Annotated in this window: 49 protein-coding genes, 1 tRNA gene and 1 pseudogene (2 of these 51 cut by a window edge); 26 read left to right on the top strand and 25 right to left on the bottom strand. The window is 72.1% G+C overall.

What is annotated here, in order from left to right; genetic code table 11:
• From AB0D74_RS28865 to AB0D74_RS28855, 3 genes are all read left to right on the top strand, one after another.
• Positions 1-325: the 3' portion of a RidA family protein gene (locus AB0D74_RS28865; protein WP_351714256.1), read on the top strand. The gene continues 140 nt to the left of window position 1, outside the view; the window shows 325 of its 465 coding nt (coding positions 141-465); its start codon lies off the left edge, out of view; it ends in the stop codon at positions 323-325.
• A 102-nt stretch (positions 326-427) separates the two neighbouring features.
• A complete protein-coding gene (locus tag AB0D74_RS28860; RefSeq protein WP_362593166.1) occupies positions 428-1,303 on the top strand; it encodes an NUDIX hydrolase in 876 nt (291 codons plus the stop codon).
• A 2-nt stretch (positions 1,304-1,305) separates the two neighbouring features.
• The gene (locus tag AB0D74_RS28855) at positions 1,306-2,148 is read left to right on the top strand and encodes an MBL fold metallo-hydrolase (RefSeq protein ID WP_362593163.1); all 843 of its coding nucleotides are present in this window, start codon (positions 1,306-1,308) and stop codon (positions 2,146-2,148) included.
• Between the two features lie 61 nt (positions 2,149-2,209).
• On the opposite strand, the gene AB0D74_RS28850 is transcribed toward AB0D74_RS28855, so the two are convergent.
• Positions 2,210-3,040 carry a nucleotidyltransferase domain-containing protein gene (locus AB0D74_RS28850; protein WP_362593160.1) on the bottom strand — a complete coding sequence of 277 codons (831 nt, stop codon included), beginning with the start codon at positions 3,038-3,040 and terminating at the stop codon, positions 2,210-2,212.
• Positions 3,041-3,133: 93 nt separating this feature from the next.
• On the bottom strand, positions 3,134-3,808 hold the full coding sequence (locus tag AB0D74_RS28845; protein WP_018547939.1) for a Crp/Fnr family transcriptional regulator: 675 nt from the start codon (positions 3,806-3,808) through the stop codon (positions 3,134-3,136).
• A 333-nt stretch (positions 3,809-4,141) separates the two neighbouring features.
• Here AB0D74_RS28845 and nth point away from each other — a divergent pair, with 333 nt between their 5' ends.
• From nth to AB0D74_RS28830, 3 genes are all read left to right on the top strand, one after another.
• Positions 4,142-5,173, top strand: coding sequence for an endonuclease III (gene nth / locus AB0D74_RS28840; RefSeq protein WP_362593156.1), 1,032 nt, complete (start codon positions 4,142-4,144; stop codon positions 5,171-5,173).
• Between the two features lie 100 nt (positions 5,174-5,273).
• A complete protein-coding gene (locus AB0D74_RS28835) occupies positions 5,274-5,978 on the top strand; it encodes a CoA pyrophosphatase (RefSeq protein ID WP_362593152.1) in 705 nt (234 codons plus the stop codon).
• A gap of 120 nt (positions 5,979-6,098) precedes the next feature.
• Positions 6,099-7,298: a MarP family serine protease gene (locus AB0D74_RS28830; RefSeq protein WP_362593149.1), complete on the top strand. Its 1,200-nt coding sequence runs from the start codon at positions 6,099-6,101 to the stop codon at positions 7,296-7,298.
• Between the two features lie 55 nt (positions 7,299-7,353).
• Here the strand turns inward: AB0D74_RS28830 and AB0D74_RS28825 are convergent, their stop codons facing one another.
• The 6 genes and pseudogenes from AB0D74_RS28825 to AB0D74_RS28800 all read right to left on the bottom strand — a co-directional run bounded on the left by AB0D74_RS28825 (position 7,354) and on the right by AB0D74_RS28800 (position 15,422).
• Positions 7,354-7,533, bottom strand: a complete 180-nt coding sequence (locus AB0D74_RS28825) for a hypothetical protein (RefSeq protein ID WP_351714250.1) — start codon at positions 7,531-7,533, stop codon at positions 7,354-7,356.
• Between the two features lie 127 nt (positions 7,534-7,660).
• Positions 7,661-8,581, bottom strand: a complete 921-nt coding sequence (locus tag AB0D74_RS28820; RefSeq protein ID WP_362593145.1) for an alpha/beta hydrolase — start codon at positions 8,579-8,581, stop codon at positions 7,661-7,663.
• On the bottom strand, positions 8,578-9,066 hold the full coding sequence (locus AB0D74_RS28815; protein WP_362593142.1) for a phage holin family protein: 489 nt from the start codon (positions 9,064-9,066) through the stop codon (positions 8,578-8,580). Before AB0D74_RS28815 ends, AB0D74_RS28820 begins: the two co-directional genes overlap by 4 nt.
• Before the next feature lie 127 nt (positions 9,067-9,193).
• Positions 9,194-10,659, bottom strand: a pseudogene (gene nhaA, locus AB0D74_RS28810) (Na+/H+ antiporter NhaA).
• A gap of 207 nt (positions 10,660-10,866) precedes the next feature.
• A complete protein-coding gene (gene acs, locus AB0D74_RS28805; protein WP_362593139.1) occupies positions 10,867-12,825 on the bottom strand; it encodes an acetate--CoA ligase in 1,959 nt (652 codons plus the stop codon).
• A gap of 152 nt (positions 12,826-12,977) precedes the next feature.
• The gene (locus AB0D74_RS28800; RefSeq protein ID WP_362593136.1) at positions 12,978-15,422 is read right to left on the bottom strand and encodes a SulP family inorganic anion transporter; all 2,445 of its coding nucleotides are present in this window, start codon (positions 15,420-15,422) and stop codon (positions 12,978-12,980) included.
• Between the two features lie 281 nt (positions 15,423-15,703).
• On the opposite strand from AB0D74_RS28800, the gene AB0D74_RS28795 reads away from it, so the two are divergent.
• Entirely contained in the window at positions 15,704-16,966 is a 1,263-nt protein-coding gene (locus tag AB0D74_RS28795; protein WP_362593133.1) for a hypothetical protein, read from the top strand.
• 25 nt (positions 16,967-16,991) lie between these two features.
• Here AB0D74_RS28795 and AB0D74_RS28790 read toward each other — a convergent pair whose 3' ends face one another.
• On the bottom strand, positions 16,992-17,972 hold the full coding sequence (locus AB0D74_RS28790) for an ATP-binding protein (protein WP_362593131.1): 981 nt from the start codon (positions 17,970-17,972) through the stop codon (positions 16,992-16,994).
• Between the two features lie 100 nt (positions 17,973-18,072).
• On the opposite strand from AB0D74_RS28790, the gene AB0D74_RS28785 reads away from it, so the two are divergent.
• Entirely contained in the window at positions 18,073-18,897 is an 825-nt protein-coding gene (locus AB0D74_RS28785) for a Fic family protein (protein WP_362593128.1), read from the top strand.
• A gap of 343 nt (positions 18,898-19,240) precedes the next feature.
• Here the strand turns inward: AB0D74_RS28785 and AB0D74_RS28780 are convergent, their stop codons facing one another.
• Positions 19,241-20,065, bottom strand: a complete 825-nt coding sequence (locus tag AB0D74_RS28780) for an HAD family hydrolase (protein ID WP_362593125.1) — start codon at positions 20,063-20,065, stop codon at positions 19,241-19,243.
• A 584-nt stretch (positions 20,066-20,649) separates the two neighbouring features.
• On the opposite strand from AB0D74_RS28780, the gene ssd reads away from it, so the two are divergent.
• From ssd to AB0D74_RS28745, 7 genes are all read left to right on the top strand, one after another.
• Positions 20,650-21,750 (top strand): septum site-determining protein Ssd, encoded by a 1,101-nt coding sequence (gene ssd / locus AB0D74_RS28775; protein ID WP_362593123.1) that lies wholly within the window; start codon positions 20,650-20,652, stop codon positions 21,748-21,750.
• Positions 21,747-22,928 carry a TadA family conjugal transfer-associated ATPase gene (locus AB0D74_RS28770; protein WP_362593119.1) on the top strand — a complete coding sequence of 394 codons (1,182 nt, stop codon included), beginning with the start codon at positions 21,747-21,749 and terminating at the stop codon, positions 22,926-22,928. Before ssd ends, AB0D74_RS28770 begins: the two co-directional genes overlap by 4 nt.
• A gap of 69 nt (positions 22,929-22,997) precedes the next feature.
• Complete coding sequence (locus tag AB0D74_RS28765) at positions 22,998-23,867, top strand: type II secretion system F family protein (protein ID WP_362593116.1); 870 nt, start codon at positions 22,998-23,000, stop codon at positions 23,865-23,867.
• Positions 23,864-24,661 carry a type II secretion system F family protein gene (locus tag AB0D74_RS28760; RefSeq protein WP_362593113.1) on the top strand — a complete coding sequence of 266 codons (798 nt, stop codon included), beginning with the start codon at positions 23,864-23,866 and terminating at the stop codon, positions 24,659-24,661. The genes AB0D74_RS28765 and AB0D74_RS28760 overlap by 4 nt, the downstream gene beginning before the upstream one ends.
• Before the next feature lie 82 nt (positions 24,662-24,743).
• A complete protein-coding gene (locus tag AB0D74_RS28755; protein WP_362593109.1) occupies positions 24,744-24,932 on the top strand; it encodes a DUF4244 domain-containing protein in 189 nt (62 codons plus the stop codon).
• Positions 24,933-24,960: 28 nt separating this feature from the next.
• A complete protein-coding gene (locus AB0D74_RS28750) occupies positions 24,961-25,275 on the top strand; it encodes a TadE family type IV pilus minor pilin (RefSeq protein WP_362593106.1) in 315 nt (104 codons plus the stop codon).
• A 140-nt stretch (positions 25,276-25,415) separates the two neighbouring features.
• Positions 25,416-25,748, top strand: coding sequence for an Rv3654c family TadE-like protein (locus AB0D74_RS28745; protein WP_362593244.1), 333 nt, complete (start codon positions 25,416-25,418; stop codon positions 25,746-25,748).
• 61 nt (positions 25,749-25,809) lie between these two features.
• Here AB0D74_RS28745 and AB0D74_RS28740 read toward each other — a convergent pair whose 3' ends face one another.
• The gene (locus AB0D74_RS28740; protein ID WP_362593103.1) at positions 25,810-28,179 is read right to left on the bottom strand and encodes a DEAD/DEAH box helicase; all 2,370 of its coding nucleotides are present in this window, start codon (positions 28,177-28,179) and stop codon (positions 25,810-25,812) included.
• Positions 28,180-28,341: 162 nt separating this feature from the next.
• Between AB0D74_RS28740 and bldG the strand changes: the two genes are divergently transcribed.
• The 11 genes from bldG (at position 28,342) to AB0D74_RS28685 (ending at position 45,401) form a co-directional block, all read left to right on the top strand.
• Positions 28,342-28,683 (top strand): anti-sigma factor antagonist BldG, encoded by a 342-nt coding sequence (gene bldG, locus AB0D74_RS28735; protein ID WP_010986038.1) that lies wholly within the window; start codon positions 28,342-28,344, stop codon positions 28,681-28,683.
• 254 nt (positions 28,684-28,937) lie between these two features.
• Entirely contained in the window at positions 28,938-29,372 is a 435-nt protein-coding gene (locus tag AB0D74_RS28730; protein WP_362593099.1) for an ATP-binding protein, read from the top strand.
• A gap of 348 nt (positions 29,373-29,720) precedes the next feature.
• Complete coding sequence (locus tag AB0D74_RS28725; protein ID WP_362593096.1) at positions 29,721-32,132, top strand: sodium-translocating pyrophosphatase; 2,412 nt, start codon at positions 29,721-29,723, stop codon at positions 32,130-32,132.
• A 333-nt stretch (positions 32,133-32,465) separates the two neighbouring features.
• A complete protein-coding gene (locus AB0D74_RS28720) occupies positions 32,466-33,113 on the top strand; it encodes a small secreted protein (protein WP_362593093.1) in 648 nt (215 codons plus the stop codon).
• A gap of 181 nt (positions 33,114-33,294) precedes the next feature.
• Complete coding sequence (locus AB0D74_RS28715; RefSeq protein ID WP_362593090.1) at positions 33,295-34,824, top strand: class I SAM-dependent methyltransferase; 1,530 nt, start codon at positions 33,295-33,297, stop codon at positions 34,822-34,824.
• 314 nt (positions 34,825-35,138) lie between these two features.
• The gene (locus tag AB0D74_RS28710) at positions 35,139-35,336 is read left to right on the top strand and encodes a hypothetical protein (RefSeq protein ID WP_362593087.1); all 198 of its coding nucleotides are present in this window, start codon (positions 35,139-35,141) and stop codon (positions 35,334-35,336) included.
• 255 nt (positions 35,337-35,591) lie between these two features.
• Positions 35,592-38,429, top strand: coding sequence for a type I DNA topoisomerase (gene topA, locus AB0D74_RS28705; RefSeq protein ID WP_362593084.1), 2,838 nt, complete (start codon positions 35,592-35,594; stop codon positions 38,427-38,429).
• Positions 38,430-38,608: 179 nt separating this feature from the next.
• The gene (gene tmk, locus AB0D74_RS28700) at positions 38,609-41,971 is read left to right on the top strand and encodes a dTMP kinase (protein WP_362593081.1); all 3,363 of its coding nucleotides are present in this window, start codon (positions 38,609-38,611) and stop codon (positions 41,969-41,971) included.
• A gap of 223 nt (positions 41,972-42,194) precedes the next feature.
• Positions 42,195-43,400: a DNA polymerase III subunit delta' gene (locus AB0D74_RS28695; protein WP_362593077.1), complete on the top strand. Its 1,206-nt coding sequence runs from the start codon at positions 42,195-42,197 to the stop codon at positions 43,398-43,400.
• Between the two features lie 194 nt (positions 43,401-43,594).
• Complete coding sequence (locus tag AB0D74_RS28690) at positions 43,595-45,217, top strand: alpha/beta hydrolase (protein ID WP_362593074.1); 1,623 nt, start codon at positions 43,595-43,597, stop codon at positions 45,215-45,217.
• A gap of 107 nt (positions 45,218-45,324) precedes the next feature.
• Positions 45,325-45,401, top strand: a tRNA-Thr gene (locus AB0D74_RS28685).
• Positions 45,402-45,443: 42 nt separating this feature from the next.
• Here AB0D74_RS28685 and AB0D74_RS28680 read toward each other — a convergent pair.
• The 14 genes from AB0D74_RS28680 to AB0D74_RS28615 all read right to left on the bottom strand — a co-directional run.
• On the bottom strand, positions 45,444-46,850 hold the full coding sequence (locus AB0D74_RS28680) for a tyrosine-type recombinase/integrase (RefSeq protein ID WP_362593071.1): 1,407 nt from the start codon (positions 46,848-46,850) through the stop codon (positions 45,444-45,446).
• 62 nt (positions 46,851-46,912) lie between these two features.
• Complete coding sequence (locus AB0D74_RS28675; RefSeq protein ID WP_362593068.1) at positions 46,913-47,113, bottom strand: helix-turn-helix domain-containing protein; 201 nt, start codon at positions 47,111-47,113, stop codon at positions 46,913-46,915.
• A 161-nt stretch (positions 47,114-47,274) separates the two neighbouring features.
• Positions 47,275-48,537, bottom strand: coding sequence for a DUF3631 domain-containing protein (locus AB0D74_RS28670; protein ID WP_362593065.1), 1,263 nt, complete (start codon positions 48,535-48,537; stop codon positions 47,275-47,277).
• Positions 48,534-48,941: a hypothetical protein gene (locus tag AB0D74_RS28665; RefSeq protein ID WP_362593062.1), complete on the bottom strand. Its 408-nt coding sequence runs from the start codon at positions 48,939-48,941 to the stop codon at positions 48,534-48,536. The genes AB0D74_RS28670 and AB0D74_RS28665 overlap by 4 nt, the downstream gene beginning before the upstream one ends.
• Positions 48,938-49,819, bottom strand: coding sequence for a bifunctional DNA primase/polymerase (locus AB0D74_RS28660; protein ID WP_362593059.1), 882 nt, complete (start codon positions 49,817-49,819; stop codon positions 48,938-48,940). The genes AB0D74_RS28665 and AB0D74_RS28660 overlap by 4 nt, the downstream gene beginning before the upstream one ends.
• 88 nt (positions 49,820-49,907) lie before the next feature.
• Positions 49,908-51,191 carry a DNA cytosine methyltransferase gene (locus AB0D74_RS28655; protein ID WP_362593057.1) on the bottom strand — a complete coding sequence of 428 codons (1,284 nt, stop codon included), beginning with the start codon at positions 51,189-51,191 and terminating at the stop codon, positions 49,908-49,910.
• An 88-nt stretch (positions 51,192-51,279) separates the two neighbouring features.
• Positions 51,280-51,735: a single-stranded DNA-binding protein gene (ssb, locus tag AB0D74_RS28650; protein ID WP_362593054.1), complete on the bottom strand. Its 456-nt coding sequence runs from the start codon at positions 51,733-51,735 to the stop codon at positions 51,280-51,282.
• Between the two features lie 2 nt (positions 51,736-51,737).
• Positions 51,738-51,908, bottom strand: a complete 171-nt coding sequence (locus tag AB0D74_RS28645; RefSeq protein WP_362593051.1) for a hypothetical protein — start codon at positions 51,906-51,908, stop codon at positions 51,738-51,740.
• Between the two features lie 11 nt (positions 51,909-51,919).
• Entirely contained in the window at positions 51,920-52,423 is a 504-nt protein-coding gene (locus AB0D74_RS28640; protein ID WP_362593047.1) for a hypothetical protein, read from the bottom strand.
• 19 nt (positions 52,424-52,442) lie between these two features.
• Positions 52,443-52,634: a hypothetical protein gene (locus tag AB0D74_RS28635; protein WP_362593044.1), complete on the bottom strand. Its 192-nt coding sequence runs from the start codon at positions 52,632-52,634 to the stop codon at positions 52,443-52,445.
• A gap of 213 nt (positions 52,635-52,847) precedes the next feature.
• Entirely contained in the window at positions 52,848-54,962 is a 2,115-nt protein-coding gene (locus AB0D74_RS28630; protein ID WP_362593041.1) for a hypothetical protein, read from the bottom strand.
• A 1-nt stretch (position 54,963) separates the two neighbouring features.
• On the bottom strand, positions 54,964-56,538 hold the full coding sequence (locus tag AB0D74_RS28625; protein WP_362593038.1) for a hypothetical protein: 1,575 nt from the start codon (positions 56,536-56,538) through the stop codon (positions 54,964-54,966).
• 90 nt (positions 56,539-56,628) lie between these two features.
• Positions 56,629-56,943, bottom strand: coding sequence for a hypothetical protein (locus AB0D74_RS28620; protein ID WP_362593035.1), 315 nt, complete (start codon positions 56,941-56,943; stop codon positions 56,629-56,631).
• Positions 56,944-57,177: 234 nt separating this feature from the next.
• On the bottom strand, positions 57,178-57,671 hold the final stretch of the coding sequence (locus tag AB0D74_RS28615) for a hypothetical protein (RefSeq protein ID WP_362593032.1). The gene runs 526 nt beyond the window's last position; the window shows 494 of its 1,020 coding nt (coding positions 527-1,020); the start codon falls outside the window, past its right edge; the stop codon is at positions 57,178-57,180.

Raw genomic sequence — 57,671 nt, 5'->3', positions numbered from 1 at the left:
GCTGCCGGTCACCGGCAAGGTCGGCGCCGAGGTCACCGCGGAGGAGGCCAAGGAGCTCGCCCGCGTCTGCGCGCTGAACGCCCTGGCCGCCGTGAAGTCCGTCGCCGGTGACCTGGACCGGGTCGCGCGCGTGGTGAAGGTCGTCGGCTTCGTCGCCTCCGCGACCGACTTCACCGGGCAGCCGGGCGTGATCAACGGCGCCAGCGAGCTGCTCGGCGAGGTCCTCGGAGACAAGGGCGTGCACGCGCGCAGTGCGGTGGGCGTCGCGGTGCTGCCGCTGGACGCGCCGGTCGAGGTGGAGGTCCAGGTCGAGCTGGAGCCGTAGCCGACCGGAGCCGTAGCCGACCGGAGCCGGAGGGCGGTCCGTGACGGGTGGTCCGCCGAAGCCCCTCTCGAACATTCGCGCACCACGGGATAGCCTCCGGTAATGGCCGATGGACAGTGGTATCCCCCCGAGTGGCCGGACCGCATCCGCGCACACGCGGAGGGCACCCTCGTGCCGGTGGCCCCCAAGCGTGCGGCGACCGTGCTGCTCCTGAAGGACACCCCGGACGGTCCCGCCGTCCACATGCTGCGCAGACGCGCCTCCATGGCCTTCGCCGGAGGCGCGTACGCGTATCCGGGCGGCGGCGTCGACCCGCGCGACGACGACCACCAGGTCCGCTGGGCGGGCCCCACGCGCGCGTGGTGGGCCGACCGGCTCGGCGTCGACGAGGCGGGCGCCCAGGCGATCGTCTGCGCGGCCGTCCGGGAGACGTACGAGGAGGCGGGCGTCCTGCTCGCCGGACCCGCTCCGGACGCCGTCGTCGGCGACACCACCGGCGACGACTGGGAGGCCGACCGCGCGGCCCTGGTCGCCCGTGACCTGTCCTTCGCCCAGTTCCTCGACCGGCGGGGCCTGGTCCTGCGCTCCGACCTGCTGGGCGCCTGGACGCGCTGGATCACCCCGGAGTTCGAGAGTCGCCGCTACGACACCTGGTTCTTCGTCGCCGCCCTGCCCGCGGGCCAGCGCACCCGCAACGCCTCCACGGAGGCCGACCGCACGGTGTGGATCCGCCCGGCGGACGCCGCCGCCGGCTACGACGAGGGCGAGCTGCTGATGATGCCGCCCACCATCGCCACCCTGCGCCAGCTCCAGCCCTACGCCACGGCCGCCGAGACGCTCGCCGGGGCGCCCGCACGGGACATGACCCCGGTGCTGGCCCGCGCCCGGCTGGCGGCCGGCGAGATCGTCCTGACCTGGCCGGGCCACGACGAGTTCACCAAGCACATACCGACCGACCTGACGACCGGTGGAGCCTGACCATGACGGACGCAGCAGCACTGCCGGGCCAGCCGCGCGGCGGAGTCCTCCCGGGGCCCGCCACCGCGCGGGCCGTCAACGTGCTGGCGCCCAACGCATCCGCGATGACCCTGGACGGCACCAACACCTGGATCGTCGCCGAGCCCGACTCCGACCTGGCCGTCGTGATCGACCCGGGCCCGCTGGACGACGGCCACCTCAAGAACGTCGTCGACACGGCCGAGAAGGCCGGCAGACGCATCGCGCTCACCCTCCTCACCCACGGCCACCCGGACCACGCCGAGGGCGCCGCGCGGTTCGCGGAACTCACCGGCACCCGCGTGCGTGCCCTCGACCCGGCGCTGCGGCTCGGCGACGAGGGCCTGGCCGCGGGCGACGTGATCACGACCGGCGGCCTGGAGCTGCGGGTCGTACCGACCCCGGGCCACACCGCCGACTCGCTGAGCTTCCACCTCCCGGCCGACCGCGCGGTCCTCACCGGCGACACCATCCTGGGACGCGGTACGACGGTCGTGGCGCATCCGGACGGCCGGCTGGGCGACTACCTGGACTCCCTGCGAAGGCTGCGCTCGCTGACCGTCGACGACGGCGTCCACACCGTCCTGCCGGGCCATGGACCCGTCCTGGAGGACGCCCAGGGCGCCGTCGAGTTCTACCTGGCCCACCGCGCCCACCGGCTGGCCCAGGTCGAGACGGCCGTGGAGAACGGCCACCGCAGCCCCGCCGAGGTCGTCGCCCACGTCTACGCCGACGTGGACCGCTCCCTGTGGCCGGCGGCGGAACTGTCGGTACGGGCCCAGCTGGAGTACCTGACCGACCACGGGCTGATCCAGTCCGAGATCTAGCGCTGGTCTCCCGCGCTGGTCTCTCGTGCCGGGCTCCAGCGCCGAGACCTAGCGCCGGGTTCTAGTCCCAGCCCTCCGGCCGGGGCGCCTTCACGCCGTGCACGCGCGCGTACTCGGTGGCGAGCCACGGGCCGAGGTCGTCGACGTACGAGCGCAGCACCGCGCGGTCGCCGACCGGCTCGTATCCCAGTACGGCCGCCCGGCGCAGCTGTCCGGCCCGCTCCGGGTAGTAGCCGGCGAACACCTCGGCCATCTCCCGCAGCTCGCTGGTCCAGCCGTTCCAGCGGGGCATGACGAGGGTGAAGCCGGTGCGGACGAGATGCCGGGACATGAAGCGCACCAGGGGCCGCAGGCTGTCCTCGGTGTCTTCGGCGGCCGTGATCCGCTCCCGCCAGCGCGGCAGGTACCGCGCCAGGTCGCCGTTGGTCTCGCGGGCGAGCACCGCGTCGGGGCGGTAGCGGGGCAGGAACTCGGCGAGGTCCTCGCCGAGCAGCGGGGTGCACTGGCAGGCCACGAACCAGCCGATGTCGTACCGCTCCAGGTCGCTGAGCACCCGTGCGCGGGAGTAGAGCAGGGTGCCGACCCCGTCGGTCTGCGGGAACTCCTTGTCGACGGCCTCGCCGAGGGCGCGGGCCGCGTCCCGGTCGGCGTCGGCCGGTTCCTCGCGCAGGACGGCCACGAGGTCCAGGTCGCTGCGTCCCGGCCGCGCGGTGCCGCGCGGGATCGAGCCGTAGAGGTAGGCGCTGTCCAGGCGCGCCCCGAAGACGTCCAGGAGCCGGTCACGGGCGGCGGCGACCACGGGACGGAACACGAGCGGCACGCGCGCGTGCGAGCCCTCGCGCTCTATGAAGCCCAGGGGGTCGAGGCCCCGGGACGCGACTGTGTCAGACATGGGGAACCAGATACCGGCCCGTCCGGCCTTTGAGGGCGAGGCCGGAGGCCGACGACGCGGAGGTCTGGGGGCGAGAGCCCCCAGAAACCGGCGCTACCGGGACCGCTTGGCCAGGCGCTCGACGTCCAGCAGGATCACGGCCCGCGCCTCCAGGCGCAGCCAGCCGCGCTGGGCGAAGTCCGCCAGTGCCTTGTTCACGGTCTCGCGGGACGCGCCGACCAGCTGGGCCAGCTCCTCCTGCGTGAGGTCGTGGACGACGTGGATGCCCTCCTCGGACTGCACGCCGAAGCGGCGCGAGAGGTCGAGCAGGGCACGCGCGACCCGGCCCGGCACGTCGGAGAAGACGAGGTCGGACATGGCGTCGTTGGTCTTGCGCAGTCGGCGGGCGACGGCGCGCAGCAGGGCGGTGGCCACCTCGGGGCGCGCGTTCAGCCAGGGCTGGAGGTCGCCGTGGCCGAGGCCCAGCAGCTTGACCTCGGTCAGCGCGGTCGCGGTCGCCGTGCGCGGACCCGGGTCGAACAGCGACAGCTCGCCGATCAGCTCGCCGGGGCCGACGACGGCGAGCATGTTCTCGCGGCCGTCGGGGGAAGTGCGGTGGAGCTTGACCTTGCCCTCGGTGACGACATAGAGCCGGTCGCCCGGGTCGCCCTCGTGGAACAGGGAGTCGCCACGCGCGAGGGTCACCTCACTCATGGAGGCACGCAGCTCCGCGGACTGCTCGTCATCGAGCGCCGCGAAGAGCGGGTTGCGCCGCAGAACGTCGTCCACGAGTTCTCTCCTTGTCGACCTGCTCAGGGGATCTTGCTCCCCCTTGGTACCAGGGGACCGTGCTCCCCATTTTGCTGGACCGTCCAAACAGTGTGATCTGTCACAAGGATGCCGCACAGGTGTGCCTGGGTAAGCGGCAGGGGTCCAATCGGGGGCTGATCTTCAGGGTCCGGGGCGGATGTCGGTGCCGGGCTTTAGGCTGGCCGGGTGTCCAAATCGCCGGTGAGAGCACAGGCCAAGGGGGCTGGGCGGGTGGTTGTACGAGGTGATTCCGCTGTGGGCGAACAAGGGTCCGATGCTGCCTCCGGTGAGCCGAAAAAGGCGACGAAAGCGGTGAAAGCCGCCAAGAAGGCGACGGTGAAGACGCCCGCCGCGAAGGCGCCCGCCGCGAAGGCGCCCATCGCGAAGAAGGCTGCCGCGAAGAAGACGACGGCGAAGAAGGCAGCGCCGGCCAAGAAGGCGCCGGCCACGAAAGCGGCGGTCAAGAAGGCGACGGTCAAGAAGGCGACGGCCGCGAAGACGACGGCGAAGAAGGCTGCGGCCGAGAAGCCCGCTGTCGGGCAGGCGCAGCCCGTCGGGAAGACCGAGTCGCCGGCCGCGCTCGTCCGCAGGGCCCGCCGGATCAACCGCGAGCTCGCCGAGGTGTACCCGTACGCCCACCCAGAGCTGGACTTCGAGAACCCCTTCCAGCTCCTGGTGGCCACGGTGCTGTCCGCCCAGACCACCGACCTCAGGGTCAACCAGACCACCCCGACGCTGTTCGCGAAGTACCCCACCCCCGAGGACCTGGCCGCCGCCAACCCGGAGGAGGTCGAGGAGATCCTGCGGCCGTGCGGGTTCTTCCGGGCCAAGACCAGGTCGGTGATAGGGCTCTCCAAGGGGCTGGTGGAGGAGTTCGGCGGCGAGGTGCCCGGCCGGCTCGAAGACCTCGTCAAGCTGCCCGGCGTCGGCCGCAAGACCGCGTTCGTCGTGCTCGGCAACGCCTTCGGGCGCCCCGGCATCACCGTGGACACGCACTTCCAGCGCCTGGTCCGGCGCTGGCGGTGGACTGCGGAGGCCGACCCCGACAAGATCGAGGCCGCCGTCGGCGCGCTGTTCCCCAAGAGCGACTGGACCGACCTCTCGCACCACGTGATCTGGCACGGCCGCCGGATCTGCCATGCCCGCAAGCCCGCCTGCGGTGCCTGCCCCATCGCCCCGCTCTGCCCGGCCTACGGGGAGGGCGAGACCGACCCGGAGAAGGCGAAGAAGCTGCTCAAGTACGAGAAGGGCGGCTTCCCCGGCCAGCGGCTCAAGCCGCCGCAGGCTTATCTGGACGCGGGCGGCCGGCCGGCGCCGCCGCTGGGCGCCGTATCAGGGACATGACCCAGGGGTCTTCTCAGGGACGGAGAACGGAACGATCAAGGAGACTTCGGGCGTTGGAACGGGCAGCAGGACGGGGGAGCAGGGCAGGACGGGGGATGCCGTGACACACAGCAAGGCGCAGACGGACGGTCCACGCGGGGATGTGGCGCTCAGCAAGGAGGGGCTGCCGGAGTGGCTGGACCCGGTGGTGCGGGCCGCGGAGACCGTCCAGCCGCTCCAGCTGAGCCGCTTCCTGCCCCCGGAGAACGGGGCGGGACGGCAGTCGGCCGTGCTGATCCTGTTCGGTGAGGGAGAGCAGGGGCCCGAGCTGCTGCTGATGGAGCGGGCCGGTTCGCTGCGCTCGCACGCCGGGCAGCCGTCCTTCCCCGGCGGTGCCCTCGACCCCGAGGACGGCGACCCGAAGGCCGACGGGCCGCTGCGGGCCGCTCTCCGCGAGGCCGAGGAGGAGACCGGGCTGGATCCGGCCGGTGTCCAGCTCATCGGGGTGCTGCCCAGGCTGTACATCCCGGTGAGCAAGTTCGTGGTCACCCCGGTGCTGGGCTGGTGGCGCGAGCCGACACCGGTGGGCGTGGTCGATCCGAACGAGACGGCGAGGGTCTTCACGGTCCCCGTGGCGGATCTCACGAATCCGGCCAACCGGGCCACCACCGTGCACCCCAGCGGCCACCGAGGTCCGGCATTCCTGGTCGAATCGACCCTGGTGTGGGGGTTCACGGCCGGGGTGATCGACCGACTGCTGCACTATGCGGGATGGGAGCGCTCCTGGGACCGCGAGAAGCTGGTCACGCTCGACTGGCGGTCATGACAGGGTGTCCACCGTTGAGTGTCTTCCCGGGGGACGCCGCGTCCGATTGCCGCTTCGCGGCGGGCCGGACCCCCGGCCGACCTGTGGTGATCGTGAAGTGACGAGGCGAGGCTTGACTCGGTGAACGTGCTGGACATCCTGTTGCTGGTCGCCGCCGTGTGGTTTGCGATCGTCGGCTACCGCCAGGGGTTCGTCGTCGGCATCCTGTCGGTGATCGGCTTCCTGGGCGGCGGACTCGTCGCCGTCTACGTCCTGCCGGTGATCTGGGACGCGGTGACCGACAAGGCCGAGGTGAGCACCACCGCCGCGGTCGTCGCCGTGGTCGTCGTCATCGTCTGCGCCTCCGTCGGCCAGGCGCTCACCACCCACCTGGGCAACAAGCTGCGCCGGTACATCACCTGGTCCCCGGCCCGCGCCCTGGACGCCACCGGCGGCGCCCTGGTCAACGTGGTGGCGATGCTGCTGGTCGCCTGGCTGATCGGCTCCGCCCTCGCGGGCACCACCCTGCCGACCCTCGGCAAGGAGGTGCGCAACTCCAAGGTGCTGCTCGGGGTGTCCAGAGCGCTGCCCAACCAGGCCGACAACTGGTTCGCGGACTTCTCCGCGGTCCTCGCGCAGAACGGCTTCCCGCAGGTCTTCAGCCCGTTCGCCAACGAGCCGATCACCGACGTCTCGCCGCCCGACCCGGCCCTCGCCAACAGCGCGGTGGCCACCACCGCCCAGCAGTCCATCGTCAAGGTCACGGGCACCGCGCAGAGCTGCGGCAAGATCCTGGAGGGCACCGGCTTCGTCTTCGCCGACCGCCGGGTCATGACCAACGCGCACGTGGTCGGCGGCGTCGACGAGCCCACCGTCCAGATCGGCGGCGAGGGCCGCAAGTACGACGCCAAGGTCGTGCTCTACGACTGGCAGCGCGACATCGCCGTACTGGACGTGCCGGACCTGCGCGCCAGGGCCCTGAAGTTCTCGGCCAAGGACGCGGAGACGACCGACAGCGCGATCGTCGCCGGATTCCCGGAGAACGGCTCGTACGACGTCCGGCCCGCCCGGGTGCGCGGCCGGATCACGGCCAACGGCCCGGACATCTACCACCGCGGCACCGTCCGCCGCGACGTCTACTCGCTGTACGCGACCGTCCGCCAGGGCAACTCCGGCGGCCCGCTGCTCACGCCCGAGGGCAGGGTGTACGGGGTCGTCTTCGCGAAGTCACTGGACGACGCCGACACCGGGTACGCCCTCACGGCCGACGAGATCCAGGCGGACATCGCCCGGGGCCGTACCGCGAGCCAGCAGGTGGGCACCGACAGCTGCGCCCTCTAGGAGCCCCGTCCGCCCCCTCCGGGTGCTGCGGGGTGCTGCGGGGTCCTGTGAGGTGTCAGCCGCGGGTATGGCGCAGACGTACCGAGACCCAGCGGGCCCGGCGGCGCAGGATGTGCGGAATCCCCACCCTGAGGTCGGTTCCCGGCAGTTGCGGGGCACCTCCTCGGTGGGAGTTCAGACCGCCTGTCGTACGGCGGTTGCGGGGTGCGTCACTGTAGTCGTGCGTCCAGCCCATACCCGGACGTCTGCCCCTGCCCCAAGGTCGATAACCTCCCGCACGCCCCCCAATCGGCCTATGCGCCGGGCATGTGGCCGTTCGTAGAACAGGTGTCCAGATCCGGATACCGGGCGCATCGGCGCGGTCACCGATCGGGTTCGGGATCTTTCAGCCAGTTGACCAGCTCGGCGGAGAACGCCACCGGATCCTCCTCGTGCGGGAAGTGCCCCAGTCCGTCGAACAGCCGCCAGCGGTAGGGCGCTTCGACGTACTCGCCGGAGCCGGCGGCGCTGCGGGTGCGGGTCACCGGGTCCAGGGAGCCGTGCAGGTGGAGCGTCGGGACCCGCACCGGCCGCTTCATCCTGCGGTTGAACTGGATGCCGTCCGGGCGCGCCAGGGAGCGCACCAGCCAGCGGTACGGCTCGATCGAGCAGTGCGCGGTGGACGGGATGCACATGGCCCGCTGGTACGTCTCCACGGCCTCGTCGTCCGGCAGCCGCGGGCCGGACCAGTCCCGGATCAGCCGGGCGACGAGCGCGCCGTCGTCGGCGGTGAGCTGCCGCTCGGGGATCCAGGGCCGCTGGAAGCCCCAGATGTAGGAGGCGGCGGCGGTCTGCCGGCGGTCCCGGAGCATCGCCGAGCGCCAGCGCCGCGGGTGCGGCATGGACACCACCGCGAGCCGCCGTACCAGCTTGGGGCGCATCGCGGCTGCCGTCCACGCCAGGTAGCCGCCCAGGTCGTGGCCGACCAGCGCGGCGTCCGGCTCGCCGAGGGAACGGATCACGCCGGTGATGTCGAGGGCGAGGTTGGCCGGGTCGTAGCCGCGCGGGGTGCGGTCGCTGCCGCCGACGCCCCGCAGGTCCATGGCGACGGCGCGGAAGCCGGCGTCGGCGAGCGCGACCAGCTGGTGCCGCCAGGCCCACCAGAACTGCGGGAAGCCGTGCACCAGCATGACCAGCGGTCCGTCGCCGAGCTCGGCGATGTGGAACCGGGCGCCGTTGGCGGCGACGTCCCGGTGCGTCCAGGGGCCCTCCAGCCGTACGGCCGAGGGAGCGGGGTCCGTCATGACGACGAGCGTCCCACAGCCGCCTCGATGGCGCGCACGTCGTCCCGGGGGAGTTCCGGGCGCGGATGCGGCTTGGCGTTCTGCAGCACGCCCGCCGACTCCTTCATGGACGCGGCCACCTTCTGCGGTCCCTGGCCCTTCTTGGCCTTCTTCGCGAACACCACGCCGACCAGCGCGAGCGCGACGGCCACCAGGACGTTCGCCGCGAAGGAGAGCAGGAAGCAGAGCGCGAGGTTCCAGTGGCTCCAGGTCCGAATGCCGTACGCCAGCGCGAAGTTGAGCATGGGCAGGGAGAACAGCAGCAGCACCCCGGCCGCCGAGAACGCGCCGCCGCTCGTCGCGCCCCGCTTGACGTCCTGCTTCAGCTGCGCCTTGGCCAGCGCGATCTCGTCGTGCACCAGCGCCGACATCTCGGCCGTGGCCGAGGCGAACAGCTGGCCGATGCTGCGTTCGGCACCGACCGGGCTGCCGTCGGGTGCGCTCATCGCGTTCTCCCTCTGCGTCTTCGTCGTCTTCGTCGTCTTCTGCACCGGTCTCCAGGGACCGGCCCGTTGTGCGCCGGCCTTTTTGCGCCGGCCTTTTGCACCGGTCCTTTTGTACCGTCTCGTCAGATCATGCCGGACGGTCGCCCTGCGCGCCTGCCCCGCCCGGCACTTCGGCAAGCGCGTCCCGCCCGCCGATCCCCTGGGAGGCGGCTAGGAGGCGGCTTTCTCCTCCGCGATCCTGCGGTGTTCGGCGGCCTTCCGCTCGTAGATCTCCGCCATCCGCAGGTGGTACGCCGGGTCGTCCTGCTCGTACACGTCCGGGATGCCGTCGAGGTCGTCGTCCCGTTCCTCGGCCTCGACCAGCCTGCGGTAGCGGGTGTTGCGTATCTTCAGCAGGACCGTGGCGCACAGGGCCGCGATGAGCGAGCCGGTGAGCACGGCGGCCTTGACCTCGTCGGTGAGTACGGCGTCGCCGGCGAAGGCGAGTTCGTCGATGAGCAGCGAGACCGTGAAGCCGATCCCGGCCAGCGAGGCCACCGCGAAGACGTCCGCCCATTCGAGGTCCTCGCTGAGCGTGGCCCGGGTGAAGCGGGCGGTCAGCCAGGTCCCGCCGAAGATCCCGACCGCCTTGCCGACCACCAGGCCGAGGACGACCCCGAGCGTCTCCGGCTTGGTGAAGACGTCGCCGAGCGCCCCTCCGGACACCTTCACGCCGGCGCTGAAGAGCGCGAACAGGGGCACGGCCAGCCCTGCCGACAACGGCCGCACCAGATGCTCGACGTGCTCGCCGGGGGAGTGCTGCTCGTCCTCGCGGGTGGTGCAGCGCAGCATCAGGCCCATGGCGACACCGGCGATGGTCGCGTGCACGCCGCTGTTGTACATCAGCGCCCAGATCACGACCGCGAGCGGGACGTACACGTACCAGCCGCGCACGCCCCTGCGCAGCAGCAGCCAGAAGACGGCGAGGCCGAGGACCGCGCCGCCGAGCGCGGCGAAGTGGATCCGCTCGGTGAAGAAGACCGCGATGATCAGGATCGCGAACAGGTCGTCGACGACCGCGAGGGTGAGCAGGAAGGCGCGCAGGGCGCCCGGCAGCGAGGTGCCGATCACCGCGAGCACGGCCAGCGCGAAGGCGATGTCGGTGGCCGTGGGCACCGCCCAGCCCTGCGTGGAGCCGCCGCCGGCGAGGTTGGTGAGGGTGTAGACGAGCGCAGGTACGGCCATTCCGCACAGCGCGGCGACGACCGGGAGGACGGCCGCCTTCGGGTCCCGCAGGTCGCCCGCCACCAGCTCGCGCTTGAGTTCGATGCCGGCGACGAAGAAGAAGACGGCGAGCAGGCCGTCGGCGGCCCAGTGGGCGACGGAGAGGTTCAGGCCGAGGGCGCCGGGGCCGAAGTGGAAGTCGGCGACGCTCTCGTAGCTGTGGTGGAGCGCGGGAATGTTCGCCCAGACCAGTGCGGCTATCGCGGCGACGAGCAGCAGCACACCGCCGACGGTCTCGGTCCGCAGCGCGTCCGCCACGACGGTCCGCTCGGGCAGCGAGAGCCGCCCGAGGACCTTCCGGACGGGGGCGGCGGTGCGGGGGCGGGACACGGGAACCTCCGGTCGGTGGGCAGGACAGGGCTACTTGCCGACCAGACTTCCCGGCACACCTTTGGATCTCGACACCTTTGGATCACGCTACTTTGCTTAGTTTACCTAAGATGCGACGGGAGCTGCCAGATGGGTTTCACGGTAGGTGCAAAAAGGGCGCCCGGCGCGTTTCGCGCCGGGCGCCCTCTTGGGGCCGTGCCGGTCGGGTCAGTCCTCGCTGGGCGCCGCGGGCAGCTTCGCCTGGATGAGGTCCATGACCGTCGAGTCGGTCAGGGTCGTGACATCGCCCAGCTGCCGGTTCTCCGCGACGTCGCGGAGCAGCCGGCGCATGATCTTGCCGGAGCGGGTCTTCGGCAGCTCCGCCACCGGCAGGACCCGCTTCGGCTTGGCGATCGGGCCGAGCGTCGCGCCGACGTGGTTGCGCAGGTCGGCGATGAGGTTCTCGTCCTCGGCGTTCGCCGTGCCGCGCAGGATCACGAAGGCGACGATCGCCTGACCGGTCGTCTCGTCCGCGGCGCCGACCACGGCCGCCTCGGCGACCGCCGGGTGGGACACCAGCGCCGACTCCACCTCGGTCGTCGAGATGTTGTGGCCGGAGACGAGCATGACGTCGTCCACCCGGCCGAGCAGCCAGATGTCGCCGTCGTCGTCCCTCTTCGCGCCGTCGCCCGCGAAGTACTTGCCCTCGAACCGCGACCAGTACGTGTCCAGGAACCGCTGGTCGTCGCCCCAGATCGTGCGCAGCATCGACGGCCACGGCTCGGTCAGGACCAGGTAGCCGCCACCGCCGTTCGGCACCTCGTGCGCCTCGTCGTCGACGACCGTCGCCGAGATGCCGGGCAGCGGGGTCTGCGCGGAACCGGGCTTGGTCGCGGTGACACCCGGCAGCGGGGAGATCATCATCGCGCCGGTCTCGGTCTGCCACCAGGTGTCCACGATCGGCGTCCGGTCGGCACCGATGTGCTTGCGGTACCAGATCCACGCCTCGGGGTTGATCGGCTCGCCCACCGAACCGAGCACCCGCAGGCTGCTCAGGTCGAACTTGGCGGGGATGTCGTCGCCCCACTTCATGAACGTGCGGATCGCGGTGGGCGCCGTGTACAGGATCGTCACCCCGTACTTCTGCACGATCTCCCAGAACCTGCCCTGGTGCGGGGTGTCCGGGGTGCCCTCGTACATCACCTGCGTCGCGCCGTTGGCCAGCGGCCCGTACACGATGTAGGAGTGGCCGGTCACCCAGCCGACGTCGGCCGTGCACCAGTACACGTCCGTCTCCGGCTTGAGGTCGAACACCGCCCAGTGCGTGTACGACGCCTGGGTGAGGTAGCCGCCCGAGGTGTGCAGGATGCCCTTCGGCTTACCCGTCGTGCCGGACGTGTAGAGGATGAAGAGCGGGTGCTCGGCGTCGAAGGCCTCCGGCGTGTGCTCGGCAGACTGCCGCGCGACGATCTCGTCCCACCACACGTCCCGCGAGTCGTCCCAGGCCACTTCCTGCCCGGTGCGGCGTACGACCAGCACGTGCTCGACGTTGTCCACCTTGCCGACCGCCTCGTCCACGGCCGGCTTGAGCGCGGACGGCTTGCCGCGCCGGTAGCCGCCGTCGGAGGTGATGACGACCCTGGCGTCCGCGTCCTGGATACGGGTGGCCAGCGCGTCCGCCGAGAAGCCGCCGAAGACGACGGAGTGCGCGGCGCCGATCCGGGCGCAGGCGAGCATCGCGACCGCCGTCTCCGGGATCATCGGCATGTAGACCGCGACCCGGTCGCCCTTCTGGACGCCCAGCTCCAGCAGGGCGTTGGCCGCCTTGGAGACCTCGTCCTTCAGCTCGGCATAGGTGATCGCACGGCTGTCGCCGGGCTCACCCTCGAAGTGGATGGCGACCCGGTCGCCGAGCCCGGCCTCCACATGCCGGTCCACGCAGTTGTACGCGACGTTGAGCTCGCCGTCCTTGAACCACTTGGCGAACGGCGGGTTCGACCAGTCCAGCGTCTCGGTCGGCTCCTTGGCCCAGGTCAGCCGGCGGGCCTGCGCGGCCCAGAAGCCGAGCCTGTCAGCCTTGGCCTGTTCGTACGCCTCGGCCGTGACATTGGCGTTCTCGGCCAGGTCAGCGGGCGGCGCGAAGCGTCGCTCCTCCCTCAAGAGGTTGGCCAGGCTTTCGTTGCTCACGACATCTCCCTTTCGAAGGGTGTCCGTTGTGTCCCAGGCCACAGCTCATCAGACCTGGGGCCCCGGTGACAAGGGCCGCAGAATAATTGGTTTAGACCTGTCAGGTGTGCGCGGGGTGCCGACCGGCCCGACCGGCCCGGCCGCCCCCGCGCTCACGCCGGGCTGGACAGCTCCTCCGCACCGGGCACCCCCTGGAACACCCCGCCCTCTCCGTCTCCGTCCGCACCGCCCCGGCCGAGCAGGTACGCCTGCGCCTCGCCCACATGGAAGTACATTCCGTGCAGCTCCAGCGCGCCCGCCGCCAGCGCCCGCGCCACCGAGTCGTGCGCCCGCAGGTGCTCCAACTGCTGGACCACGTTGGTCAGGCAGAGCCGCTCCACCGTGTCCGCCGCCGCCCGCCCGGCCAGTCGGGCCCCCGCTCCGCCCTCGTCGGCCAGCCGCGCCAGGCTCGGCAGCCCGTGCCGCAGCCAGCGCCCGAGCGGGGTCGCCGCGCCCCCGGTCCCGGAGTCGAGCAGCGCCTGCATCGCCCCGCACCCGGAGTGCCCGCACACCGTGATGGACCGCACCTTCAGCACGTCCACCGCGTACTCGATCGCGGCCCCCACCGAGTCGTCGCCGTTCTCCTCACCCGGAAGAGGGACCAGGTTGCCGACGTTGCGGACCACGAACAGGTCACCGGGACCACTGGAGGTGATCATCGACGTGACGAGCCGGGAGTCGGCGCAGGTGAGGAAGAGCTGCGACGGCCGCTGCCCCTCGCGCGCCAGCCGGGCCAGCTCCGCCCGGACCAGGGGCGCGGTGTCCCGCTGGAACGCGCTGATCCCGCGGGCGAGTTCATGACCCGCACCGGCCGATCTCCCGGGCCGGCGCCAGGGACCGAGACCCGCACGCGGGCCGGGACCGTGACCCGTGTGCGGCTCGGGACCGTGACCCGTGGGCAGGCCGGGACCGTGACCCGTTCGCGGCTCGGCGCGGCGGCCGGGTTCCGGCCTGTGGCCGTACTCCGGTGCGCGGACGCCCGCGCGGCAGCCGGTCAGTTCGGCGGAGCCGCCCTGCGCGGTGTGGGCCCTGCGCCAGTCCCGCAGCCACTCGTACGCCGCGTGGTCCATGAACGAACCGTCCAACTCCACCACGGCACGGGCGCCTTGGGGTACGAGATGCAGGACTCTGCTGAGCCGGGGCACCGCGAGGAACGTGAGCTGTCCTCTTACGTGTACGTGATGGACTCCTTCCTTCTCCTCGTGGGTGATCCGGGTGCGGGTGAGGCGGTGCAGGGCGACGGCGACGGCCACGGAGACCCCGAGGACCACGCCCTCCAGGACGCCGACGAGGGCCACCCCGAGCGTGGTGACGGCGTACACCAGCACTTCTCGGTGGCGGGTCACCGTGCGGATGTGGTGCAGGGACACCATCTGGATGCCGACGGCCATCACCAGGGCGGCGAGCGAGGCGAGCGGGATGAGGTCCAGGACCGGGACCATCAGCAGCGCGGCGACTACTACGAAAACGCCGTGCAGCATCGTGGAGTTCCGGCTCACGGCACCGGATTGCACATTCGCCGAACTCCGCACCGCGACCCCCGCGACCGGCAGCCCGCCGAGCGCCCCCGACACGATGTTGGCCGCGCCCTGACCGAGCAGTTCCCGGTCCAGGTCGGAGCGGCCGAGCCGGGACTGGGGTCCGGTGCGGCCGGCCACCAGTTTGTCCACGGCGACCGCACCCAGCAGCGACTGCACGCTGCACACCAGCGTGGTGGTGAGCGCGGCGGCGACGAGACCGAGCGCCGGCCCTTCGGGCAGCCCGGCCAGGGCATGGCTGCTCCAGGACGGCAGGTCGACCCGGGGCAGGGCGAGCCCGGTGAGCGCGGCGGTCGCGGTGGCACCGGCGACGGCGACCAGGGCGGCCGGGACCGTGTGCAGCAGGCGGCCCGCTCTGCCCGGGATCCGGGGCCAGCCCAGCAGCAGGGCCAGGGTCAGTGCGCTCATCGCTACGGCGGCCGGGTGCAGGTTCGCCAACTGGGCGGGCAGCGCGCGGACGTTGGCGAGCACCGAGCTCTGCGGGGTGCCGCCGAGGACGATGTGCAGCTGGGCGACGGCGATGGTGACGCCGATGCCGGCGAGCATGCCGTGCACCACGGCCGGGCTGACGGCGAGCGCGGTGCGGGCCACGCGCAGGCAGCCAAGGCCCAGTTGGGCCAGCCCGGCGAGGACGGTGATGCCGCAGGTGGCCCGCCAGCCGTACCGGTGGATCAGGTCGGCGGTGACCACGGTGAGTCCGGCGGCGGGGCCGCTGACCTGGAGCGGACAGCCGCCGAGCCGTCCCGCGACCAGGCCGCCTACGGCCGCCGCGACCAGGCCGGCCTGGAGCGGGGCGCCGGTGGCGAGGGCGATGCCGAGGGAGAGCGGCAGGGCGATCAGGAACACCGCGACGGCCGCGGACAGGTCGGCGCCCGCGACGGAGAAGCGGCGGCGCGGAGGCGTCGGCGCGGGCGTGGGTGGGTGCTGCGGCTGCCGGTCGGTGCCGGTGACGGCCTTGGGAGTCGTGGCCCGGGCCAGGCCGAGGCCCTCGGGGTGGGTGGGTACGCAGGCTGATGACATGTTTCCCGTCTCCTCCGGGGCAGCGCGGTCGCGGATCTGGGCGGGATGAACCAACGTTCAGTAAACGAATCGTAATGCAGAGTAAAGGTCAGGCATGGATTTTCTTCGCGAATGGGGCATCCGTTCACCTCAATGGATGAAGTGAGCAGTTCATCGGCTTGTCGTATTAATCCCTCTCTCGGTCCTATGCGATCTTGGCCGCGCTGTCGGCAGATACCCGGCACATCGCCATAAAACGCCGTCACCGGCGTTCGCCGAGAGAAGGAAGAAGGTGAGCGGAATTGGCCGCCACCCAGAGGATTGCGGTCGGTGCCGTGGCCGCCGCGGCCTGTGCCGCGTCGGTCGCCGGTTGCTCGACCGGTACCAACTCCGAACAAGGGGCGTCCGGGCCGCAGAAGGGAGCGCCGGCCCCCCAGAGCGTGGTCCGTCTGATCGGCGACGGGTCCACCGCGTACACCGGGGCGCAGCCGCATCTGCCCCGCCCCGAGCGGCTCAAGGCCGGTGAGAAGCCACCGCAGTTCGTGGTGTTCTCCTGGGACGGCTCGGGCGAGGACAGCCAGAAGCTGTTCTCGCACTTCCGCAAAGTCGCCAAGGAGAACCGCGCGAACATGACGTTCTTCCTCAGCGGCGTCTACATGCTGCCCGAGGAGAAGCGCGACCTCTACCGGCCCCCGCAGCACTCACCTGGCAGCTCCGAGATCGGCTTCAACGACGAGCAGGGCATCACCGACACGGTCAAGCAGCTCCGGCTGGCCTGGCTGGAGGGCAACGAGATCGGCACCCACTTCAACGGGCACTTCTGCGGCCCCGACGGCGGGGTCGGCGAGTGGTCGGTGGCCGAGTGGAAGAGCGAGATCGCCCAGGCCAAGCAGTTCGTGAAGACCTGGAAGACCAACACCGGCATGAAGAACGCCGCACCGCTGCCCTTCGACTACGACAAGGAGCTCATCGGCGCCCGCACCCCCTGCCTGGAGGGGCAGAAGAACTTCGTGAAGGCGGCGAGCCAACTGGGCTTCCGCTACGACACCAGCGGCGTCAACGACCAGGTCTGGCCCAAGAAGCGAGAAGGGCTGTGGGACCTGTCGATGCAGCTGGTCCCCTTCCCCGGCCACACCTACGAGCAGCTGACCATGGACTACAACTTCATGGTCAACCAGTCCGGCACGTCGACCCAGGGTGACCCCGACAAGTACGACTACTGGGGCGACCAGATGCGCGACGGGCTGCTCCAGGGCTTCAACCGGGCCTACAACGGCAACCGCGCACCGCTCGTCATCGGCAACCACTTCGAGTCCTGGAACGGCGGCACCTACATGCGCGCCCTCGACGAGGTCGTCGCGGACGTCTGCAACAAGCCCGAGGTGCGCTGTGTCTCCTTCCGTCAGCTGGCCGACTGGCTGGACGCCCAGGACCCGCAGGTCCTGGCGAAGCTGCGCACCCTGAACGTGGGCGAGGCCCCGCGGCCGGGCTGGGAGTCCTTCCTCTCCGGCCGTCCCGCCCCGGCACCGAAGGGGGTGCCAGGGGCGCCGGCCGCCAAGCAGTAGGCGCGGAGCCGGGGTCGGCCACCCGTCAGGCGGGGGTGGCCACCCCCTCGCCGAGCACGAAACCGGGGTCGATCTGCGCCGCCAGGTCGGCTCCGGTGCGCTCGTTGCCCCACGACAGAGCGTTCTTCAGGTGGAAGTGGACCATCTGCCGGGTGTAGCGCTCCCAGTCCCGCAGGTCGTACGTCGCGTCGGTGGCCGCCTTGAGGGCGCGCAGGGCGCGGGAGTTGGGGATCTCCAGGAGCTCGAACCGGGGCGGCCGGCCCTTCTCCATGGCGCGCACCCAGTCCGAGTGCCCGACCGTGACCAGCAGGTCGTCCCCGACCTCCGAACGCAGGAAGTCGATGTCCTCCTGCCCCTGCACCTTGTTGCCGACGACCTTCAGGACGACGCCGAAGTCCCGGGCGTACTCCTTGTACTGGCGGTAGACGGAGACCCCCTTCCGGGTCGGCTCGGCGACGAGGAACGTGATGTCGAAGCGGGTGAACATGCCGGAGGCGAAGGAGTCCGAGCCCGCCGTCATGTCCACCACGACGTACTCGTCGGGGCCGTCGACGAGGTGGTTCAGGAACAGCTCCACCGCTCCCGTCTTGGAGTGGTAGCAGGAGACCCCCAGGTCGGCGTCCGTGAAGGGCCCGGTGACCATCAAACGGACGGCGCCGCCGTCGAGTTCCACCGGCCGCGCGCAGGCGTCGTACACCGCGTTCGGCTCCCGGACCCGGACCAGCCGCGAACCCTCGCCGGGCGGGGTGGTCTTGATCATCGTCGCGGCGGAGGCGATGCGCGGGTTGTGGCCGCGCAGGTAGTCCTTGATCAGGGAGAGCCGCTCGCCCATCGCGGGCAGTGCCTCCGCCTCCGTCTCGTCGAGGCCGAGCGCGGGGCCCAGGTGCTGGTTGATGTCGGCGTCGACGGCGACGACCGGCGCGCCGTCGGCCGCGAGATGGCGGATGAACAGGGAGGAGAGCGTGGTCTTGCCGCTGCCGCCCTTTCCGACGAAAGCAATTTTCATGTTCACGAAGGGTAGTCGCGCGGTAGCTGTACGTGTCACGGGAAGTGAAGAAGACCACTCCTTCGTGGAGCCTCGGGGCGGGGTGCGTACTGTCGTACTCATGAGTACGACTGGTGCGACCGCCGATCCGCTCGCGGCCCTGGGCTCGCTGCCCGGGGTGGCCGAGTCCGTGGAGTCCGTGCGCAAGGCCGTGGACCGGGTCTACGGCCACCGGATCATGCGGCGCCGCAGCAACGCAGTCACCTCGGAGGCCGCGCTGCGGGCCGCCCGGGGCAGCGCCGCGCTGTCCGGTGCCGACTGGGCGCTGGAGGAGGTGCGGCGGCGCTCCGACTTCGGTGTGGACGACGACGCGCGCGTGGTGGGTGCGGCCCTGCGGCTGACCGCGGAGGCGGGCCAGCTGCTGTCCATCTGGCGTCAGTCGCCGCTGCGGGTGCTGGCCCGGCTGCACCTCGTGGCGACCGCGACGGACGGCGACGAGGTCGGCAGGCCGCGCCGGGCCGGCGAGGCCGTCGACGAGCCACTGGTGGAACTGGCGCTCCCGGACGCCGACGAGGTGTCGGGGCGCCTGGAAGGGCTCTCCGAACTGATCGTCGCGGGGAGCGAGGCACCCGCGCTGGTGACGGCCGCCGTGGTGCACGGCGAGCTGCTCGCGCTGCGGCCCTTCACCTCGGGCAACGGGCTGGTCGCCCGCGCGGCCGAGCGGATCGTGCTGATCGGCAGCGGCCTCGACCCCAAGGCCGTCTGCCCCGCCGAGGTCGGCCACGCCGAACTGGGTCGCGCCTCCTATCTGGCGGCCCTGGACGGCTATGTCTCCGGTACTCCGGACGGGATGGCGGCCTGGATCGCGCACTGCGGGCGTGCGGTGGAACTCGGCGTGCGCGAGTCGACGGCGGTGTGCGAGGCGCTGCAGCGCGGGGCGGCGTAGGAAGCGGCTGGGAAAAGGGTTGCGGCGGTACGAGATCTCGTACCGCCGCTGGCATGCTCACCGGGTTACCAAGCGTCCTCGATATGTCGCCCATCAGGTCGGGAACTTTGCCCGTCACCTGGTGCGGCTGGCCCGTAATCGACGGGTCGACGTCGCGTGGGTGCCCAGTGTCCATGCTGGGTCCGTGGGGCCAAATGCGTTTTAAAGGTGATCCTCTCGGATGTCCTTCGGTCTCGCGGGCCGCTAACCCCTTTGTACTGCAAGCCCGGAGCAAGCGGAAGCCCTGCCTGCAGTTCTTTACTTTTAGGTTCAAAGACGCACCAAACGGGCACCGGTGGCCGGTTCAGCCCACCGTGCTCCGGCGCCGGCTCGCGTACCAGACCAGGCCCGCGGTGGCGGCGGCTGCCCCTATGGCCGCCGCGGCGACCAGGGCCGGGCGCGGGGGCGCGGAGATCCGCTGCTTGAGCCGTACCGGCCGGTTGAAGTCCAGGATCGGCCAGCCGCGGGCGAGTGCCTCGCGGCGCAGCGCGCGGTCCGGGTTCACGGCGTGCGGATGCCCGACGGCCTGGAGCATCGGCAGGTCGGTCGCCGAGTCGCTGTAGGCGTAGCTGCGGTCGAGGTCGTACCCCTCCGAGGCGGCCAGCTCCCGGACGGCCTCGGCCTTGGTCGGCCCGTACGCGTAGTACTCCACCTCGCCGGTGTAGCAGCCGTCGTCGCCGACGACCATGCGGGTGGCCACCACCCGGTCGGCGCCGAGGAGTTCGCCGATCGGCTCGACCACCTCGGCGCCCGAGGTGGAGACGATGACGACGTCCCGGCCGGCCTTGTGGTGCTCCTCGATGAGGGAGGCGGCCTCGTCGTAGATGATCGGGTCGATCAGGTCGTGCAGGGTCTCGGCGACGATCTCCTTGACCTGCTGGACATTCCAGCCACGGACCAGACCGGACAGGTACGCGCGCGTGCGCTCCATCTGGTCGTGGTCCATACCGCCGACCAGGAACACGAACTGGGAGTACGCGTTGCGCAGCGCCGCCCTGCGGTTGATCAGACCGCCTTGGTAGAACGACTTGCTGAACGTGAGCGTGCTCGACTTCGCAATGACCGTCTTGTCCAGGTCAAAGAAGGCCGCTGTGCGGGGCAAGGAGTGGCTTTCCACGCCCCCGAGCATAGGCGCCCACCATTCGGCGTAAGGTGTGGCGCGTGGGTTTGCCTGAGAGGGCTCTCGGGTACACCATGGAAGTCACGGATCGTTCGCGACCGTGCTAACGCGGTCCGGCTCCTCCCCCCCCCGAGTCGGCCGTGAAGACGACCCCCACTCTCCCCCCCGGTGGGGGTCGTCGCATGTCCGGGCGGGTTTTTCCTCCTGTCTCGCGGGCCGTGAGGCCTAGGTCGGGCGGCTTCGGCCGCCCCTCTCGTATGCCCATGATCCGTCACGTTGGGTAGTCGAAGCGCTGCGCTGTGGAAGTCGCGCAGGTCCTGGAACGGGCCTCACCGGTAGGGGTGACGGCGATATTCACAGCCGTCGAGTTGTCCACAGTTTTGGACCAAGATCCACACGATTTCCGGGTTCGCTGCACCGTGATTCCAGCGCGCTCCGGCGGCGGCGAGTTCATGGCCGGTTCCGTTTGTCGGGCGCCAATGGCCGGTTTCTGTCGGCCGTGCATAAGGAGCCGCTTGCCGGTTCTTCGCACGTTTGGGAATCGCGTGGCCGCAGGGGCCACGCGGGAGAACGCAGCCAAGGGGGAAGCTCACGTGACCGGAACCGTCACCCACGACCCGCCGTCCGCCGCCTCGGGACGGCCCGGACGCCCGATGATCGTCACCGAGGACGCCGAACTCCTCGACGACCTGCTGCGCCTGTGTGCCGCGGCCGGCGCCAAACCGGAGGTCCACCACGGCCCGCCGGAACGCGGCGGCGGCTGGGAGTCCGCCCCGCTCGTCCTGGTCGGCGACGACGCCGCACGACGGGTGCGCGGGGCCACCCGCAGGCGCGGGGTGGTCCTGGTGGGCCTCGACCAGGACGACCCCGACGTGTGGAAACGGGCCGTGGAGATCGGCGCGGACCACGTCCTGATGCTGCCCGACGGCGAGCAGTGGCTCGTGGACCGGATCGCCGACGTCGTCGAGGGCGTGGGCCGCCCGGCCCTCACCGTCGGCGTCATCGGCGGCCGGGGCGGGGCCGGTGCCTCCACGCTGGCCTGCGCGCTCGCCGTCACCTCCGCGCGGGAGGGACTGCGCACCCTGCTCGTGGACGCGGATCCGCTGGGCGGCGGAATCGACGTACTCCTCGGCGGCGAGACCGCCGAGGGCCTGCGCTGGCCCGCCTTCGCCGCCTCGCGCGGCCGGCTCGGCAGCGGCGCCCTGGAGGAGTCCCTGCCCGAGCTGCACTCGCTGCGGATCCTCAGCTGGGACCGCGGCGACTGCGTGGCGATCCCGCCGCCCGCCGTCCGCGCGGTGCTCGCCGCCGCCCGGCGGCGCGGTGGCACGGTCGTCGTCGACCTGCCGCGCCGCCTGGACGACGAGGTCGCCGAGGTCCTCACCCAGCTCGACCTCGCCGTCCTGGTGGTCCCCGCCGAACTCCGCGCCGTCGCCGCGGCCGGACGGGTGGCCGGCACCGTCGGCATGGTCGTGCGCGACCTCAGGGTGGCGGTACGCGGGCCCTACGCGCCGGGCCTGGACGACCGCGAGGTGGCCCGGCTGCTCGGCCTGCCGCTGGCCGGCGAAGTACCCGCCGAACCCGGCCTGTCCCGCCCGAACCGCAAACCGCCCGGTGCCGTCCCCCGCGGACCGCTGGCCCGCTTCTGCAAGGACTTCTGGGAACGCACGCTCGTCGAGGCCGGTGGTGTCGCATGAGGCCCGGCACCGCGGGCGCGGACGGCCCGGCCCTGCTCGACGGGGTACGGCGCTGGCTCGCCGAGAGCGGAGCCGAACCGACACCCGCGCGGGTGGCACAGGCGCTGCGCGCCCAGGGACGGGTCCTCGGCGACGCCGAAGTCCTCGGCGCGGCCGAGCGGCTGCGCTCCGAACTGGTCGGCAGCGGCCCCCTGGAGCCGCTGCTCGCCGACCCGACGGTCACCGACGTCCTGGTGACCGCCCCGGACCGGGTCTGGGTGGACCGCGGCGGCGGCCTCGAACTGACCGGAGTCGCCTTCCCGGACGCGGCGGCGGTACGGCGCCTCGCGCAGCGGCTGGCCGCGGTGGCCGGCCGGCGCCTGGACGACGCGCGTCCCTGGGCGGACGCCCGGCTGCCCGACGGCACCCGCCTGCACGCGGTCCTGCCTCCGGTGGCCGTCGGCTGCACCTGCCTGTCCCTGCGGGTGGTCCGGCCGCGGGCGTTCACCCTCGACGAGCTGGTCGCGGCCGGGACGGTGCCCCCGGGCGGCGACCGGATCCTGCGGGCCCTCCTCGCGGCCCGGCTGTCCTTCCTGGTCAGCGGTGGCACCGGCACCGGCAAGACGACCCTCCTGAGTGCCCTGCTCGGTCTCGTCGGCCCGGGCGAGCGGATCGTGCTCGCCGAGGACTCGGCCGAGCTCAGGCCCGAACACCCGCACGTCGTTCGGCTGGAGACCAGGCCCGCCAACCAGGAGGGCGCCGGCCTCGTCACGCTGGAGGATCTGGTCCGGCAGGCCCTGCGGATGCGGCCCGACCGGCTCGTCGTCGGCGAGGTCCGCGGGCCCGAGGTGGTCCATCTGCTGGCCGCGCTCAACACGGGCCACGAGGGCGGCTGCGGCACCGTGCACGCCAACACGGCCGCGGACGTACCGGCCCGACTGGAGGCCCTCGGCACGGCCGCCGGGCTCGACCGGGCCGCCCTGCACAGCCAGCTCGCCGCCGCACTGTCGGTGGTGCTGCACCTCGTACGGGACCGTGCGGGCCGGCGGCGGATCGCCGAGGTGCACGTCCTGGAGCGGGACTCCGCCGGGCTGGTGCGAACGGTACCGGCACTGCGCTGGGACGCGGCGGCCTTCGCGCGCGAGCAGGGGTGGGAGCGGCTGCGGGGGCTGCTCGGCGGTGACGCGGGGGAGCCGTGAGCTCCGGTCCGAAGCGACGTCAGTGATCCGTGACCTGAAGTGATCCGTGACTTGAAAGGGGTTCGTGTGATGGGTGAGACGGGCGAGACGACGATCGGTGCGGCCTTGGTGTGCGGTGGGGTCATGGCCTGGCTGCTGGCCGAGCGGCACCGCGAGGTACGGCGGACGCGGCTGCTGCTCGCCGGGGGTGGGGTGGTGACCACCGGGCCGCCCTCCTGGGAGCAGGCGCTCGGGGAACTACGGCGGCTGCGCGGCCGTTGGCGGGGTGAGTGGTGGGCCCTGGCCGCCGGTGTCGCGCTCGCGCTCCTCGCCGCCTCGGTCCTTCCGGCCCTCGCGGGGGCGGCCGGGGTGCCGGTGCTGCGCCGGGTGCGGCTGGCCCGACAGGCGCGGCGGACCCGGCAGACGCGCGCCGACGCGGTGATCGCGCTGTGCGGGGCGCTCGCCGGGGAGGTGCGCGCGGGACGGCAGCCGGGTGAGGCGCTGCTGCGGGCCGCACGGGACTCCGGCGGGCTCGGCGAGGCCCGGCCGGCCGTGGTCGCGGCGGCCCGCTTCGGCGGGGACGTGCCGGGGGCGCTGGCGGCGGCGGCGCGGCAGCCCGGTGCCGACGGCCTGCTGGGGCTCGCGGCCTGCTGGCGGGTGGCGGTCGACCAGGGCGCCGGACTCGCGGCCGGTCTCGACCGCCTGGACGCCGCCCTGCGCGCCGAGCGCGATCAACGTGCCGACCTGCGCGCCCAGTTGTCGGGTGCCCGGGCCACCGTGGTGCTGCTCGCCGCGCTGCCCGCCCTCGGCCTCCTGCTCGGCTCGGCCATGGGCGCCGACCCGCTGCGGGTGCTGCTGCACACCGGGGCGGGCCTGGGCTGCCTGGCCGTCGGCGCGGTGTTCGAGGGCGCCGGGATGTGGTGGGCGGCCCGGATCGTGCGAGGAGCCGAGGCGGCATGAGCGCGGAGGTTGTCCACAGGCTGGGGGTGGCGGTCGCGGTGCTGGTGGCCCTGGGCTGGTCGGCGTGGCGGCTGGAGCGGGCCAGGCGCAGGCGCTGGGCCCGGCGCAAGGTGGCCGAACTGCTGGGCCTGGAGCGGCTGGAGCTGCTGGAGCGAGGGGAGAAGCACTCCGCCGTCGGCGGTGCCGTCCGCAGCTGGCTGCCGGTTGTCGGGGTGGCGTGCGGCGGCTGGGTGCTGGTCGGCGGGGTCGTCGGGGCGCTGCTGGGCCTGGGCGTCGCGGCGGGGCTGTGGCGGTGGCGGAGCGGGGCGGGCGGCACCGACCGGACGGCCGAGGCGGAGGCGGCCGAGGCCGCACGTCAACTCCCGCTCGCCGCGGATCTCCTGGCCGCCTGCATCGCCGCCGGGGCCGGTCCGGTGGTCGCCGCCCAGGCCGTCGGAGAGGCACTCGGCGGGCCTGTCGGGGAGGCGCTGGCGCGGGGCGCGGCGGAGGTCCGGCTGGGCGGCGAACCGGCCGTCGCCTGGCGGCGGTTGGCGGGACTGCCGGGTGCCGCCGCCCTGGCCCGGCTGCTGGCACGCGCGGACGAGTCCGGGATGCCGGCCGCCGCCCCCGTCGCCCGGCTCGCCTCGGACGCCCGGGCCGAATGGGCGAGGAGCGCGACCGCACGGGCCCGACGGGCGGCCGTGCTGATCTCGGCGCCGGTGGGGCTGTGCTTCCTGCCCGCGTTCATCGCGGTCGGTGTGCTGCCCGTGGTGATCGGACTCGCGGGCGGGTTGCTGCGAGGGGGTGGTGGCTGAAGGGCACGACAGGCGGGCCACCGACAGGAACTGAAGTCAGATCCAACCGAAGTCAAGACAGAGCGAGTTCGAGGGAGTCGACATGCGCGAAATGTACTGGAAGATGTGGAAGCTGGGGCGCCGGGACGCCGGAATGGTCACCTCCGAGTACGCGATGGGGATCATCGCCGCCGTCGGGTTCGCGGCGGTCCTCTACGCGGTCGTGACGAGCGGGCAGGTCAGCGCGGAGCTCCAGGCCATCGTGAAACGAGCCCTCAGTGCGCGGATGTGACCGGGGGCGCGGGGCGGACCGGGGGTTCGTGACCGCGGAGGCGGCCGTGGTGCTGCCGGTGCTGGTGGCGTTCACGATGGCGCTGGTGTGGGGGCTGCTCGTGGTGGCCGCCCAGATCCGCTGCGTGGACGCCGCCCGCACCGGGGCGCGGGCCGCGGCGCGGCAGGACGCCGAGGACGCGGTGATCGCGGTGACGAAGGAGGCGGCGCCGGACGGGGCGACGGTGACGGTGGGCCGGGAGGGTGACGAGGTACGGGTGACGGTGGTGGCGAGGCCGCCGGTGCTGGGTGCGCTGCCGTTCGAGCTGCGGGAGTCGGCGGTCGCGTTGGCGGAGGGGGCGTGAGGGGGCGTGCGGTGGTCGCTCGTCGGCTGCGGACCGGTGGGGGCTGGTCGCGCCCACGCGGCGGAGCCGCAAATGTCACAGCCCCGCGCCCCTACGGGGCGCCCGACCGGGGGGCCGCCACAGTCTGGAGCGTCGGTGCGATCGCCGTGCTGTGTGTGGTGTTCGGGGTGGTGCTGGGACTGGGGCACGCCGTGGTCGTCCGGCATCGCGCGGCGGGAGGCGCCGACATGGCCGCGCTCGCCGCGGCCGACCACTGGGCCGAGGGGACGGCGGCGGCCTGCGCGCGGGCCGACCGGGTTGCTCGGACCCAGGACACGCGGCTGACGCGATGTGTGATCGTCGGTGACGTCTCGGATGTCTCGGCAGCGTCGGGTGCGGGACCGTTCGCGGCGGAGGTGAGGGCCAGAGCAGGCCCGGCAGTCTTTCCGGCGAGCGACGCCTGCAACGCGCCCCAAAGGGGCGCGGGGCTGTGACATTTGCGGCTCCGCCGCGTGGGCGCGACCAGCCCCCACCGGCCTGCACCGACCCGACTGCCTACTCCGGCGCCCCCCTCAAGAGCACCGTGAGGAGTCGCACCGCCCCCCGCTTGTGCAACGGCTCGTTCCCGTTCCCGCACTTGGGGGACTGGATGCAGGACGGGCACCCGGCATCGCACTCGCACGCCGCGATCGCCTCCCGGGTCGCCGTCAGCCAGGTGCGGGCCGTGTGGAAGGCGCGCTCCGCGAAGCCGGCGCCGCCGGGGTGGCCGTCGTAGACGAAGACGGTCGGCAGGAGGGTGTCGGGGTGCAGCGGGATCGACACCCCGCCGATGTCCCAGCGGTCGCAGGTCGCGAAGAGCGGGAGCAGGCCGATGGACGCGTGCTCGGCGGCGTGCAGGGCGCCGCCGAGGATCTCCGGGTTGATCCGGGCCTCGTCGAGCTGGTCCTCGGTGACGGTCCACCACACCGCGCGGGTGCGCAACGTACGGGGAGGGAGGTCGAGTTTGGACTCGCCCAGCACTTCGCCGGTGATGAGCCGGCGGCGCAGGAAGGAGACCACCTGGTTGGTGACCTCGACGGAGCCGTAGCAGAGGCGGCCGTCGCCCCAGGGGACCTCGACGTCGGTCTCCAGGACGGAGATGGCCGTGGTGTCGCGGGCGACCGTGGAGTACGGCGGGTCGGCCTGCTCGACCAGGGCCACCGAGTCCTCCAGGTCGAGGGAGCGCACCAGGTAGGTGCGGCCCTGGTGCAGGTGGACCGCGCCCTCGTGGACCGTGGAGTGCGCGGCGCTCGCGTCCACCGTGCCGAGCAGGCGACCCGTGCCCGCCTCCACGACCTGCACCGGGCGACCGCCCTCGCCGCGGATGTCGGTCAGCTCGGCGGCCCGCTCCCGGCGCGTCCAGTGCCAGGCCTTGGTCCGGCGGCGCAGCAGCTTCGCGGCCTCCAGCTGCGGCAGCAGCTCCTTGCAGGCGGGACCGAAGAGGTCGAGGTCGTCGTCGGTGAGCGGGATCTCGGCCGCGGCGGCGCACAGGTGCGGGGCGAGGACGTACGGGTTGTCGGGGTCGAGGACGGTCGATTCCACCGGTTGGTCGAACAGGGCCTCGGGATGATGGACGAGGAAGGTGTCCAGCGGGTCGTCACGGGCGACCAGGACGGCGAGGGCGCCCTGCCCGGCGCGGCCCGCGCGACCCGCCTGCTGCCACACAGAGGCCCTCGTACCGGGGTACCCGGCGATCAGTACGGCGTCGAGCCCGGAGACGTCCACACCCAGCTCCAGGGCCGTTGTGGCGGCAAGTCCCAGCAGCTCCCCGGAGTGCAGCGCGCGTTCCAGGGCGCGCCGCTCCTCGGGGAGGTAGCCGCCGCGGTAGGCCGCGACACGCCGGGCGAGGGAACGGTCGACCTCGGCCAGCCGTTCCTGGGTGATGACGGCGATCAGCTCCGCGCCGCGTCTGGAGCGCACGAAGGCGACCGAGCGCACCCCCTGCACGGCGAGGTCGGTCAGCAGGTCTGCGGTCTCGGCGGTGGCGGTACGGCGGACCGGGGCGCCCTTCTCGCCGTGCAGCTCGGTCAGCGGCGGCTCCCAGAGGGCGAAGACCAGCTCGCCGCGCGGGGAGGCGTCGTCGGCGATCTCCACGACCGGCAGGCCGGTCAGGCGCCCGGCGGCCACGGCGGGCTCGGCGGCGGTCGCGGAGGCCAGCAGGAAGACCGGGGAGGCCCCGTAGCGGGCGCACAGGCGGCGAAGGCGGCGCAGCACCTGGGCGACGTGCGAGCCGAAGACGCCCCGGTAGGTGTGGCACTCGTCGACGACGACGTACTTCAGCGACTTCAGGAAGGAGGACCAGCGGGCGTGCCCGGGGAGGATCCCGCGGTGCAGCATGTCCGGGTTGGTGAGTACGTAGTTGGCGTACTGGCGGATCCACTCCCGTTCCTCGTAGGGGGTGTCGCCGTCGTAGACCGCGGGGCGGACCGAGTTTCCCAGCGGTTGTGAAAGTTCCTTCACAGCACGGCACTGGTCGGCCGCCAGTGCCTTGGTGGGCGCCAGGTAGAGGGCGGTGGCGCCGCGGCCGTTGGCGGCCTCGGAGCCGTCCAGGAGGGTGGACAGGACGGGTACGAGGTAGGCCAGGGACTTGCCGGAGGCGGTGCCGGTGGCGACCACCACCGAGTCGCCGTCCAGGGCGTGCTCGGCGGCCAGTGCCTGGTGTTCCCAGGGATGTTCGATGCCGCACGCCTGGACGGCCGCGACGACCTCCGAACGAATCCGGTCAGGCCAGACGGCATGCCGACCCGCCCGCGGGGGCAAGTGCTCCGTATGAGTGATGCGCGAAGCCCGGCTCGGCCCGGAGGCGAGCCGGTCCAGGACCGTGCCCGGAGAGAACCCGGACACGGCCGGAACCGGCGGTCGATCGGATCGGTGATTTATGGCCATCGGGACCGAGTGTGTCACTGGCATGACGGACAATGGGGCCAAGGCGTCGTGCACGCCTGCCGTAAGTGATTGAATGCCATCGCGGCTGGCGAACCGTCCCAGGGGCCGCAAGCCGAGGTGTCCCGAGGGGCGACCGCTCGATAGCAAGGTGCTGGAGGATCCGTGGACCTGTCCCTGTCGACCCGTACAGTCGGCGATCGTACGGTCGTCGAGGTCGGTGGCGAAATCGACGTATATACCGCGCCCAAGTTGCGCGAACAGCTGGTCGAGCTGGTGAACGACGGGAATTTCCACCTCGTCGTCGACATGGAGGGCGTGGACTTCCTCGACTCCACCGGGCTCGGCGTGCTGGTCGGCGGCCTGAAGCGGGTGCGTGCCCATGAGGGTTCGCTGCGCCTGGTGTGCAACCAGGAGCGCATTCTGAAGATCTTCCGCATCACCGGCCTCACCAAGGTGTTCCCGATCCACACCTCGGTCGAGGAAGCGGTGGCGGCCACCGACTGACCCCGGGCCGGCCGACGTACCCCGGACCGCCGATCGGTCCGAGCCGTCCGGCCGGCCCTCGGCACGGCCTCGTCCTCGCACGCGCCAAGCGCTGTACGGACGCCCGTGTCACCCCCGCCCGTTCGGGCCCGCGTGCCCGTGCCGGCAGCCGTGTACGGGCCGCAGTGCCCGCGGCGGACGCAATTCATCGGGGGGTTCCGGGTTCTTCGGCGGCCCGGCCCCCCACCGCACGCCCGTAGTTCCGAGGGGGACGTATGGCCACCGTTGAACTCCGCTTCAGCGCGCTGCCCGAGCACGTCCGCACCGCCCGACTGGTGGCGGCGGCGGTGGCTCGCAGGGCCGGAGTGGACGAGGCCGTGCTGGACGAGGTCCGGCTGGCCGTCGGCGAGGCCTGTTCCCGTGCCGTTGGTCTGCACCAGGCCGCCGGCATCACCGAGCCGGTACGGGTGGCGCTGATCGAGGAGGAGAAACAGTTCTCCATCGAGGTCGGCGACGAGGCACCCCGTTCCGTTCCCGGCGACCGGTCGTCCGGTGGCACGGCGGACGCGGACGTGGAGGCCGAGGAGGACGAGATGGGCCTCGCGGTCATCAGCGGCCTCGTGGACGACGTGGAGGTCACGGCCGGGGAGCACGGCGGGCTGATCCGCATGACCTGGCCGACGACCCCGCCCGGGGTCGCGCTCACCTGAGAGCCGCCCACGCGTCACCCCGTCTGCGTACCGAAGGGCCCCCTGTGTGGGGCCCTTCGGCATGTCCGCACGTCCGCGCCTCGCGCCACCTGCGGCTGGTCGTACAGTGATCTCGTGTGATGGATTTAGTGAATTCTTTCACGATCAATAGGGCCTTCATTCGATCAAGTAAACGTCGCCGTCAATGCTTTTAGGGCATTACCGCTTTCGGGTTCCCCGGCGCGACCTCGATCATTTGCTGAAGAGCACGAGAAGGCCAATTCCGTTTACCGTCCCCTGTTTAGATCACTCGCGGGTACCTAGAATCCGTCCACATCTTGAGCTCAGCCCAAGCGTCAAGGAGGACGAATGGCGGGGCTTTCTACCCCTCATCAGTTGGGCCATCACCCCACAACCCTCGCAGCCGCAGTCCTGACCGACGACAACCGGGTCCTGGTTGCGGTCATCGCCGTCGTGGCGCTGGCCGCGCTCGTGGTCGCCTGGATCCTGGTGCGTCAGGTGCTCGCGGCGGGCGAGGGCACCGACAGCATGAAGAAGATCGCGGCGGCGGTCCAGGAAGGCGCCAACGCCTATCTGGGCCGGCAGTTGCGCACGCTCGGCGTATTCGCCGTCGTGGTGTTCTTCCTGCTCCTGCTGCTGCCCGCGGACGACTGGAATCAGCGCGCCGGCCGGTCGATCTTCTTCTTGATCGGCGCGGCGTTCTCGGCGACCACCGGTTATATCGGCATGTGGCTCGCCGTGCGCAGCAATGTGCGCGTCGCCGCGGCGGCCCGGGAAGCCACTCCGGCGGAAGGCGAACCGGAAAAGGATCTCACCGCCGTCTCGCACAAGGCCATGAAGATCGCTTTCCGCACGGGCGGCGTCGTCGGCATGTTCACGGTGGGGCTCGGCCTGCTCGGCGCCTCCTGTGTGGTGCTGGTGTACGCGGCCGACGCGCCGAAGGTGCTCGAAGGCTTCGGTCTCGGTGCCGCCCTGATCGCCATGTTCATGCGTGTCGGCGGCGGCATCTTCACCAAGGCCGCCGACGTCGGCGCCGACCTGGTCGGCAAGGTCGAGCAGGGCATTCCGGAGGACGACCCGCGCAATGCCGCGACCATCGCCGACAACGTGGGCGACAACGTCGGCGACTGCGCGGGCATGGCGGCCGACCTCTTCGAGTCGTACGCCGTGACCCTGGTCGCCGCGCTGATCCTCGGCAAGGCGGCCTTCGGCGACGCCGGACTGGCCTTCCCGCTCCTGGTGCCGGCGATCGGCGTGCTCACCGCGATGGTCGGCATCTTCGCGGTCGCCCCGCGCCGCAGCGACCGCAGCGGCATGAGCGCCATCAACCGCGGCTTCTTCATCTCCGCGGTGATCTCGCTGGTGCTGGTCGCCATCGCGGTCTTCGTCTATCTGCCCGGGAAGTACTCCGACCTCGACGGGATCTCCGACGCGGCCATCCGGGCCAAGGACGGCGACCCGCGGATCCTCGCGCTCGTCGCGGTCGCCATCGGCATCCTGCTCGCGGCCGTCATCCAGCAGCTGACCGGCTACTTCACCGAGACCAACCGGCGTCCGGTCATGGACATCGGCAAGACCTCGCTGACCGGCCCGGCCACCGTCGTCCTCGCCGGTATCTCGGTCGGTCTGGAATCGGCCGTCTACACCGCGCTGCTGATCGGCCTCGGCGTCTACGGCGCGTTCCTGCTCGGCGGTACGTCGATCATGCTCGCGCTGTTCGCGGTGGCGCTGGCCGGCACCGGCCTGCTCACCACGGTCGGCGTCATCGTCGCCATGGACACCTTCGGGCCGGTCTCCGACAACGCCCAGGGCATCGCCGAGATGTCCGGCGACGTCGAGGGCGCGGGCGCGCAGGTGCTCACCAACCTGGACGCCGTCGGCAACACCACCAAGGCCATCACCAAGGGCATCGCCATCGCCACCGCCGTCCTCGCGGCGTCGGCGCTCTTCGGGTCGTACCGGGACGCGATCACCACGAACGTGCAGGACGTGGGCGCGAAACTCAGTGGTGCGGGCTCCCCGTTGACGCTGTCGATGGACATCTCGCAGCCCAACAACCTGGTCGGCCTCATCGCCGGCGCGGCGGTCGTCTTCCTGTTCTCGGGACTGGCCATCAACGCCGTGTCGCGGTCGGCGGGTTCGGTGGTCTACGAGGTGCGGCGGCAGTTCCGCGAGCACCCCGGGATCATGGACTACACGGAGCAGCCGGAGTACGGCAAGGTCGTCGACATCTGCACCAAGGACGCCCTGCGCGAGCTGGCCACGCCGGGACTGCTCGCCGTGATGGCGCCCATCTTCATCGGGTTCACCCTCGGTGTCGGCGCGCTCGGTTCCTACCTCGCGGGCGCGATCGGCGCGGGCACCCTGATGGCGGTGTTCCTGGCCAACTCCGGTGGTGCCTGGGACAACGCCAAGAAACTCGTCGAGGACGGCCACCACGGCGGCAAGGGCAGTGAGGCCCACGCCGCCACGGTCATCGGCGACACGGTCGGCGACCCCTTCAAGGACACCGCCGGCCCCGCGATCAACCCGCTGCTCAAGGTCATGAACCTGGTCTCCCTGCTCATCGCGCCCGCGGTGATCAAGTTCTCCTACGGCCATGACAAGAGCATCGGGATCCGGATCCTGGTCGCGGTCCTCGCGCTGATCGTCATCGTCGGTGCGGTCTACGTCTCCAAGCGGCGCGGCATCGCCGTCGGCGACGACGAGGACAGCGCCGAACGGGTGGCCAAGTCGGCCGATCCCGCGGTGGTTTCGTAGGCGGTCTTACGACGCCCACCGGGTCCCTCGCGAGAGGGGGCCGGTCAACGAGCGGGCGGACGGCGCGTGCTGACACGCCGTCCGCCCGTTTCGTATGCCGGGGCGCTTTCGGTTTGCCGCACGCGGGAGCGCGCCGGAGTGTGCCGGGGCGTGCCGGAGCGCACTCGTGCGCGCTCGTGCCTGGGAGCGGGGATGTGCGCGTCGTCTCGTCGTGAGCCTTCTCTCCCCGGAGCGAATCTACCCAAAAGCGTATTTAATGGGTGCTTCCATGAGGGTGCTGTCCGTCCGCCGTGTAGATTCCGGGGGCCGAGAGCCATGGAAGGGACCGATCCGGTGAACAAGAAGCTCGCGGCCGCACTGTCCGGCGGTGCGGTACTCGTAGTGGCGCTGTCCGGGTGCAGCAGCAACAACAAGGGCACCGACCCGAAGCTGATCGCCTGGGCCAAGACCGTGTGCGACGCGGTGCCGGCGCAGGACGCGAAGATCAAGGCGGCGAACGAGGCGATCTCCACGACGGCCTCGGACACCACGAGTTCGGCCGCGACCATCCAGAAGACCGACTCCCAGGCCTTCCAGGACATGTCCGACGGCTACAAGGCGCTCGCCGCGGCCATCAGCAGCGCCGGCGCGCCTCCCGGGGTGGACGACGGCGCCAAGCGCCAGCAGGCCGTCGTCACGACCCTCAACAGCCTCTCGGCGTCCTACGCCGACCTGAAGAAGAAGGTCGACGCGCTCGACACCAAGAACCAGGCGAAGTTCGCCTCCGGTCTCCAGGACATCGCCTCCCAGACGACGCAGCTGGAGGCGCAGAGCAAGAGCGGTACCGCGGCGCTGAACGCCCTGGAACAGGGCGAGGTCAAGGACGCGATCGCCGAGCAGGCCAGCTGCAAGAAGGTCTCCGCCACGACGTCGACCGGGTCGTCGGTTCCGTCGTCGGCCGCTTCGTCGTCGGCCTCGGCGAGCTCGTCGACAGCGGGCTGAGGCAGGACCGGGCCCCGGGGAGCCGAGGCGGGACCTGGCCCTGGGGAGCCGAGGCGGGACCGGGCCCCGGGGACTGCGCCGGGGCCGAGGACGAGGCGGGAGCGGGGGCGGTGTGCCGTACCGACTCCGGTGGCCCGCGGCCGTGTGCTGAGCCCGTGGCCGGGCCCGGCCACGGGCCACAATGGACGGCGTGACTGACTCCGGCCTCGCCACCCTGCCCGCCTCCGACCGCCCCGACGCCGCCGCCCGGCTGCGCACCGCCCTGCTGGGCTCCTCGTTCACCGCCGACGGCCTGCTCGACCTGCTCGGCGCGCCCGCCTACGCGGCGCTGGCCCGCAGCGAGACGGTGCCCGCGCTGCGGGCGACCCGCGGGGACACGCCGCTGGAGACGCTCGTCCGGCTGTTCCTCCTCCAGCAGCCCGTGCCGCACGCGCGCGTGGCCGGCGTCCTGCCCGTCGACGACCTCCTGGACAGCGGCTGGCTGACCCGTGCCGGCGGCGACGAGGTCGCGGCCACCGTGGACGTACGGCCGTACGGCGGGCCCGACGGCGAGGACTGGTTCATCGTCTCCGACCTCGGGTGCGCCGTCGGCGGCGCGGGCGGCATCGGCCAGCGGCACGAAGAAGTCGTCCTCGGGGTCGGCGGCGCGTCCACCACCCTGGCCGGCATCACCGTCCGCACGCCCGTGGCCGCCGCCCTCGACCTCGGCACCGGCTCCGGTATCCAGGCGCTGCACGCCGCCCAGCACGCCACGCGTGTGACGGCGACGGACCTCAACCCGCGCGCCCTGCACATCACGGCGCTCACGCTGGCGCTCTCCGGCGCACCGGCGGCCGACCTGCGCGAGGGCTCGCTGTTCGAGCCGGTGAAGGAGGGGGAGACGTACGACCTGATCGTGTCCAACCCGCCGTTCGTGATCTCGCCGGGAGCCCGGCTGACGTACCGGGACGGCGGGATGAGCGGGGACGATCTGTGCCGCTCGCTCGTTCAACAGGCCGGGGAACGGCTGAACGAGGGCGGGTTCGCGCAGTTCCTCGCCAACTGGCAGCACGTCGCGGGGGAGGACTGGCAGGACAGGGTCAGGTCGTGGGTGCCGCGCGGCTGCGACGCGTGGATCGTGCAGCGCGAGGTGCAGGACGTCAACCAGTACGCCGAGCTGTGGCTCCGGGACTCCGGCGACCACCGCGGCGACCCGGTGGAGTACCAGGCGCGGTACGACGCGTGGCTCGACGAGTTCGAGGCACGCAAGGTGAAGGGGGTGGGATTCGGCTGGATCACGCTGCACAGGACCGGCGCCGCCGTGCCCTCGGTCACCGTCGAGGAGTGGCCGCATCCGATCGAACAGCCGCTCGGCGAGGCGATCCGCGCGCACTTCGACCGCCTCGACTACCTCCGTGACCACGACGACGCGGACCTCCTGGAAGACCACTTCAGGCTCGCCGTCGAGGTGGTCCAGGAGCAGGTCGGGCTGCCCGGCGCCGAGGACCCGGAGCACGTGGTGCTGCGTCAGCACCGCGGGATGCGCCGCGCGACCAAGGTGGACACGGTGGGCGCCGGGTTCGCAGGGGTGTGCGACGGCACGCTGAGCGCGGGGCGGATTCTCGACGCCATCGCGCAACTGACGGGTGAGGATCCGGTGTTGCTGCGCGACCGCACGCCCGCCCAGATCCGGCTGCTGGTGGAGCAGGGGTTCTTGGAGCCGGCGGTCTGACGGGCCGGAAGACGTGCCCTGCGGCCCGCGAGACACGCCGGGAGAAGAAAAAGGCCGGAAAAATCTGGTCGGAACGTTCGCGTGGCGGTTCGTCGCTGGTCGGTCGCCGATCCACCGCCGATCCACCGCCGATCCACTGCCGGTCCGTCGCCGGTCCGCCCCTCGTCCGCAGATCGGATGTTCGAGTGGACCCCGGCCGCTCGTTCACCTCGATTTCGCCCGTCGGCCTCCCAGCCGCCGCCCGCCCGTGCCAGTCTCCGGGCGCTGGGCAGTCACGGGCGGCAGGGAAACGGCAGGGAAGGGGCGCACGGGCCATGGAGAGCGGACCTGCGATCTTCGCGGGGGCGGTGTTCGCCCTGTTCGGAGGCGCGCTGCTGGTGTGGACCGGCATCCGGCTCCGGCGCGGCGAACCCGTCGCCCAGGGTGTGAGTCAGGTCGCATCGGCGACCCTCGCGAGCCTCGCCGCGGTGATCGCGCTGGGCCTCGGGGCGTACTGCCTGACCCGCCTCTGAAGGCATCCCTCCGGTAATCGGAGCATCACGCTCCGGACAGGGGCCAGAGGGCGACCGGGGACTCCGGGCGGCAGGAATGGCGGTAGTCGGGTTACCGTTCGAGTGGCCGTTGTGGGCTTTTCCCGTTTGACACGGGGGCGGGATGTACCGTCACACTCCGCAGCGTCACCAAGTGAGCGGGTATCCGTGCCCGTGCCACGACCCCGGGAACAAGGCCTGGGGAGGCCCCAGCGTCGACCGGAGAGAAGAGCGAAGTTGTCCCCGACCAGCGAGACCGCACAGGGCGGCCGCCGACTCGTCATCGTCGAGTCCCCTGCCAAGGCGAAGACGATCAAGGGCTATCTGGGCCCCGGATACGTCGTCGAAGCGAGCGTCGGGCACATCCGTGACCTTCCGAACGGCGCCGCGGAGGTGCCCGAGCAGTACACCGGCGAGGTCCGGCGCCTCGGCGTGGACGTCGAGCACGACTTCCAGCCCATCTATGTGATCAACGCCGACAAGAGGGCGCAGGTCAAGAAGCTCAAGGACCTGCTGAAGGAGTCCGACGAGCTCTTCCTCGCCACCGATGAGGACCGCGAGGGCGAGGCCATCGCCTGGCACCTCCAGGAGGTTCTCAAGCCGAAGATCCCCGTCAAGCGGATGGTCTTCCACGAGATCACCAAGGACGCGATCCGGGCTGCCGTCGCCAACCCGCGCCAGCTCAACCAGAAGCTCGTCGACGCCCAGGAGACCCGCCGCATCCTCGACCGCCTCTACGGCTACGAGGTCTCGCCGGTCCTGTGGAAGAAGGTCATGCCGCGCCTGTCGGCCGGCCGTGTCCAGTCCGTGGCGACCCGGCTCGTGGTGGAGCGGGAGCGGGAGCGCATCGCGTTCCGGTCCGCCGAGTACTGGGACCTGACCGGCACCTTCGGGACCGGCCGGGCCGGTGACCCGAGCGACCCGTCGTCTCTGGTCGCCCGCCTCCAGGCCGTGGACGGCAAGCGCGTCGCGCAGGGCCGTGACTTCGACTCGCTGGGACAGCTCAAGACCGCGAACACCCTCCACCTCGACGAGGCGAACGCCCGCGCGCTCGCCGCCGCCCTGGAGAACACCCGGTTCTCGGTCCGCTCGGTCGAGTCCAAGCCGTACCGCCGCTCGCCCTACGCCCCGTTCCGTACGACGACCCTCCAGCAGGAGGCCTCGCGCAAGCTCGGCTTCGGCGCGAAGGCCACCATGCAGGTGGCCCAGAAGCTGTACGAGAACGGCTACATCACGTACATGCGTACGGACTCCACGACGCTGAGCGACACCGCCATCGCGGCGGCCCGCGCCCAGGTCACGCAGCTGTACGGCGCCGACTACCTGCCGGCCCAGCCGCGGACCTACGCCGCGAAGGTCAAGAACGCGCAGGAGGCGCACGAGGCGATCCGCCCCTCGGGAGATCGTTTCCGCACCCCCGCGGAGACCGGCCTCACCGGCGACCAGTTCAAGCTCTACGAGCTGATCTGGAAGCGGACGGTCGCCTCCCAGATGAAGGACGCGACCGGCAACAGCGTCACGGTCAAGATCGCCGGCGCCGCCGCCGACGGCCGGGACGTCGAGTTCAGCGCCTCCGGTAAGACGATCACCTTCCACGGCTTCCTCAAGGCCTACGTCGAGGGCGCCGACGACCCGAACGCCGAGCTGGACGACCGCGAGCGCCGGCTGCCGCAGGTCACCGAGGGCGACCCGCTGTCCGCCGAGGAGATCACGGTCGACGGGCACGCCACCAAGCCCCCGGCCCGCTACACCGAGGCCTCGCTGGTCAAGGAGCTGGAAGAGCGCGAGATCGGCCGCCCGTCGACGTACGCGTCGATCATCGGCACGATCCTCGACCGGGGATACGTGTTCAAGAAGGGCACGGCCCTCGTGCCGTCCTTCCTCTCCTTCGCCGTGGTCAACCTCCTGGAGAAGCACTTCGGCCGGTTGGTCGACTACGACTTCACCGCCCGGATGGAGGACGACCTCGACCGCATCGCCGCAGGCCAGGCCAAGGCCGTGCCGTGGCTGAAGCGCTTCTACTTCGGCGAGGGCGAGGGCACCGCCACGGGCGGCGCCGCCGACGCAGGCAATGGCGACGGGGACCACCTCGGCGGCCTCAAGGAGCTGGTGACCGACCTGGGCGCGATCGACGCGCGCGAGGTGTCGTCGTTCCCGGTGGGCAACGACATCGTGCTGCGGGTCGGGCGCTACGGCCCGTACATCGAGCGCGGCGAGAAGGACTCCGAGGGCCACCAGCGCGCGGACGTTCCCGAGGACCTGGCCCCCGACGAGCTCTCCGTCGAGCTCGCGGAGGAGCTGCTCGCCAAGCCGAGCGGCGACTTCGAGCTGGGCGCCGACCCGGAGTCCGGCCACCAGATCATCGCCCGTGACGGCCGCTACGGCCCGTACGTCACCGAGGTGCTCCCCGAGGGCACCCCGAAGACCGGCAAGAACGCGGTCAAGCCGCGCACGGCCTCGCTCTTCAAGTCCATGGCCCTGGACACGGTCACCCTGGCGGACGCGCTCCGGCTGATGTCGCTGCCGCGGGTCGTCGGCGCCGACGCCGAGGGCCAGGAGATCACCGCGCAGAACGGGCGCTACGGGCCGTACCTGAAGAAGGGCACGGACTCGCGTTCGCTCACCTCCGAGGACCAGCTCTTCACGATCACCCTCGAAGAGGCGCTGGCGATCTACGCCCAGCCCAAGCAGCGCGGCCGGGCCGCCGCCAAGCCGCCGCTGAAGGAGCTGGGCACCGACCCGGTCAGCGAGAAGCCGGTCGTGGTGAAGGACGGCCGCTTCGGGCCGTACGTCACCGACGGGGAGACCAACGCGACCCTGCGCTCCGGCGACAGCGTCGAGGAGATCACCCCGGAGCGCGGCTACGAGCTGCTCGCCGAGAAGCGGGCCAAGGCGCCCGCCAAGAAGACGGCGAAGAAGGCGCCCGCCAAGAAGGCCGCGGCTGCCAAGAAGGCCGCACCGGCGAAGAAGACGGCGGCCAAGAAGACCGCCGCGAAGAAGACGACCACGGCCACGGCCGCGAAGAAGACGGCCGCCAAGAAGGCCACGGCCGCCAAGACGGCCGGAGAGGACTGAGCCCGCTCGCCTCAGCCGGTCGGGGAGGGCTGAATCGGCCGTCCTGGGGCGGCCGAGGCGCTCCTGGGTCCTCACATCGGCTTCGCATTGTGTACGCCCCGGCATCAACTTGGTGTCGGGGCGTGCGTACCTGTGGACGGTCGCCGCGGGCTGTCTGCGGCTGCCGATAGGCTGAAAGCATGACGCGAGCCGAGCAGCCAACGGCCCCCCAGACAGACCCGGACGACGCGCTGGTAGCGGATTCCCGCGAGCGCGCCGTCCGCGCGCTGCTGCGCCGACCCGAACTGAGGCGCCTGTGGGGCGCCCAGCTCGTGAGCGGGATCGGCGACAGCCTCGCGCTGCTGGTCCTTGTCGTGCTCACGCTCCAGGCAGCCGTCGCCCAGGGCTCCTTCGGCGGCGGCTACCGCGGTGCGGCGCTCGCGGTGACGGTCGTCTTCGGGGTGCGCATTCTGGCCACCCTGCTCTTCGGCGCCGTCCTGCTGGGCCCGCTCACCACGCTGACCGCGCAGGACGGCCCGCTCGACCGCCGCTGGACCATGGTCGGCGCCGACGGCCTGCGCACGGTCCTGCTGATCATCGCGCCCCTGTGGATCGACTGGACCCCGGCGGACGCCCTGACGTTCGTCCTGGCGACGGCCTTCGTCACCGGGGTCGCCGAGCGCTTCTGGACCGTCTGCCGGGAGAGCGCGGCCCCCGCGCTGCTGCCCGCCCCGCCCCCGGAGGGCGCGACGGTACGACCGCTGCCCGACCACCTGGACGCCCTGCGCCGCCTCTCGCTGCGGACCACGTTCCTGACGGTCCCGGCCGCAGCCGCCGCCCTGGTCGTCGCGTCGCTGGTCAACAACCTGCTGGGCACGGGCATCGCCTGGTTCGCCCAGCACCAGGCGGCCCTCGGCTCGTACCTGGCGGCGGGCCTGTTCGCCGCGTCCCTCTCGGTCCTGGTCTACCTGGAGGTGCCCGGCACGCGCACCCCGCGCGCGCGGTCGCCGCTGGAGGGCCTGCGCCGCCCCAAGACCGCCGCGGGCACCGACACCGGCCGTACCGGCGCCATCCCGATCCTGGTGCTGGCCTGCGCCGCGATCGCCGGGGCGATCGCCGCCGCCGTCGCCGTCGCCGTGCTGCACGCCGCGGACCTGGGCGGCGGCCCGGTGCTGTACGGCCTGCTGGTGCTCGCCCTGACCGGCGGCGTCGCCGTCGGCATCCGTACGGCCCCCGCGCTGCTCCCGACGCTCTCCCGCCGGCGCCTGCTGTTCCTGGCGATCGCCTTCACCGGCGTCGCGCTGCTGGCCGCGGGCCTGGTCCCCGACGTCACCACCGTGCTGCTGATCGTGGCGCTGGCCGGCATCGGCGCGGGCGTGGCCGCCAACACCGGGCACACCCTGCTCGACCAGGAGACCGAGGACTCCCGCCGGACGCGGACGACCGAGCACCTGCACGCGGTGGTCCGGGTCGCCGTGGCGCTCGGCGCGCTGATCGCGCCCCTGGTGGCCTCGCTGATCGGGCCGCACCGCCTGGAGAACGGCAAGTTCGTGTTCGCGCACGGCGGTGCCGCGTTCACGCTGATGCTGGTCGGCGCGCTGCTGCTGCCGGTGGCCGCCCTGGTGCTCGCGAAGGTCGACGACCGCGCGGGCGTACCGCTCCGCCACGACCTGCGGGACGCGCTGCTCGGCGGCGACGACCCGGTGCAGGCCCCCACGGCCAACGGTTTCTTCATCGCCCTGGAGGGCGGCGACGGCGCCGGCAAGTCCACCCAGGCCGAGGCCCTCGCCGAGTGGATCCGGGCCAAGGGCCACGAGGTCGTCCTCACCCGCGAGCCCGGCGCCACCCCCGTCGGCAAGCGGCTGCGCTCGATCCTCCTCGACGTCTCGTCCGCCGGTCTCTCGCACCGCGCGGAGGCCCTGCTCTACGCCGCCGACCGCGCGGAGCACGTCGACACCGTCGTCCGGCCCGCCCTGGAGCGCGGCGCGGTCGTCATCTCCGACCGGTACATCGACTCCTCCGTCGCCTACCAGGGCGCGGGCCGCGACCTGTCCCCGACCGAGGTCGCCCGCATCAACCGCTGGGCGACCGCGGGACTCGTCCCGCACCTGACCGTCCTGCTGGACGTGGAGCCGGAGACCGCCCGCGAGCGGTTCACCGAGGCGCCCGACCGGCTGGAGTCCGAGCCCGCCGAGTTCCACGCGCGCGTACGGGCCGGATTCCTCACCCTCGCCGCCTCCGACCCCGGCCGCTACCTGGTCGTCGACGCCGGCCAGGAGCCCGAGTCGGTGACCACCGTCATCCGGGCCCGGCTCGACACCGTGCTGCCGCTCTCCGAGGCCGAGATCAAGGCCGCGGAGGAGGCGCGCAAGGCCGCCGAGGAGGAGGCTCGCCGCAAGGCCGAGCTGGAGGCCGCGCGCAAGGCCGAGGAGGAGCGGGTCGAACGCGAGCGCCAGGAGCAGCTCGCCAAGCTCCGCGCCGAGGAGGAGGAGCGCAAGCGCCGCGAGCTGGAGGAGGCGCAGCGCCGCGAGGCCGAACGGCAGGCGGAGGAGGCCCGGCTGCGGGCCGAGGAGGCGCGCAAGCGGGCCGAGGAGGAGCAGGCCCGGCTGCTCGCCGAGGAGAAGGCCCGCGCGGAGGCCGAGGCCCGCCGCAAGGCCGAGGAGGAACAGCGCCGCAGGCAGGCCGAGGAGGAGGCCCGGCTGCGCGCCGAGGCCGAGGAACGGCGCCTGGAGAAGCAGCGCAAGGCCGAGGAGGCCCTGCTCAAGGCCGAGCAGGCGCGGCGCGCCGCGGCGGAGGCGGCGGCAGCGGCCGACGTGGCCGCCCAGCAGTCCGCCGCCCGCCCGCCGAGGGCCCCCGGCGTCACCCCGGAGGCGACGACCATGCCGACGCCGGTGGTGAGGCCGGAGGCGGAGGCCGCGCACGGCAAGCCGGAGGCCCGGGACGACGAGACGAAGGTGCTGCGCCCGGTGCGCGACGAGCGGGCGCCCGCTTCCCGGGAGTCCGGCGCACAGTCCGGTGCGGAGTCCCGCGCGGAGTCCGGTGCGGAGTCCGAGGCCGAGGTGACCGCGGAGCTGCCGCAGCCGCCGGTGCGGCCCGCGGGAGCGGCCGACGAGACGGCGGTCCTGCGGCCGGTGACGCCGGGCGCCGCCGACGAGACGGCGGTGCTGCCTCCCGTGGGTGCGGCCGACGAGACAGCCGTACTGCCGCCGGTGCCGCCGCGAGCGGCGGACGAGACCGCCGTGCTGCCCCCTGTGCGCGACGACGCCGGTGCCCCCGCCGACGCCCCGGCGGACCGGATGCCGTCCGGCTTCTTCCGGGACGAGCGGGCGGGCGGGAACCCCGACGGCTCCGAGGACCGCACCCGCGAGATGCCCCAGGTCGACGCGGACGCGGACGCCGGTACCGGCGCCGACGGCTCGGCCCGCCGGCGCCCCCGGCCCGACTGGGCCGAGGAGACCCCGCTGGACGACCTGCCGTCGCTGGCGGACGAGCTGCTGGGGTCGTACGACGAGTCCGAGTACGACGACGAGCGGGGCCGCCGGGGCCGCGGCCGGCGCGGCTGAGGGTTCTGCCACGGGGGCGGTGCGGGTCGGGGATTCCGACCGGCGCCGCCCCCGTTGTCAGTGGGCACCCGCACAATGGAGGCCGGACCACGGACCCGGCGGACTTCGGCCCGCGCAGACCGACGGGAACGGGCCCGGATCCTCTGACCGGTACGGGACCGGTGCGTGACCGGCACCTATGACGAACGGGACCGGTACCTATGACGAAAGGGCGGCGTGACCCATGACCGTGTGGGACGACCTCGTCGGGCAGGAGCGGGTGAGCGAGGTGCTCACCGCCGCCGCCCGGGACGCCGACGCCCTGGTCACCGCCGCGGCGACCGACCGGCCGCCGCCGGAGTCGTCGAAGATGACACACGCCTGGCTGTTCACCGGCCCGCCCGGCGCCGGCCGCAACCAGACGGCGCGGGCCTTCGCCGCCGCCCTCCAGTGCGTGAGCCCCGACCGCGCCCTGGGCGGCGTCCCCGGCTGCGGCTTCTGCGACGGATGTCACACCGCGCTGATCGGCACCCACGCGGACGTCACCACGGTCGCCGCCGTCGGCGCCGAGATCCTGGTCAGGGACATGCGCGACACGGTCCGCAAGTCGTACACGGCACCCGCGACCGGCCGCTGGCAGATCATCCTGGTCGAGGACGCCGAGCGGCTGAACGAGAAGTCGGCCAACGCCGTCCTCAAGGCCGTCGAGGAGCCCGCCCCCCGCACGGTCTGGCTGCTCTGCGCGCCCTCGCTGGAGGACGTGCTGCCCACCATCCGCTCCCGCTGCCGCCACCTGAACCTGCGCACTCCCTCGGTGGACGCGGTCGCCGACATGCTCGTCCGGCGCGAGGGCATCGAGCCGCAGGCCGCCGCAGCCGCGGCCCGCGCCACCCAGGGACACGTCGACCGGGCCCGCCGGCTGGCCACCGACCCGGCCGCCCGCGAGCGCCGCGCGGCCGTGCTGAAGCTGCCGTTGCGGCTGGACGAGGTCGGCGCGTGCCTGAAGGCCGCCCAGGAGCTGGTGGACGCGGCGGCGGAGGACGCCAAGCAGCTCGCCGAGGAGATGGACGGCAAGGAGACCGAGGAGCTGAAGGCGGCGCTCGGCGCGGCCCAGGGCGGGCGCCTGCCGCGGGGTACGGCGGGCGTGATGAAGGACCTGGAGGACATGCAGAAGCGCCGCCGCACCAGGACCCAGCGCGACAGCCTCGACGTCGCCCTCACCGACCTGACCGGCTTCTACCGCGACGTCCTCGCGCTCCAGCTGGGCTCCAGGGTCGCGATCGCCAACGCGGACGCCGAGGACTCTCTGGACCGGCTCGCCCGCGCCGGCTCGCCCGAGGCCACGCTGCGCCGGATCGAGGCGATCGCCGCCTGCCGGGAGGCCCTGGACCGCAACGTGGCGCCGCTGCTGGCGGTGGAGGCGATGACGATGGCCCTCAGAGCGGGCTAGGACCGGGCCGAGACCGGGCTGGGACCGGGCTGCTGAGACCGGGCTGCTGAGACCGGGCTGAGACTGGCGGCGCGTCCGGTTCCGACGGCCTTCCGACCCCTGGGTGGCGTGCACGGCGTTGACCCGGGTCACCCGTACGAGCCACAGTCACCGCGCACCGCACGGAGATCATTTCTCGGCGTTACGCTCGATTGATGCACATCAGGCGAATCCCCCGCCAGCACCGAATTCGACCCCGGGCCCGCACCCGGACCATGGCGGCCGTCCTGCTCTCGGCCGCCGTCCTGCTCGCTTCCGCGTGCTCCTCCGCGGGGAGCGCGTCGACGGCGACGGCGACGTCCGCGTCCACGTCGGCCGGCACCGCCCAGCTGGCCGCGCTGCCCCGCGCGACGCCGTCCGCGCTGGCGCGGTACTACGACCAGAAGCTCACCTGGCGCGACTGCGGCGTCCCCGGCTTCCAGTGCGCGACGATGAAGGCCCCGCTGGACTACGCCGAGCCCGGCGCGGGTGACGTCCGGCTGGCGGTCGCCCGCAAGAAGGCCACCGGCAAGGCGAAACCGCTCGGATCGCTGCTGGTCAACCCCGGCGGACCCGGCGGCTCGGCGGTGGACTACCTCCAGCAGTACGCGGGCATCGGCTACCCCGCCGAGGTGCGGGCGCGCTACGACATGGTCGCCGTGGACCCGCGCGGGGTCGCCCGCAGCGAGCCCGTCGAGTGCCTGGACGGGCCGCAGATGGACACGTTCACCGAGACCGACATGACCCCCGACGACCAGCGGGAGACGGACCGGCTGGTCGGGGAGTTCAAGACGTTCGCGGAGGCCTGCGGGAAGCATTCGGCGCAGCTGCTGCGCCATGTCTCCACCGTCGACTCGGCCCGGGACATGGACATCCTGCGGGCGGTCCTCGGCGACCCGAAGCTGAACTACGTCGGGGCGTCCTACGGCACCTTCCTCGGCGCGACCTACGCCGGCCTCTTCCCGGACCGGGTCGGCCGGATGGTCCTGGACGGCGCGATGAACCCGTCCCTGTCCGCGCGCGAGCTGAACCTCCAGCAGACGGCGGGCTTCGAGACGGCGTTCCAGTCCTTCGCCAGGGACTGCGCGAAGCGCGCCGACTGCCCGCTCGGCGACAAGGGCAGCACCCCGACGCAGATCGCCGACAACCTCAGCACCTTCTTCAAGAAGCTCGACGCGCACCCCGTCCCGACCGGCGACCCCGACGGCCGCAAACTGACCGAGTCCCTCGCGACGACCGGTGTGATCGCGGCGATGTACGACCAGGCCGAGTGGGAGCAGCTGCGCGACGCCCTGCACACGGCGATGAAGGACAACGACGGCGCGGGTCTGCTCGCCCTCTCCGACAGCTACTACGAGCGGGACGCCGACGGCCGCTACTCGAACCTGATGTTCGCCAACGCCGCGGTGAACTGCCTGGACCTGCCGCCCGCCTTCACCACCCCCGGGGAGGTCGAGAAGGCGTTGCCCGAGTTCGAGAAGGCGTCCCCGGTGTTCGGACCGAACCTGGCGTGGGCGTCGCTGAACTGCGCGTACTGGCCGGTGCGCGCGACCGGCGAGCCGCACCGGATCGTGGCGAAGGGCGCCGCCCCCATCGTCGTGGTCGGCACCACCCGCGACCCGGCGACCCCCTACCCCTGGGCCCAGTCCCTGGCCGGCCAGCTCTCCTCGGGCCGCCTCCTCACCTACGTCGGCGACGGCCACACCGCCTACGGCCGGGGCAGCACCTGCATCGACTCCGCGATCAACACCTACCTCCTCCACGGCACCCCGCCGGCAGAGGGAAAGCGCTGCTCATAACCCCTGCGCCCGGCCCCGGAGCCCCCGCTCCGGGGCATGTACGGAGCACCCCCGGAAACTGTGTAGACTTACCGAAGTCGCTGATCGCACCATAGTGCGGGCGACGCGCCGCTTTAGCTCAGATGGCCAGAGCAACGCACTCGTAATGCGTAGGTCTCGGGTTCGAATCCCGAAAGCGGCTCCACAGAAACCCAGCTCAGACGGTGTCTGAGCTGGGTTTTCTCGTTCAGCGGATGCGGCGGCGACGCTGCGCGCGGGCGGCGCGGCTTTCGCCGGTCTCAGTTCTGGTCTCAGTTGAGGGTTCCGGCGCGGTATCCGCGCTGGCCGGGCGCGGCATGAAGTGGTCCCCCATGCGACGCATCGCATCCTTCGAGAGGTGCGACCGACCCTGCACGTACCGTCGGGTCTGACTGATCTGGGTATGCCGCAGGATCTCCATGATCGTGGGCATGTCGACCCCGAGTTCGTTCAGGATCGTGCCGGCGGTGTGCCGACTGCCGTCGTACAGGCGGCGGTCGTCGATCCCGGCTTCCGCCAACAGCTCCTTGAACTCCTCCCAGTCCTGCCGGGGGTCGAGGGGACGTCCGTCCGGCCGGCAGAAGACCAGCTTGTGTTCCTCCCACGCGTCCGCGGCTTCGGCGCGGGCCTTTTCCTGCTGTGCCTTGTGCTCGCGCAGGTACGGGATGAACGGCGGCGGGATCGGTACGGCGTTCCGGCTCTTCTTGGTCTTGGGGCGGGTGAAGACCAGGCCGCCGTCTTTCCGGTCGGGGCATGCGCGGGCGTGCCCCGTGCAGCCCTTTGGGCACGGCTTCGGGCAGCCGCGCTTGTAACCCTCGTGGGTGGTGCAGCCGTCCGGGCACGGCTCGAACCGATGGAACTTCGCGCCGCACGCGCGAGGGTCCTTGCAGCCGTGCCGCCAGGTGAGGCGCTGAAGCTGCCACTGAGGGCGGAACAGTTCGTTGCCGAAGTCGACGTACGGCCACCTGAGACCGAGGGTCTCGCCCTGCCGGAAGCCCATACCGACACCGACGCACCACCGCATGAAGGTGGGCCGCTTGGCGGCGGCCTCCAGGAAGGCCTTGGCCTCTTCCGTCGTGAACGGGTTGGCCTCGGTCTCGTCGACCGTTGGGGGGTCAACGAGGGTGGCCACGTTCTCAACGACCAACCGGCGGCGGTGGGCGATTTTCAGCGCGCGCGACAGGATGCGGTGCACTTTGAGCACGTGGGAGGGAGCGTGTCCCTCGTTGAGCATGACGCGGTACATCCGCTCCAGGTGCTCCGGCTGGAGCTTGTCGAGTCGGTGCTTCCCGATGCCGGGGATGATGTCGTTCCTGGTCTTGGACCAGTAGTCGTCCAAGGAGCGCGGTTTGAGATTCAGTGACGCGATGTCGGTGAGGTAGGTGGTCATCCACTGCTCCACGGTCGGCTTGCGGCCGGCCTTGGGCGCGCGCCCCTTGTCGCGCAGGTCTTCCAGTTCACGGACCTTGCGCTTGACCTCAGCTGGTGTCCGGGCCCGGCGGTGGCGCCGGTCGGGACTGCCGTCGTCCTTGACGCCCATGGTCACGCGGCCGTGCCACCAACCGTCGCTGCCCTCGTAGATGGACGACTCCATGTTGGGGTTGCGGGTGCTCATGCACTCCTCCATGCGAGAAGCCGCCCCGGACGTGTGTCCGGGGCGGCTTCGATTGGTCTTGGTCAGTTTGGGAGCAGTTCGAGGCCGTTCGCGTAGGCCTCAAGCACGTCCCAGCGGATGCGGCGGGAACGGCCGCGCTTGACGTACTTCAGGTCGCCTGCGGCCATGAGTTCGTACACGGTGGAGCGGCCGAAGCGGAGAACCTTGGCGGCTTCCTCCGGGGTGTAGAGCAACTGGGTGGGAACCAGTGCGGGGGTACTCATCGGGGTGTACTCCTCCGGTGCTCTGGGGCTCTCAGGGATCCGCAACATCCGCCACGCCGCAACATTGCTGGTCAGCGGCTTGAATCTGTGGCGGATGCTGTTTGTGTTGCGGATAGGTGCCGCCACTCGGGGCACGTGGCGGCACCGTGGGGTACGGCTGGTCAGCCGACGCTGCGGAGGGTGCGTGTGTCGGATTCCGCGAACATGTGGCGGGTCCCGGAAGGGGTATCCGCCACAATTTCACCCCCGTTGACCTGCGGTGTTGCGGCTGTTGCGGATGTTGCGGATTCTCCGGGGAGGGGGGTGCAGTAGCGGGCCCACGCGTCGCTGAGGTCCTCCGCGTAGTAGCCCTTGGGGGTGGTGCTGCCGACGCGGATTCCCTTGGGCTTGATCGGGGTGTTGTCGGGGCGGACGTACTGGCTCAGGAGCTTGGCCATGGCGCGGGCGGTGAGCGGCTTGATCTGCTGCCCGTCCTCGCTCATGTCGGCCCACGGCGCGTCGTCGATGCCGAGGAGAACTTCGAGGATGGCGGCGGTGGGCAGCTTGTCGACTCCGCAGAACACGCGGTCGCGCAGGTCGGTCAGCAGCCGCACGCCGAGGGAGGCTTCGTCGCCTTCCCGCGCGGCCTTGATGAGGGCGACGCAGGCGGCGCGGGCGCGTTCGGGCCAGTGCCCGCCGGCCGCGTCGGCGACCGCGAGCAGGGGTTCCCACACGTCGGCCGGCCGGTCGGTGACGCCTTCGGGCATGTCCGGCCAGGCGTTCGCGATCTGGTCGTGCAGGGGGGCTGCCCAGTCGGCGAGCCGGTCGCGCAGGGCGTGGCCCTGCTTCTCGTGGACGCGGCGCCGGTAGGGCTCGCACTTCTCGTTGGGCGCCTTCTTGCGCATGCGGATGATGACGGACCTGGTCAGGATCGTGTCCGGGAGCGAGCCGAGTCCGGCCATGGCGACCGCGCAGAACGACGGGAGGAAGGCGGCTTTCTGGTCGGAGCCGTCCCCGATGCAGCGCAGGGACTTGGCGCCGCGACGGTAGCCGGAGTTGAGGAACCCGCGGACTTCCTCGTTCCCGCCCGCTTTCGGCCCGAAGACGGTGTCGATCTCGTCGAACAGCAGCGTCGGGGTGCCCTCGTCGGCCGAGACGAGCCGGAACAGGGCGTTGGCGGAGGCGTTGACGGTGGTCGCGGAGCGCGGGGTGAGGGTCTCGATGATCTCCAGTGCCCGTGACTTCCCGGAGCCCGGTTCGGGGCTGAGGAAGGCGATGCGGGCGGTGCCGTCGAGCGCGTCCATCAGGTGCGCGTGCGCGTCCCACAAGGCGACGGCGACGTAGGCGTGCTCGGTGGGGAAGACGTTGAAGCGGCGGTGGAACGCTTCGACCTCATCGAGCAGCGCGGCGCCGTCGATGGACGGAGCGGGCACGGTGCCGGTCATGCTGCGTTCCTCCTTTCGGTGTGCGGGGCGCGAGTTCCCGTGCAGAGGTGCTTGTGGTCTTCGTACTCGGTGACCAGGTCGGCGACGGCGTCCCGTCCTTTGGCGGTGCCGGTCTGGCCGCAGGGGCAGGCGTAAGCGGCGGTGGGGGTGTTGCCGTAGCGCTTGGACCACCGGGCGCCGTCGTAGGGGTGGCGGTAGACCGGCGGGGCGTAGATGCGGATCTCCGGCCGGTCCGGTGTCGGGTCCTCGCTGTCGTGGCGGGGATGGGCGGTCGGGTGCGGGTTAGAACGAAGAGCTGAAAGGACGCCTTCGGCGTCGCTCTTTCGGCCGCCCGGCTCATGGGTGGGTAGGCCGCGTGGGGCGGAGCGAAGGCCGCTCGGGGGCTGGTTGGGGCGATGGGTCATGAGGCCCGCCGGCTGCCTTGTGAGAGGCCGTTGGCGACCGCGCGGCCCGCGTAGTCGGCGGGGACACCGACGGAGATCGCGGCGTCCGTGATGTGCGAGGCGATCAGCTCCAGCCCGCAGGGTCCGGGGCAGGTGGTGTGCTGTGCGGCGAGGAAGCGGGCGACGCCGAAGGCCTGGGAGCCGGCGCCGGATTCGGCGTGTTCGCGGATCTTGGCCAGGCCGCGTTCCAGGCCGGTGCGGACGTACGCGTCGGTGTGGCGGCAGCCGGTGGCCACCGTCCGGTCCCACGCGGTGCGTTCGTGGGGGGAAGAGGCCACCCCCGCGCCGGGGGGCGGGGTGGCTTCTTTCCGTGCTGACAGGGCGCGCACGGCGGCGGGCAGAGCGGCCATGCGTCCGGTGCCGGGGCCGAGCCAACGGGCGTACTGGCTACGGGATTTGAGGTCGATGCCGGGGCGGACGGCGTTGCTGGAGGGCATGGTGCCCTGGTAGATCCAGTGCTGGCCGCGTGGGGTCGCCACGGTCCGGGTCGCGGGCAGGTGGCGTTGTGCCCAGGCGACGGCGTCGGGGGTGTCGAGGTCGACGACGGTGAGGCGGGCGCCGCCGGGGTGGTAGCCCACTCCCACGGCTTCACGCCAGGCGGGCGCCCATGCGGGCGAGGTGAGGATGTGCGGGTCGGTAGTGGCGGCGGCCCACGCGTGGCAGGGGGCCGGGCAGATGCAGGGGCCGGAGGTCTTCATGTTCGGCCGTCCGCCGCACGCGTTGCGGGTGCAGGCGGGGCAGTTGCCGACGGGTACCTTGCCGTGCCGCAGGGGCAGCACGGGCACGCCGGCGGCGGCGAGCGTGAGGGCCGCTCGCAGCGCAGGGGTGGGTTGGGTCATGCTGGATGCCTCCAACAGGTCTGTTGCGGACTGGTTGGCCGGGGCGACCGCGTGTCTTTGGCGGGAGAGGCGGTCGCCCCGGGCGTCTTCAGGCGATGTCCAGGGCGAGCTGGGACGGCGCGGCAGGTGCCGTGACTTCGGCGTCGGCGGCGAGGGCGGCGAGCAGCGCGCGGTAGGCGTAGTGGGCCTGGTGGATGACGACGCCGTTGCCGAGGATCTTGAGCTGGTCGGAGCGGGACAGCCCCAGTTCCGGGCTGGTGACCCAGCCGGGATCAGCGCCCATCATCCATTCCACGAACGCCGGGGACAGCCGGCGGTTGCCCTTCGTGCCCGCCTCGGTCGGCTCCGGCGCGGGCCGCCCCAGGACCGTCTCCCAGCGGCGGATGGCAGGCCCGTAGTCGGTGCCGTTGGTGGCCACCCACCGCCCGTCCAACCTGACGGCCTGTCCGGGGAGGTAGTAGTTGCCCGCCGTATCGCGCTGGTTGGGTCCGCCGTGCGGTCCGTCCGAGGCCTTGGGGGTGGGCAGGAGGTTGACCACGACCTCGTTGAGCGGCCGGGAGTTGACGCCGATCAGGTTGGAGGCGCCGGACTTCCAGTCGCGTGCCGCCGGAGTGGGCAGCAGCGTGACAGCGGTACGCAGGTTCATCCCGCCCCGCCGTTTCGGTGAGGTACCGGGCCCTCCGGTCCCGTCGGCGGCGGCCGGCGTGGGCAGCAGCCTCAGGCCTCCGCCGGGGGCAGCAAGAACACCACTTCGTCCTCCAGCGTGGGCCCGTGCCCCCCGGCCTTGCGTTTGTCCGGGTGCTGCGGTCCGCCGTTCCTGCCGAGCTGTGAGGTGGGGGTCTTCAGCAGCGGGATACGCGACGGCGAACCAGCGGTCGCGGCGGTGGCAGGCTCCGACCTCGGGATCTCCAGCGCGTAGGCACATCCACCGCGCGTCGTACCCGATCGCGGCCAGGTCTGCGGCGACGACGTCGAGCCCGCGGCTGCGCAGGGCGGCGACGTTTTCCAGGAAGACGAGCCGGGGTCGAAGGTGGCGAACGGCTTGGGCGATGGTTTTCCAGAGTCCGGAGCGGTCACCGGCGATCCCTCCCCGAGGTCCGGCGTTGGAGATGTCCTGGCAGGGAAACCCGGCGGTAAGCGCCGCCGGACGCGGCATACCGGCGGCAAGCGCGGGCCAGTCGACCGCGGTGATGTCCCCGAGATTGCGGGCGCCGGGGAGGCGGGAGGCGAGCAGCCGAGAGGCGGCCGGGTCCTTCTCACCGACCAGGACCGTGGTCAGGCCGGTGACGGCTTCCACGGCCAAGTCCAGCGCGGCGGAGCCGGTGCACAGGCTGACGTTGCCGCCTTCCGGCAGTGCGGCGGGATGGGTCATGCTGAAGTTCTCCAAGTCTCTTGGACGGGACTGGACTGCCGGGGCGACCGCGTGTCTTTGGCGAGAGAGGCGGTCGCCCCGGGCGCAGCTAGAACGGGGGTTCGGCGTCCGATCCGGCGGCGGCGGAACCGTTGGCCGTGGCCCACGGGTCGGTGCCGGCCGGGCCGTTCTGCCCGGTGCGCTTGGCGTTGACCGTGACGGTGGTGAAGCGGACGGACGCGCCGATGTCGTCGACTTCGACGGCGAGCATGGAGCGCTTCTCGCCCTGGTCGGTGGTCCAGTCGTGCTGGCGCATCCGGCCCGCCGCGACCACGCGGGAGCCTTTGCTGAGGCTGTCGGCGACGTGTTCGGCGAGGGTGCGCCAGGCGGCGCAGCGGTAGAAGGCGGTGGTGCCGTCCTTCCACTGGTTGGCGGCGCGGTCGAAGCTGCGCGGGGTCACGGCGATGGTGAACTTGGCGAGCGCGGCGCCGCCTTCGGTGAACTTCAGTTCGGGGTCGTCGGTCAGGTTGCCGACGAGGGTGATCGGGGTTTCTCCGAACGACATGGTCACTCGCTCTCAAGGCTGGTGGGCTGGTGGTCGGCAGTGAAGTACAGGCGCACGCGCTGGTGGTCACGGGTGGGGTACTGGCGTGCCGGGCCGGTGGCGAACGCGTCGGCCAGGTGCTGGGTGATGCGGTCGGCGTCGGCCGGCTCGCAGATGACGCGGATCTCGAACACGGATCTCCTGGTCAGCGGTTGAGTTCGTTGCGGTTGCGGGCGATCAGCCCGTACGCGGGTGCGGTGATCTGGTTGGTCTCCTGCCGCACGGGCCCGGCGTAGTGGTGGTGGGTCTCCGTGCGGGCACCCCGCAGGGAGCGCAGGGCGGATCCGAGGGCGGTGGCGACCGCGGCGACGCCGGCGATGGGCAGGGTGACGAACAGGACGGAGGTGAGGGTGACGGCGGCGAATCCCTGGCAGGCGAGCCAGATTCCGCACCCGATGCCGACGCAGGTGGCGCCGACGCCGATACCGGCCACGGCGGTGCCCGCGGCCCATGCCGGGACGATTCGCCGGTCGGGCTGTGGGACGGGCGGGGTGGTGCCGTAGGCGGGCAGGGGGCTGGTGTCGCGGTAGGCGGTGGGCATCTGGTTGGCGGGCCGGTAGGCGTCGGCGATGATCCGGCGGGCTTCCGCGGTGACTTCGGCGTCGGTCATCCGCGGCTGCCAGGCCGCACTGTTCTCGTACTCGTGCATGGCGGTGTTCTCCCGGCGGTCAGGTGAGGTGGCGGGCGGCGTCGGCGAGCGCGAGGCACAGGGCGCGGACGGGTCCGGCGGCGCCGGTGCCGGCGGTGAAGAACCCGAAGAGGAAGAGGACGAGGGCGCTGAACGGGCCGAGGTAACGGCCGCGCAGCAGGACGAGGGCCAGCACTCCGAAGAGTGCGACGGCGGACAGGGTCACGATCACGAGCGACCTCCCGGAAACGAGGGCGGGCAGCACCCGTTTCCGGGGTGCTGCCCGCGTGGTGGCTTGTCGCGTTGCTTGTCGCCTGTGCTTGTCGTGCGGCTTGTCGCTTGTCTTGTCTTGTCGCTTGTCGCCTCCCAGTTCACAAGCCGTTTCCGGCCCCCTGGGGGCGGTCGTGGCGGCCTGTGTTCTGGCGGGGTGACAGGCGACAAGTGATCACTGGTCGGGGGGTGGTTGGGGTGCGTTGCGGTGGTGGACGTAGCGGGCTTTGGTGCCCTCCCCGACCCGGACGGCGGTGCCGTCCGTGACCCACGTCTTGAGCCAGCCGACGACCGTCTGACGGGTCGTGCCGTACTCGTCGGCCAGCGCGCGGGCGATGGCGGATGCGCCGGTGCCCTCGGAGCCGGCGGCGAGTAGCAGGGCGAGCGCGGCCTGTTGAGCCGAGTTGTCCTGCTCGCCGCGCAGCGCCGACAGGTTCAGCCCGCCCGAGGCGGCCGGCGGGGCCTGCTCGGCCGGGGTGTGCGGGTCGGCGGCGGTGGCGAACTGCGCGTCGATCTCCGCGCGGAAGCGGGCCAGCATCTCGTCTTCCGGCAAGACCTCCCCCGCCCCCTCACCCAACGCAGACAGCTTCAGCCCCGACGCCAGCCCGTACGCATCCGCGTCGGTGCCCTGGTCGGGGGTCTGCTCACGCATCCATGCCGTGCGCTCCGCGTCCCAGCGCCGGACGTAGGCGGGCCCGGCCGCCTTCACGGACACGTCGTCCAGGGTGGGGTGGCGCTCCGAGGTGGCGGCGATGATGTCCCGGATCTGGTTGGGCAGGATCCGCCACGCCTTGAACAGCCCGGCCGGCGACTCGGGGGTGCCCATGAACCCGGCGCCCTTGTACGGGGCCTGGTCGACGCGCAGGCCGCGGGTGCCGGGGAACATCTTGCTCAGGTCCATGCCCTCGGTCTCACCCCCGGTCAGGGCGACGCGGACCTTGGCCTCCCGGCGGATCATCAGGTTCCCGAGCACGCTGCCGGTCGCCCCCAGCGCGGTCAGGACGGTGCGCAGGCCCATGGCGCGGGCGATGCGGATGACTTCGAGGATCTTCTCCGCCATCTTGCGCATCTGCCGGTCCGGGCTGGCCAGGATCTCCGCACCCTCGTCGATCACGAGCATGATCTGAGGGATCCGCGAACTGACGGGCAGGAGGTCGGTGTTGGCTTGGGCGAGCAGGTCCTGGTAGCCCATCTTGCGCTGCTTGGCGACGCGGACGGCGGTGTCGAGCATGGTCATGGCTTCGTCGAACGTTCCGGCGAGCCAGTCCACGCCCGGCCGTACAGGCTCGCCGTCCTCGGTCTGGATCTGTCCGTTGAGCGCGGGCAGCACCCAGGGCAGGCCGGCGGATCCGGCGTTCAGGTCGATCACCCAGGTCAGCACGTCCTCGGCACGGGCGAACCCGGCGAGGATCGCGTGGACCATGTTGGTCTTGCCCGATCCGGTGGGGCCGACGACCAGGGCGCACTGTTCGCGCAGGTAGGCGAGGATGTGCTCCGCGTTCGTCCGGTAGCCCCACGGGATGCCCGTGTGCAGCGACAGAACGCTGTAGTCGGTGGGGTAGGTGCGCTCTTCTTCCAGGACGTTGACGGTGGTCACGTCGATGATGACCCGCCCCTGGTGGATGCCGGGAGAGGCGGTGGCGGTGCAGCCGTGCGGGAGGCGTGCGTCCGCGGACAGCCGGGCGGACTCGGAGGCGATTTTGGCGTAGGTGGCGCCCCCGGGCGGGAGTTCGGCATCGATCGAGAACCCGGTGCCGGTCTCCCACATCTCCACCCCCAGCACCCGCACGGTCAGGGAGCACACGCGCTGGATCCGGTCGGCCCATTCCGCGGCGACGGCCCGGCGCTCCGCGGACAACTCCGAGGCGACCTGCCGGTGTTCGGCCGTGAGCGCTTCCTCTTCGCGGGCCTCTTCGTACAGGGCGGCGCTGCGGGCGGCGGCGCCGATACCGACGCCGACGGTGGCCAGCGAGCCGAGGGCGGCCCAGGTCAGGGGGCCGTGGGTCATGGCCCACGTGGTCCATCCGGCTCCGATGAGCCAGGACGCGGCGCGGGTGGCCAGGGTCCGGCCGGCGTTGCGCACCCGCAGGCCCACAACCGTGTGCCCCAGAGCGCCCGCGGCGCCGACAGCGAGGGCCCAGCCGGGCGGCATGGCGGTGGCGGCGCCGGTGGTGGCGATGGCGAAGGCTCCGGTGGTCGCGGACAGGGCGCCGGTCACGGGTCCGTGACCGGCCGCCCAGTCCAGCACCGGGCCACTACCGGCTTTCTTGGTGGTGGCGGTGCTGCTCATCTCAGACGTTCCAGCCCTTCTCAGCGTCGTGGCCGTTGCGGGGGTCCTCGTGGCGGGCGATGTCCTGCTCGTGGACCTGCCGGAACAGCGGGCCCATGTCCTCAGCGACCGCAACGGCGCTCATCAGGGCGCCGAAGATGTCGTTGAAGCCGTCCGCGACTTCCTTCTCCAGCGGGAACTCCGAATCGGAGCGCTCCGCGAGGATCTTCATCACGTTCGCCACGCTGGTCAGCGCGGCCGGGAGCCCTTCGACCATGGCGAGGATCTCCATGGCGTTCTCGGGGTCGTAGGCGTTGGCGGCCTGCTCCATCTCGGAGGCGGCCTCTTCGAACCGGAATCCGGACACGTGCTCTCCTTCACTGACCTCGGGTGTCGTGGGGGTGGGGACCTTGGTGGCGGGCCGTTCGACGCTGTCCGCGATGCCCTGGGTGCCGTCCTCGGTGGCTTCCGCGTCCGCGGCGGCTTCCTGCTCGCGCAGGTCCTCGCGGATCGCGCCGTCGCGTTCGGTGCGCTGCCGGGCCGCGGCACCGGTGATCGCCCCGTACAGGCGGCGGCCGGGATACATCAGCCCCGGGATGCCGAACTTGCGCCCCAGGGGGGTGGTGAGCATCCCGAGCAGGCCGATAGGCAGGGCGAGCAGGGCGGCGAGCAGGCGGCGGCCGTGGAAGCGGGCCGCGGACCGGTGCAGTGCTTTGCGGGCGGCCTTGCGCGCGGGGGCCTTGCGGACCGCGGCACGCTGCGCGGCCACCGTGTCGACCGTCTTGGCGTCGCGCCGGGCACGCTGCTTGGCGATGGCCGCGTCCCGCGCGGTGCGGGCCTTGCGGACGGCGCTGCCCGCAAGGCGGCTGGCCAGACCGGCACGTTTACCCAACCCGCCCTTGCCAGCACGGGTGTTGGCGGTGCGGCCGGCGTCGGCGACCGCGCGGCGGGCCGCTGTGGTCTGCGTCCGCTGTGCGGCCCGTGATCCGGCGGCGGCCTGCTGCGAGGCGCGCAGGGCCCGTATCTGCCCGACCCTGCCGCCGCCACCGGCCGCGCGCGGGGACGCACCCGGACCGGTCGTGCCGCGGGACTTGTGACCTGCGGCAGTACCGGTGTCGGCGTGGCGAGCGCCCAGCCCGCCGCCGCGGCGGTGCTGCCCCGGCACACCGCCCGACCGGCCGCCCGCGCGAGCAGCATGGGAGCCGGCCGAACGGGTTCCGGACTTGCCGCCGGTCATGCCGCCGTGGCGCAGGCCTGCGCTGCGGGCTGTAGCACGTCCGGCGGCGCGGGCGGCTTGCCTGCGGGTGTCGCGGCGGGTGCTGGGCTTGCGGGAACGGGTGGCGGCGACCGTGCCGAGGACCACCATGCCGGTGGCGGCGACCATGGCCGCGATCGGGCCGCCGGCCAGGGACGCCGCGGCGACCATGCCGACGGTGCTGTTCGCCCCGGTCAGGGCGAGCGGGACGACCGGCCACCCACCCGGGGTGTGCTCCACCTCCTTCCCGTCCTTGGCCGCGGCCGGCGGGCTGTCGGGCGGCGGGGGCGGTGCGGGCGGCGCCGTCTCGACGGCTACCGGCTCCGTGCTGAGTTCCGTCATGCTGTGAGCACTCCTTAAGGGGAGTAGGGCCCGGCCGGGGCTGTAGGAGGTTGTCGGCCGGGCCTGCCGGATGAGGGCGAATACCGCAGCTCAGAGGCTGCCGTGCGGGTGCTGCCCTGCGATCTCCTGCCAGCGGCGGCTCTCCGCGGCGTTGGCGTGCGTCAGGCGTACCTGGAAGTCGCAGCCGGGCCGCCTGCACCGATGGGTCGTGGTCGACAGGGCGTCGACCAGGCGGAAGAGCAGGCTGGAGAAGGTGGCCAGGCACGACAGGCAGCAGGCCACGAGCAGTGCGAGCGGCACTCCGTAGGCGGCCAGCCGCACGCCGATGGCCACGGCCAAGGCCGTGCAGGCGGTACCGACGACCAGCAGCGTCAAGCGGCGACGGGTCGTAGAGGTGTGGTTCACCAGGGAAGTTCCCTTCCGGGACGCGGAGTTGGAGGCGGGGCCGCGCCGTGAGGACGGGGCCCGTGGGGCGTTGAGGTCAGCTCTCCGGGTCTGCCCTGCGGGTCTGCGAAGGTGCCGCTCGCCGGGGCTTGCCGGGTCTGCTTCACTGGTGCGGTCGACTGCTTCCGGCAGTCGCAACGAAGGCCAGCCCACTAGTCCTGGGCTGGCCTTCATTGGTGTGTGCCGGACGCTCGGTCAGGGCTGTGCGTCCTCCGCGTCGATCAGCGCGGCGTACGCCTTGCGCACCCGCTCCTCCTTCGCGGAAAACCCTGCTGCGCGGTACGCGGCCAGGGCCTTGCGGTAGGACAGCGGAGGGTTCTCCGAGTGGCGCAGCCACCGCAGGACGACCGTGAGCTGCTCCTCGGTCAGAGGCTCGCCCGGCTGAGGCGTCGCTACACCCGCCACGGTCGCCACTCCGGCCAGCGCCGCCCAGTCGAGCGGGGTGTGTCCCGCGCCCTGCGAGGCGGCCAGTTCCGGCGCCGGGGACACGGGGCCGACCTGCGGGGACACGGGGGACACACCCGGGGACACACCCTCCTGTGTCCACTGCCCCAGCACCTGCGCCAGGTCGTCGTCCGAGAACAGCGCTGGAACCTCGGGCACGTCGTCGTCGACGGGGTGCTCGGAGGTGAGCTTGGCGAGTTCCTCGGCTGCCTCGTGGCGGACCTTCTGCGCCTTGCCGCGAGCCT

Origin of the sequence: Streptomyces sp. NPDC048278, from assembly GCF_040652195.1 — a bacterium.
Lineage (GTDB): Bacteria > Actinomycetota > Actinomycetes > Streptomycetales > Streptomycetaceae > Streptomyces.
The sequence above is the reverse complement of the archived record's forward strand: the minus strand, read 5'-3'. Positions and strand labels throughout refer to the sequence as shown.

Coding starts and splice junctions, on each gene's coding strand:
- AB0D74_RS28770 (WP_362593119.1), top strand. CDS start 21,747: ATGAGGCCCGGCACCGCGGGCGCGGACGGCCCGGCCCTGCTCGACGGG.
- AB0D74_RS28755 (WP_362593109.1), top strand. CDS start 24,744: ATGCGCGAAATGTACTGGAAGATGTGGAAGCTGGGGCGCCGGGACGCC.
- AB0D74_RS28695 (WP_362593077.1), top strand. CDS start 42,195: ATGACCGTGTGGGACGACCTCGTCGGGCAGGAGCGGGTGAGCGAGGTG.
- AB0D74_RS28680 (WP_362593071.1), bottom strand. CDS start 46,850: ATGAGCACCCGCAACCCCAACATGGAGTCGTCCATCTACGAGGGCAGC.
- AB0D74_RS28690 (WP_362593074.1), top strand. CDS start 43,595: ATGCACATCAGGCGAATCCCCCGCCAGCACCGAATTCGACCCCGGGCC.
- AB0D74_RS28820 (WP_362593145.1), bottom strand. CDS start 8,581: ATGACGGACCCCGCTCCCTCGGCCGTACGGCTGGAGGGCCCCTGGACG.
- AB0D74_RS28640 (WP_362593047.1), bottom strand. CDS start 52,423: ATGCACGAGTACGAGAACAGTGCGGCCTGGCAGCCGCGGATGACCGAC.
- tmk (WP_362593081.1), top strand. CDS start 38,609: ATGACGCGAGCCGAGCAGCCAACGGCCCCCCAGACAGACCCGGACGAC.
- AB0D74_RS28710 (WP_362593087.1), top strand. CDS start 35,139: ATGGAGAGCGGACCTGCGATCTTCGCGGGGGCGGTGTTCGCCCTGTTC.
- AB0D74_RS28780 (WP_362593125.1), bottom strand. CDS start 20,065: ATGCTCGGGGGCGTGGAAAGCCACTCCTTGCCCCGCACAGCGGCCTTC.
- AB0D74_RS28665 (WP_362593062.1), bottom strand. CDS start 48,941: ATGACCCATCGCCCCAACCAGCCCCCGAGCGGCCTTCGCTCCGCCCCA.
- ssb (WP_362593054.1), bottom strand. CDS start 51,735: ATGTCGTTCGGAGAAACCCCGATCACCCTCGTCGGCAACCTGACCGAC.
- AB0D74_RS28725 (WP_362593096.1), top strand. CDS start 29,721: ATGGCGGGGCTTTCTACCCCTCATCAGTTGGGCCATCACCCCACAACC.
- AB0D74_RS28655 (WP_362593057.1), bottom strand. CDS start 51,191: ATGACCCATCCCGCCGCACTGCCGGAAGGCGGCAACGTCAGCCTGTGC.
- AB0D74_RS28730 (WP_362593099.1), top strand. CDS start 28,938: ATGGCCACCGTTGAACTCCGCTTCAGCGCGCTGCCCGAGCACGTCCGC.
- AB0D74_RS28815 (WP_362593142.1), bottom strand. CDS start 9,066: ATGAGCGCACCCGACGGCAGCCCGGTCGGTGCCGAACGCAGCATCGGC.
- AB0D74_RS28760 (WP_362593113.1), top strand. CDS start 23,864: ATGAGCGCGGAGGTTGTCCACAGGCTGGGGGTGGCGGTCGCGGTGCTG.
- AB0D74_RS28670 (WP_362593065.1), bottom strand. CDS start 48,537: ATGACCGGCACCGTGCCCGCTCCGTCCATCGACGGCGCCGCGCTGCTC.
- AB0D74_RS28855 (WP_362593163.1), top strand. CDS start 1,306: ATGACGGACGCAGCAGCACTGCCGGGCCAGCCGCGCGGCGGAGTCCTC.
- AB0D74_RS28825 (WP_351714250.1), bottom strand. CDS start 7,533: ATGGGCTGGACGCACGACTACAGTGACGCACCCCGCAACCGCCGTACG.
- AB0D74_RS28740 (WP_362593103.1), bottom strand. CDS start 28,179: ATGGCCATAAATCACCGATCCGATCGACCGCCGGTTCCGGCCGTGTCC.
- AB0D74_RS28860 (WP_362593166.1), top strand. CDS start 428: ATGGCCGATGGACAGTGGTATCCCCCCGAGTGGCCGGACCGCATCCGC.
- AB0D74_RS28625 (WP_362593038.1), bottom strand. CDS start 56,538: ATGACGGAACTCAGCACGGAGCCGGTAGCCGTCGAGACGGCGCCGCCC.
- AB0D74_RS28630 (WP_362593041.1), bottom strand. CDS start 54,962: ATGAGCAGCACCGCCACCACCAAGAAAGCCGGTAGTGGCCCGGTGCTG.
- AB0D74_RS28790 (WP_362593131.1), bottom strand. CDS start 17,972: ATGAAAATTGCTTTCGTCGGAAAGGGCGGCAGCGGCAAGACCACGCTC.
- AB0D74_RS28850 (WP_362593160.1), bottom strand. CDS start 3,040: ATGTCTGACACAGTCGCGTCCCGGGGCCTCGACCCCCTGGGCTTCATA.
- AB0D74_RS28660 (WP_362593059.1), bottom strand. CDS start 49,819: ATGACCCAACCCACCCCTGCGCTGCGAGCGGCCCTCACGCTCGCCGCC.
- AB0D74_RS28675 (WP_362593068.1), bottom strand. CDS start 47,113: ATGAGTACCCCCGCACTGGTTCCCACCCAGTTGCTCTACACCCCGGAG.
- AB0D74_RS28800 (WP_362593136.1), bottom strand. CDS start 15,422: ATGTCATCAGCCTGCGTACCCACCCACCCCGAGGGCCTCGGCCTGGCC.
- AB0D74_RS28715 (WP_362593090.1), top strand. CDS start 33,295: ATGGACGGCGTGACTGACTCCGGCCTCGCCACCCTGCCCGCCTCCGAC.
- AB0D74_RS28785 (WP_362593128.1), top strand. CDS start 18,073: ATGAGTACGACTGGTGCGACCGCCGATCCGCTCGCGGCCCTGGGCTCG.
- AB0D74_RS28765 (WP_362593116.1), top strand. CDS start 22,998: ATGGGTGAGACGGGCGAGACGACGATCGGTGCGGCCTTGGTGTGCGGT.